50 protein-coding genes (2 of these 50 running past the window's edge) are annotated in these 57,671 nt (G+C 57.1%); 29 read left to right on the plus strand and 21 right to left on the minus strand.

The annotated features are described in order from the left end of the window. Together glgA and glgP are read left to right on the plus strand one after the other, a co-directional pair. Positions 1-204 carry the final stretch of a glycogen synthase GlgA gene (gene glgA / locus D5066_RS14220; protein ID WP_119916337.1) on the plus strand. Its footprint begins 1,230 nt before the window's first position, so only the last 204 of its 1,434 coding nucleotides appear in the window; its start codon lies off the left edge, out of view; the stop codon is at positions 202-204. Between the two features lie 18 nt (positions 205-222). Then, a complete protein-coding gene (glgP, locus tag D5066_RS14225; RefSeq protein WP_080329058.1) occupies positions 223-2,670 on the plus strand; it encodes a glycogen phosphorylase in 2,448 nt (815 codons plus the stop codon). Positions 2,671-2,756: 86 nt separating this feature from the next. Here glgP and glpD read toward each other — a convergent pair whose 3' ends face one another. Beyond that, complete coding sequence (gene glpD, locus D5066_RS14230; RefSeq protein ID WP_080329057.1) at positions 2,757-4,265, minus strand: glycerol-3-phosphate dehydrogenase; 1,509 nt, start codon at positions 4,263-4,265, stop codon at positions 2,757-2,759. 188 nt (positions 4,266-4,453) lie between these two features. Between glpD and glpE the strand changes: the two genes are divergently transcribed. From glpE to D5066_RS14250, 3 genes are read left to right on the plus strand one after another with little or no spacing between them, the layout of a single operon-like run. Beyond that, positions 4,454-4,786: a thiosulfate sulfurtransferase GlpE gene (gene glpE / locus D5066_RS14240; RefSeq protein WP_080329056.1), complete on the plus strand. Its 333-nt coding sequence runs from the start codon at positions 4,454-4,456 to the stop codon at positions 4,784-4,786. A gap of 47 nt (positions 4,787-4,833) precedes the next feature. Further along, complete coding sequence (glpG, locus tag D5066_RS14245; protein ID WP_119916338.1) at positions 4,834-5,664, plus strand: rhomboid family intramembrane serine protease GlpG; 831 nt, start codon at positions 4,834-4,836, stop codon at positions 5,662-5,664. Positions 5,665-5,680: 16 nt separating this feature from the next. Continuing rightward, entirely contained in the window at positions 5,681-6,439 is a 759-nt protein-coding gene (locus tag D5066_RS14250) for a DeoR/GlpR family transcriptional regulator (RefSeq protein WP_080329054.1), read from the plus strand. A gap of 81 nt (positions 6,440-6,520) precedes the next feature. On the opposite strand, the gene malT is transcribed toward D5066_RS14250, so the two are convergent. Next, a complete protein-coding gene (gene malT, locus D5066_RS14255) occupies positions 6,521-9,226 on the minus strand; it encodes an HTH-type transcriptional regulator MalT (protein ID WP_059355755.1) in 2,706 nt (901 codons plus the stop codon). 585 nt (positions 9,227-9,811) lie between these two features. On the opposite strand from malT, the gene malP reads away from it, so the two are divergent. Beyond that, positions 9,812-12,205 carry a maltodextrin phosphorylase gene (gene malP / locus D5066_RS14260; RefSeq protein ID WP_059355756.1) on the plus strand — a complete coding sequence of 798 codons (2,394 nt, stop codon included), beginning with the start codon at positions 9,812-9,814 and terminating at the stop codon, positions 12,203-12,205. 9 nt (positions 12,206-12,214) lie between these two features. After that, positions 12,215-14,293: a 4-alpha-glucanotransferase gene (gene malQ / locus D5066_RS14265; RefSeq protein WP_119916339.1), complete on the plus strand. Its 2,079-nt coding sequence runs from the start codon at positions 12,215-12,217 to the stop codon at positions 14,291-14,293. A gap of 111 nt (positions 14,294-14,404) precedes the next feature. On the opposite strand, the gene gntT is transcribed toward malQ, so the two are convergent. The 3 genes from gntT to gntX all read right to left on the minus strand — a co-directional run bounded on the left by gntT (position 14,405) and on the right by gntX (position 17,349). Further along, the gene (gntT, locus tag D5066_RS14270; RefSeq protein ID WP_119916340.1) at positions 14,405-15,721 is read right to left on the minus strand and encodes a gluconate transporter; all 1,317 of its coding nucleotides are present in this window, start codon (positions 15,719-15,721) and stop codon (positions 14,405-14,407) included. A 307-nt stretch (positions 15,722-16,028) separates the two neighbouring features. Then, the gene (gene nfuA, locus D5066_RS14275) at positions 16,029-16,604 is read right to left on the minus strand and encodes a Fe-S biogenesis protein NfuA (protein WP_003861601.1); all 576 of its coding nucleotides are present in this window, start codon (positions 16,602-16,604) and stop codon (positions 16,029-16,031) included. A 61-nt stretch (positions 16,605-16,665) separates the two neighbouring features. Next, positions 16,666-17,349 carry a DNA utilization protein GntX gene (gntX, locus tag D5066_RS14280; protein WP_119916341.1) on the minus strand — a complete coding sequence of 228 codons (684 nt, stop codon included), beginning with the start codon at positions 17,347-17,349 and terminating at the stop codon, positions 16,666-16,668. Between the two features lie 36 nt (positions 17,350-17,385). Between gntX and bioH the strand changes: the two genes are divergently transcribed. Continuing rightward, a complete protein-coding gene (bioH, locus tag D5066_RS14285; protein WP_080329048.1) occupies positions 17,386-18,159 on the plus strand; it encodes a pimeloyl-ACP methyl ester esterase BioH in 774 nt (257 codons plus the stop codon). A gap of 111 nt (positions 18,160-18,270) precedes the next feature. Further along, positions 18,271-18,540 (plus strand): YdgH/BhsA/McbA-like domain containing protein, encoded by a 270-nt coding sequence (locus D5066_RS14290; RefSeq protein ID WP_023309499.1) that lies wholly within the window; start codon positions 18,271-18,273, stop codon positions 18,538-18,540. A 33-nt stretch (positions 18,541-18,573) separates the two neighbouring features. On the opposite strand, the gene feoC is transcribed toward D5066_RS14290, so the two are convergent. The 5 genes from feoC to greB form a co-directional block, all read right to left on the minus strand. Next, a complete protein-coding gene (feoC, locus tag D5066_RS14295; protein ID WP_047743474.1) occupies positions 18,574-18,810 on the minus strand; it encodes a [Fe-S]-dependent transcriptional repressor FeoC in 237 nt (78 codons plus the stop codon). Positions 18,811-18,822: 12 nt separating this feature from the next. Then, complete coding sequence (gene feoB / locus D5066_RS14300; RefSeq protein ID WP_119916342.1) at positions 18,823-21,141, minus strand: Fe(2+) transporter permease subunit FeoB; 2,319 nt, start codon at positions 21,139-21,141, stop codon at positions 18,823-18,825. 30 nt (positions 21,142-21,171) lie between these two features. Then, positions 21,172-21,399 carry a ferrous iron transporter A gene (gene feoA, locus D5066_RS14305; RefSeq protein WP_008503050.1) on the minus strand — a complete coding sequence of 76 codons (228 nt, stop codon included), beginning with the start codon at positions 21,397-21,399 and terminating at the stop codon, positions 21,172-21,174. Between the two features lie 301 nt (positions 21,400-21,700). Further along, the gene (locus D5066_RS14310; protein ID WP_119916343.1) at positions 21,701-24,031 is read right to left on the minus strand and encodes a Tex family protein; all 2,331 of its coding nucleotides are present in this window, start codon (positions 24,029-24,031) and stop codon (positions 21,701-21,703) included. An 86-nt stretch (positions 24,032-24,117) separates the two neighbouring features. Further along, complete coding sequence (greB, locus tag D5066_RS14315; protein WP_014885539.1) at positions 24,118-24,591, minus strand: transcription elongation factor GreB; 474 nt, start codon at positions 24,589-24,591, stop codon at positions 24,118-24,120. A 229-nt stretch (positions 24,592-24,820) separates the two neighbouring features. Between greB and ompR the strand changes: the two genes are divergently transcribed. Both ompR and envZ read left to right on the plus strand, forming a co-directional pair. Next, positions 24,821-25,540, plus strand: coding sequence for an osmolarity response regulator transcription factor OmpR (gene ompR, locus D5066_RS14320; protein ID WP_001157751.1), 720 nt, complete (start codon positions 24,821-24,823; stop codon positions 25,538-25,540). Next, entirely contained in the window at positions 25,537-26,883 is a 1,347-nt protein-coding gene (envZ, locus tag D5066_RS14325) for a two-component system sensor histidine kinase EnvZ (protein ID WP_023309494.1), read from the plus strand. The genes ompR and envZ overlap by 4 nt, the downstream gene beginning before the upstream one ends. Positions 26,884-26,979: 96 nt before the next feature. On the opposite strand, the gene pckA is transcribed toward envZ, so the two are convergent. The 5 genes from pckA to D5066_RS14350 form a co-directional block, all read right to left on the minus strand. Further along, complete coding sequence (pckA, locus tag D5066_RS14330; RefSeq protein WP_045259359.1) at positions 26,980-28,599, minus strand: phosphoenolpyruvate carboxykinase (ATP); 1,620 nt, start codon at positions 28,597-28,599, stop codon at positions 26,980-26,982. Positions 28,600-28,954: 355 nt separating this feature from the next. Next, complete coding sequence (hslO, locus tag D5066_RS14335) at positions 28,955-29,839, minus strand: Hsp33 family molecular chaperone HslO (protein WP_162269339.1); 885 nt, start codon at positions 29,837-29,839, stop codon at positions 28,955-28,957. Between the two features lie 18 nt (positions 29,840-29,857). Continuing rightward, on the minus strand, positions 29,858-30,259 hold the full coding sequence (gene hslR, locus D5066_RS14340) for a ribosome-associated heat shock protein Hsp15 (RefSeq protein WP_080329044.1): 402 nt from the start codon (positions 30,257-30,259) through the stop codon (positions 29,858-29,860). Further along, entirely contained in the window at positions 30,256-30,939 is a 684-nt protein-coding gene (yrfG, locus tag D5066_RS14345; RefSeq protein WP_080329043.1) for a GMP/IMP nucleotidase, read from the minus strand. Before yrfG ends, hslR begins: the two co-directional genes overlap by 4 nt. Before the next feature lie 66 nt (positions 30,940-31,005). Further along, positions 31,006-33,141 (minus strand): intracellular growth attenuator family protein, encoded by a 2,136-nt coding sequence (locus D5066_RS14350; RefSeq protein WP_119916344.1) that lies wholly within the window; start codon positions 33,139-33,141, stop codon positions 31,006-31,008. Between the two features lie 322 nt (positions 33,142-33,463). Between D5066_RS14350 and nudE the strand changes: the two genes are divergently transcribed. Further along, the gene (nudE, locus tag D5066_RS14360; RefSeq protein WP_008503041.1) at positions 33,464-34,024 is read left to right on the plus strand and encodes an ADP compounds hydrolase NudE; all 561 of its coding nucleotides are present in this window, start codon (positions 33,464-33,466) and stop codon (positions 34,022-34,024) included. 79 nt (positions 34,025-34,103) lie between these two features. Here nudE and mrcA read toward each other — a convergent pair whose 3' ends face one another. Continuing rightward, positions 34,104-36,656 carry a peptidoglycan glycosyltransferase/peptidoglycan DD-transpeptidase MrcA gene (mrcA, locus tag D5066_RS14365; RefSeq protein WP_119916345.1) on the minus strand — a complete coding sequence of 851 codons (2,553 nt, stop codon included), beginning with the start codon at positions 36,654-36,656 and terminating at the stop codon, positions 34,104-34,106. Positions 36,657-36,776: 120 nt separating this feature from the next. Here mrcA and D5066_RS14370 point away from each other — a divergent pair, with 120 nt between their 5' ends. The 12 genes from D5066_RS14370 (at position 36,777) to trpS (ending at position 46,745) form a co-directional block, all read left to right on the plus strand. Continuing rightward, positions 36,777-37,553, plus strand: coding sequence for a type IV pilus biogenesis protein PilM (locus tag D5066_RS14370; protein ID WP_119916346.1), 777 nt, complete (start codon positions 36,777-36,779; stop codon positions 37,551-37,553). Then, positions 37,550-38,044 (plus strand): PilN domain-containing protein, encoded by a 495-nt coding sequence (locus D5066_RS14375; protein ID WP_119916347.1) that lies wholly within the window; start codon positions 37,550-37,552, stop codon positions 38,042-38,044. The genes D5066_RS14370 and D5066_RS14375 overlap by 4 nt, the downstream gene beginning before the upstream one ends. 3 nt (positions 38,045-38,047) lie before the next feature. Next, on the plus strand, positions 38,048-38,509 hold the full coding sequence (locus D5066_RS22925) for a HofO family protein (protein WP_165853349.1): 462 nt from the start codon (positions 38,048-38,050) through the stop codon (positions 38,507-38,509). Next, entirely contained in the window at positions 38,499-38,903 is a 405-nt protein-coding gene (locus D5066_RS14385) for a HofP DNA utilization family protein (RefSeq protein ID WP_119916348.1), read from the plus strand. Before D5066_RS22925 ends, D5066_RS14385 begins: the two co-directional genes overlap by 11 nt. Then, positions 38,815-40,053, plus strand: a complete 1,239-nt coding sequence (hofQ, locus tag D5066_RS14390; protein WP_119916349.1) for a DNA uptake porin HofQ — start codon at positions 38,815-38,817, stop codon at positions 40,051-40,053. Before D5066_RS14385 ends, hofQ begins: the two co-directional genes overlap by 89 nt. A gap of 286 nt (positions 40,054-40,339) precedes the next feature. Next, a complete protein-coding gene (gene aroK, locus D5066_RS14400) occupies positions 40,340-40,861 on the plus strand; it encodes a shikimate kinase AroK (RefSeq protein WP_003861630.1) in 522 nt (173 codons plus the stop codon). 57 nt (positions 40,862-40,918) lie between these two features. Next, the gene (gene aroB / locus D5066_RS14405) at positions 40,919-42,007 is read left to right on the plus strand and encodes a 3-dehydroquinate synthase (protein ID WP_041911921.1); all 1,089 of its coding nucleotides are present in this window, start codon (positions 40,919-40,921) and stop codon (positions 42,005-42,007) included. A gap of 92 nt (positions 42,008-42,099) precedes the next feature. Continuing rightward, positions 42,100-43,395, plus strand: a complete 1,296-nt coding sequence (damX, locus tag D5066_RS14410; RefSeq protein ID WP_119916351.1) for a cell division protein DamX — start codon at positions 42,100-42,102, stop codon at positions 43,393-43,395. Between the two features lie 67 nt (positions 43,396-43,462). Beyond that, a complete protein-coding gene (dam, locus tag D5066_RS14415; RefSeq protein ID WP_080329033.1) occupies positions 43,463-44,275 on the plus strand; it encodes an adenine-specific DNA-methyltransferase in 813 nt (270 codons plus the stop codon). A gap of 41 nt (positions 44,276-44,316) precedes the next feature. Continuing rightward, the gene (gene rpe, locus D5066_RS14420; RefSeq protein ID WP_119916352.1) at positions 44,317-44,994 is read left to right on the plus strand and encodes a ribulose-phosphate 3-epimerase; all 678 of its coding nucleotides are present in this window, start codon (positions 44,317-44,319) and stop codon (positions 44,992-44,994) included. Next, entirely contained in the window at positions 44,987-45,748 is a 762-nt protein-coding gene (gene gph / locus D5066_RS14425; protein WP_080329031.1) for a phosphoglycolate phosphatase, read from the plus strand. The genes rpe and gph overlap by 8 nt, the downstream gene beginning before the upstream one ends. Further along, positions 45,741-46,745 carry a tryptophan--tRNA ligase gene (gene trpS, locus D5066_RS14430; protein WP_080329030.1) on the plus strand — a complete coding sequence of 335 codons (1,005 nt, stop codon included), beginning with the start codon at positions 45,741-45,743 and terminating at the stop codon, positions 46,743-46,745. The genes gph and trpS overlap by 8 nt, the downstream gene beginning before the upstream one ends. A 144-nt stretch (positions 46,746-46,889) precedes the next feature. Here the strand turns inward: trpS and D5066_RS14435 are convergent, their stop codons facing one another. From D5066_RS14435 to nirB, 4 genes are all read right to left on the minus strand, one after another. Then, entirely contained in the window at positions 46,890-47,060 is a 171-nt protein-coding gene (locus D5066_RS14435; RefSeq protein WP_080329029.1) for a YhfL family protein, read from the minus strand. 138 nt (positions 47,061-47,198) lie between these two features. Beyond that, the gene (cysG, locus tag D5066_RS14440; protein ID WP_119916353.1) at positions 47,199-48,572 is read right to left on the minus strand and encodes a siroheme synthase CysG; all 1,374 of its coding nucleotides are present in this window, start codon (positions 48,570-48,572) and stop codon (positions 47,199-47,201) included. Between the two features lie 135 nt (positions 48,573-48,707). After that, entirely contained in the window at positions 48,708-49,034 is a 327-nt protein-coding gene (nirD, locus tag D5066_RS14445) for a nitrite reductase small subunit NirD (protein ID WP_080329027.1), read from the minus strand. Beyond that, on the minus strand, positions 49,031-51,574 hold the full coding sequence (gene nirB, locus D5066_RS14450) for a nitrite reductase large subunit NirB (RefSeq protein WP_080329026.1): 2,544 nt from the start codon (positions 51,572-51,574) through the stop codon (positions 49,031-49,033). Before nirB ends, nirD begins: the two co-directional genes overlap by 4 nt. A 240-nt stretch (positions 51,575-51,814) precedes the next feature. On the opposite strand from nirB, the gene D5066_RS14455 reads away from it, so the two are divergent. Further along, entirely contained in the window at positions 51,815-53,131 is a 1,317-nt protein-coding gene (locus D5066_RS14455) for a cytosine deaminase (RefSeq protein ID WP_119916354.1), read from the plus strand. Between the two features lie 3 nt (positions 53,132-53,134). Here the strand turns inward: D5066_RS14455 and tsgA are convergent, their stop codons facing one another. After that, positions 53,135-54,319: an MFS transporter TsgA gene (gene tsgA, locus D5066_RS14460; protein ID WP_119916355.1), complete on the minus strand. Its 1,185-nt coding sequence runs from the start codon at positions 54,317-54,319 to the stop codon at positions 53,135-53,137. A 276-nt stretch (positions 54,320-54,595) separates the two neighbouring features. On the opposite strand from tsgA, the gene ppiA reads away from it, so the two are divergent. From ppiA to argD, 4 genes are all read left to right on the plus strand, one after another. Beyond that, the gene (gene ppiA / locus D5066_RS14465; protein WP_119916356.1) at positions 54,596-55,168 is read left to right on the plus strand and encodes a peptidylprolyl isomerase A; all 573 of its coding nucleotides are present in this window, start codon (positions 54,596-54,598) and stop codon (positions 55,166-55,168) included. A gap of 105 nt (positions 55,169-55,273) precedes the next feature. Further along, positions 55,274-55,858, plus strand: a complete 585-nt coding sequence (locus tag D5066_RS14470; RefSeq protein WP_119916357.1) for a putative adenosine monophosphate-protein transferase Fic — start codon at positions 55,274-55,276, stop codon at positions 55,856-55,858. A gap of 30 nt (positions 55,859-55,888) precedes the next feature. Continuing rightward, complete coding sequence (gene pabA, locus D5066_RS14475) at positions 55,889-56,452, plus strand: aminodeoxychorismate synthase component 2 (RefSeq protein WP_119916358.1); 564 nt, start codon at positions 55,889-55,891, stop codon at positions 56,450-56,452. Between the two features lie 86 nt (positions 56,453-56,538). Next, positions 56,539-57,671 carry the 5' portion of a bifunctional acetylornithine/succinyldiaminopimelate transaminase gene (gene argD / locus D5066_RS14480; RefSeq protein ID WP_208861688.1) on the plus strand. The gene runs 88 nt beyond the window's last position, so only the first 1,133 of its 1,221 coding nucleotides appear in the window; its start codon is at positions 56,539-56,541; the stop codon falls past the right edge of the window.

Raw genomic sequence — 57,671 nt, forward strand, 5'->3', positions numbered from 1 at the left:
GAAAACCTGGCGGACGGCATCGCCAGCGGCTTTGTCTTTGAAGACAGTAACGCCTGGTCGCTGCTTCGGGCGATTCGGCGTGCTTTCGTCTTGTGGTCCCGTCCATCCCTGTGGCGTTACGTTCAGCGTCAGGCGATGTCCATGGACTTTAGCTGGCACGTTGCGGCGCAGTCCTACCGCGACCTTTATCAACGCTTGATGTAACGAGGCGAAGTTACTGATATGAATGCTCCATTTAGCTACTCTTCCCCCACGCTCAGCGTTGAGGCGTTAAAGCACTCCATCGCCTACAAGCTGATGTTCACCATCGGGAAAGATCCGGTCATTGCCAACAAGCACGAATGGCTGAACGCCACGCTGTTTGCGGTGCGAGACCGTATGGTCGAACGCTGGCTGCGCTCTAACCGCGCCCAGCTTTCGCAGGAGACGCGGCAGGTTTACTACCTGTCGATGGAATTTTTGATTGGCCGCACCCTTTCTAACGCGCTGCTGTCGCTGGGTATTTACGACGACGTCAAAACCGCGCTGGAAGAGATGGGGCTGGATTTAGAAGAGCTGATTGACGAAGAGAACGACCCGGGGCTGGGCAACGGTGGTCTGGGGCGTCTTGCCGCCTGCTTCCTCGACTCGCTGGCGACGCTGGCGCTGCCGGGCCGCGGGTACGGCATTCGCTACGACTACGGCATGTTCAAGCAGAACATCGTTGACGGTCGTCAGAAAGAGTCCCCGGACTACTGGCTGGAATATGGCAACCCGTGGGAATTCAAGCGCCACAACACGCGCTACAAGGTGCGCTTTGGCGGACGTATTCAGCAGGAAGGGAAAAAATCCCGCTGGGTGGAAACCGAAGAGATCCTCGCCGTGGCCTATGACCAGATCATCCCCGGCTACGACACCGACGCGACCAACACCCTGCGCCTGTGGAACGCCCAGGCGAGCAGCGAGATCAACCTCGGCAAATTTAACCAGGGCGACTACTTTGCGGCGGTGGAAGATAAAAACCACTCCGAGAATGTCTCCCGCGTGCTGTACCCGGATGATTCAACCTACTCCGGGCGCGAGCTGCGCCTGCGCCAGGAGTATTTCCTTGTCTCCGCAACGATTCAGGATATCCTCAGCCGCCACCATCAGCTGCATAAGACCTACGCCAACCTGGCCGAGAAGACGGCGATTCACCTCAACGACACCCATCCGGTGCTCTCCATTCCTGAGCTGATGCGCCTGCTGATTGACGAGCATAAGTTCAGCTGGGACGACGCGTTTGAGGTAACGTGTCAGGTGTTCTCTTACACCAACCACACCCTGATGAGTGAAGCGCTGGAGACCTGGCCGGTGGACATGCTCGGCAAAATCCTGCCGCGCCACCTGCAGATTATCTTCGAGATCAACGACTACTTCCTCAAGACGCTGCAGGAGCAGTACCCGAACGATACCGGCCTGCTGAGCCGTGCCTCGATCATTGATGAATCTAACGGTCGCCGCGTGCGCATGGCGTGGCTGGCGGTGGTGATCAGCCACAAGGTCAACGGGGTGTCTGAGCTGCACTCGAACCTGATGGTGCAGTCCCTGTTCGCTGATTTCGCGAAGATCTTCCCGACGCGTTTCTGCAACGTGACCAACGGCGTTACGCCACGCCGCTGGCTGGCGCTGGCCAACCAGCCGCTCTCTGACGTACTGGATGAGAATATCGGTCGCACCTGGCGCACCGATTTGAGCCAGCTGAGCGAGCTTGAACAGCACATTGATTTCCCGACGGTGAACAAGGCCGTGCGTGAAGCCAAGCTGCTGAACAAAAAACGTCTCGCGGTCTGGCTGGCGATGCATCTCAACGTGGTGGCAAACCCGAAAGCGCTGTTTGACGTGCAGATCAAGCGTATCCACGAGTACAAGCGTCAGTTGATGAACGTGCTGCATGTGATCACCCATTACAACCGCATTAAGGCCGATCCGACCGCAGAGTGGGTGCCGCGCGTGAAGATCTTCGCCGGTAAGGCCGCGTCCGCCTACTACATGGCGAAACACATTATTCACCTGATCAACGACGTGGCGAAGGTAGTGAACCAGGATCCGGATATTGGCGACAAGCTGAAGGTGGTGTTCATCCCGAACTACAGCGTGAGCCTGGCGCAGCTGATCATCCCGGCGGCGGATCTCTCCGAGCAGATCTCCACGGCGGGGACGGAAGCGTCCGGCACCAGTAACATGAAGTTCGCCCTCAACGGCGCGCTGACTATCGGCACCCTGGACGGCGCGAACGTCGAGATGCTGGAGCACGTAGGGGAAGAGAATATCTTTATCTTCGGCAATACCACGGAAGAAGTGGAGGCGCTGCGGAGAAAAGGCTACTCCCCGCGTGAGTTCTACGAAGGGGATGAAGAGCTACGTCAGGTCCTGACGCAGATTGCGACCGGTGTGTTCAGCCCCGACGAGCCGGGCCGCTATCGCGATCTGGTGGACTCGCTGATTAACTTTGGCGACCACTATCAGGTGCTGGCGGATTATCGCAGCTACGTGGACTGTCAGGATAAGGTGGACGAGCTGTACCGTCAGCAGGAGAAGTGGACCAGCGCGGCGATGCATAATATCGCCAATATGGGCTATTTCTCGTCTGACAGGACCATCAAGGAGTATGCCGAGAATATCTGGCATATTGATCCGGTGCGGTTGTAAAAACAAAGCCCGGTGGCGCTGCGCTTACCGGGCCTACGGGATCGAGTAGGCCGGGTAAGGCGGAGCCGCCACCCGGCTTTTTTTATTTACGACGCCAGCGACAATTCACGCTTTCCCGCATGCTGCTGCAACCACTGTGCCACGCGAGACTGCTGCTCGGCATTCAGCCACATCCCTTCTTTAGTACGACGCCAGACGGCATCTTCGAGACGGCGAACCCACTCGTGCTCAACCAGGTAGCGCAACTCGGCCTCATACAGCTCGTGGCCGAAATGTTCACCCAGATCGGCGAGCGCTTTCGCGTCGCCCAGGAACAGCTCGGTATTGCTGCCGTAGGTGCGGGCGTAGTGACGCGCCATCCCTTCGGTAATGAACGGGAAGCGACGGCGCAGCTTCGCGGCGTAATCGTCGCGGTTACCGCCGATATCCCCGCCGGGCAGCACCGCCTCTTTGGTCCACGCCGGGCCAATGCCTTTGTAGTATGGCGCCAGTTTTTCCAGCGCGTGCTCGGCCAGCTTGCGGTAGGTGGTCAGCTTGCCGCCAAACACCGACAGCAGCGGCGCCTGTCCATCTACGTCGTGGATATCGAGCGTGTAGTCGCGGGTGATGGCCTGCGGTGAGTCAGACTCGTCATCGCACAGCGGACGCACGCCGGAGTAGGTCCAGACCACGTCATCGCGTGACAGCTGTTTCTTAAAGTGTGCGTTATACACTTTCAACAGGTAGTTCACTTCGCTCTCGTCGATCTCGACGTTTTTCGGGTCGCCTTTGTACTCCACGTCGGTGGTGCCGATAATGGAGAACTCGTCCATCCACGGGATCACAAACACGATGCGTTTATCTTCGTTCTGCAGAATGTAGGCCTGCTTCTGGGTATGCACGCGCGGCACCACAATGTGGCTGCCTTTAATCAGGCGGATGCCGTACGGGGAAGGCAGATGCATGCCGTCGTCGAAGAACTGCTTCACCCACGGACCGGTGGCGTTCACCAGGCCGCGCGCTTTCCAGCTGAATTTCTCGCCGGTATCGATGTCTTCCGCTTCCACAATCCACAGGCCGTTTTCACGACGAGCGGCGGTCGCGCGGGTGCGGGTTTTCACCTCGCCGCCTTTCTTCTCGACCATCTGCGCATTCGCCAGCACCAGGCGCGCATCGTCCACCCAGCAGTCGGAATATTCGAAACCGCGCACGATTTCAGGCTTAAGGACCGATTCTGAGCCAAAACGCAAACCGTTCGAGCCCGGCAGGCTGGTGCGTTTACCCAGGTGATCGTACATAAACAGGCCGATGCGGATCATCCATGCCGGACGCAGGTGCGGGCGGTGAGGCAGGCGGAAGCGCATCGGGATCGCCAGATGCGGGGCCATTTTCAGCAGCACTTCACGTTCGGCCAGCGCTTCGCTGACCAGGCGGAATTCGTAGTGTTCCAGGTAGCGCAGGCCACCGTGGATCAGCTTGGAGCTGGCGGACGACGTCGCGCAGGCGAGATCGTTAGCTTCCAGCATCAGCACGGATAAACCGCGTCCTGCGGCATCAACCGCAATACCGGCACCGTTGATGCCACCGCCTATCACAATCAGATCTTTGGTTTCCATAACACCCTCATGCACTTTCGTTAAAGCTCAAAAATGTTCGATATCGCTCATAATAGCAAAGGAACGCGCTTTTGGTAACATCAAAAAAACAATTTAGAGTGATATGGATAACATAATGGCGTTTACCCGCCGCCAGGACGTACACTACGGGGTAAAATCTTGTCGTTGACCACTGTAAAGAGAACACCATGGATCAGTTTGAATGTATTAACGTAGAAGAAGCCCATCAGAAGATGCACCAGGGAAAAGCGGTGCTGGTGGACATCCGCGATCCGCAGAGTTTTGCGATGGGCCACACGCCGGGCGCGTTCCATCTCACCAACGACTCATTAGGCGCGTTTATGCGCGATAACGACTTTGAAACGCCCGTTATGGTCATGTGCTACCACGGCAACAGCAGCAAAGGCGCGGCGCAGTACCTGATTCAGCAAGGCTATGACGCGGTATACAGCGTCGACGGCGGCTTCGATGCCTGGCATCGTCATTTCCCGGCAGAAGTGGAATACGCGTTTGAGCGCTAATCCCGCTATACTGTCCCCTTTTGTGTGGAAATAAGCGACCGCTGCCCATGTTGATGATCACCTCTTTTACCAACCCGCGCGTCGCCCAGGCGTTTGTCGACTATATGGCGACGCAGGGCGTTATTCTGACCATCCAGCAACATACTCAGACCGACGTCTGGCTGGCCGACGAGAGCCAGGCAGGGCGGGTAAACGAGGAGCTGGCGCGTTTCCTTGAGAACCCCGGCGACCCGCGCTATCTGGCGGCAAGCTGGCAGTCCGGCCAGACCGGCAGTGGACTTCACTACAGCCGTTTTCCCTTCCTTGCCACGATTCGCGAGCGCGCGGGCCCGTTTACGCTGCTGCTGATGGCGGCCTGCATTATTGTCTTCATTATTATGAACGTGGTGGGCGACCAGAGCGTGATGATCGCGCTGGCGTGGCCGTACGATCCGTCGCTGGATTTCGACGTCTGGCGCTATTTCACCCACGCGCTGATGCACTTCTCGGTAATGCATATCCTCTTTAACCTGCTGTGGTGGTGGTATCTCGGCGGTATCGTTGAGAAGCGGCTCGGCAGCGGCAAGCTGATTGTTATCACGATTATCAGCGCCCTGCTGAGCGGCTATGTGCAGCATAAATTCAGCGGCCCGTGGTTCGGTGGGCTGTCTGGCGTGGTATACGCCCTGATGGGCTACGTCTGGCTTCGCGGGGAGCGCGACCCGGAAAGCGGCATCTATTTACAACGCGGATTAATAGCCTTTGCGTTAATATGGCTAATTGCCGGATGGTTTGATCTGTTTGGTATGTCTATCGCCAATGGTGCGCACGTCACCGGCCTGGCTGTCGGGCTGGCAATGGCAATGGCCGACACGCTCCATGCGCGAAAACGAACATAATTTTCAGGGATAATTGATGAAACAAACACAACGTCATGACGCCATTATCGAACTGGTCAAAAAACAGGGATACGTCAGCACCGAAGAGCTGGTAGAGCAGTTTGCCGTCAGCCCGCAAACCATCCGTCGTGATCTGAACGATCTGGCCGATCAGAACCGTATTTTGCGCCATCACGGCGGCGCGGCGCTGCCGTCCAGCTCGGTCAACACCTCCTGGCACGACCGTAAAGCCACGCAGACGGCAGAGAAAGAGCGCATTGCGCGTAAAGTTGCCAGCCAGATCCCGAACGGGGCGACGCTGTTTATTGACATCGGCACCACGCCGGAAGCGGTCGCCCATGCGCTGCTGGATCACGAGAACCTGCGCGTGGTGACCAACAACCTGAACGTTGCTAACACACTGATGCAGAAAGACGATTTCCGCATCATCCTCGCGGGCGGCGAACTGCGCAGCCGCGACGGCGGGATTATTGGCGAAGCGACGCTCGACTTTATCTCTCAGTTCCGCCTGGACTTCGGCATTCTGGGGATCAGCGGCATCGACAGCGACGGCTCATTGCTGGAGTTTGATTACCACGAGGTGCGCACCAAGCGTGCGATTATTGAAAACTCACGCCACGTGATGCTGGTAGTGGACCATTCGAAGTTTGGTCGTAACGCGATGGTGAATATGGGCAGCATCAGCATGGTGAATGCGGTCTACACCGACGTGATGCCACCGGCGGGCGTGATGCAGGTGATTAAAGATAATAATTTGCAGCTGGAACTGTGCTAACGGTTGTGTCGGGTGGCGCTGCGCTTACCCGACCTACAAAACCCGTAGGCCCGTGCAAGCGTAGCGCCGCCGGGCAATGAATTACACTCCGTATCCCATCATCTTCAACAATTGCTGTGCATGCTGCACCGCGTCCTGACGGTGCGCCACGCCCAGCTTTTGATACAGATTGCGAATGTGCGTTTTGATGGTGGTTGCCGCCACCGCCAGCTCACCGGCAATCTGCTCGTTGCTGTAGCCGGAATAGATCAGCCCCAGCACCTGCCATTCGCGCTGGGTGAGCGGGCTGGTGCGAATAAGCTCCGGCACTTCCGGGTGGTTCAGCAGACGTTCCACGAAGTTCTCATCGAAATGCGCAAACTTGTGGCGATGATGCTGGTTAATCTCGCGCAGAATGCGCTGGGCGCGATGCTGATCCAGCTCCGGCAGCGTGTTGAGCTGAATCAGCTGGCGCAGCTGCTGCGCCATCACTTCACCTTCAATCACGAAGTGGCTGATAAACCCGGTGCGGTTCGCCAGCTGCAAGGCTTCCAGCAGCACGCGCTGGGCGTCATTTTTACGCCCGGCCTGCCAGTAAAGCTGGTTTAACAGCAGCAGGTTGCGGTTCAGGTCGCTCATCAGACGCAGGCTGCGGGCGTTTTCGTTTAACTCTTCCAGCACAATTTCGGCAGGCTCAAAGTCACCCAGCAGGATCTGCACGCGGGCGATGTTGCGCCACTGGCTTTGCAGGAAGTGGTTATTGGCAAATTCCGGTTTAGGCGTCTGGCGCAGCCAGTTGGCGGCGGATTTTTTGTCCCCTGTCATCTGCCAGTAAATCACCCGCACCTTGTCGGCGTTCGATACCCAGTCGCTGTGGTACTGACCGTTGCCGAGCAGGTTTTCCAGACGGTTAAGGTGATTGCGGGCGTTATCCAGATCGCCACGCGCCAGCGAGCACTGCACCAGCAGGGCCAGACACTGCAATTGCTGCTGAGGCTGGAAGCCAGAAAGCACGTTTACACCCTGACGGGCGCAGCTTTCTGCTTCATCCAGGCGCGACCATGCCCACAGCAGCTGAGCGCGAATGCGCAACAGGAACTCGTGCATCGGCAGCTGTTCCAGGTGCTGTTCACGAATCAGCTGGAACGCTTTTTCCTGATTTTCCCAGGCGGCCTGCAGGAACCCCTGAGCAAATAAAATCTCACTTTGCTGGATCAGGCTCCACAGGGCGTAGTGCCAGACATCATGGCGGCGCGCCATCTGCTCGGTTTGCTGCATCAGCGAAAGGGAGCGCGTCAGCTCGCCCTTGCAGTGCAGCACTTCGCCGTGTACCGAGGTGGCCACAATTCGGCTGTAGAAATTCGCCAGCGGCAGTTCGTCCAGCGCGACCATCGCCAGTCGTTCAGCTTCATCCGCATCGCCGTCGTTAATCGCGACCTGCGCCCGCAGGGCGTTAAATTCGCCGTGCAGGGTGGTATCCATTTCGCTTTCCATCTCCTGCTCGGCACGCGCCAGCAGGGTATTCACTTCGCTGTAGCGGTGCTGACTTTGCATCAGCCAGGCCTGGAGCAGCACCAGGCGCGGGTTCTCCAGCAGGCTCTCCCACGGCAGGGCTTTCAACGATTCTTCCAGCAGCGTCAGTTCGCTGTGGTTAAACAGCCCCCACGCGTGGTTGAGCAGGATATCGCGCAGCATGCTGGCATCACCGGCGGCCAGCGCGTGATGGATAGCTTCGCTCGGGAAGCCTTGAGCCATCCAGCTTTCGGCGGCAGCGCGGTGGATTTCCGGTAATTCCGTGGCCAGCTCCCACTGACAGCGCTGGCGCAGGAAACTGCCAAACAGCGGGTGGTAGCTGAACCACTCGCCGGGATCGTCCATGCGCGTCAGGAACAGCCCCTGACGCTCAATCTCTTCCAGCTGCAGCTGACCGTTTTCACAACCGGTAACGCGCACAATCAGCGCGTCGTTCATGGAACGCAGCAGGGAACTTTTCAGCAGGAAATTGCGGGTGGAGGGATCGACGCTGTTGAGCACCTCATCCACCAGGTAATCAGAGAGATGGCTGGCGTTGATGCCGGCCAGACGACGCGCAGACTGGTGCGTCGGGCTGTTGTTTTGTCGCGCGGAAAGGGCAATCAGCTGCAGCGCCGTGGCCCAGCCCGCGACATCATCACACAGGCGGCTGCTTTCGGAGGCCTCAATGGGTGAGGTCAGGCGGCAGTCGAAGAACTGTTTCGCTTCCTGGTGGGTGAAGGCTAGCTGCTGGCTGCCCACTTCCAGAAGCTGATCGCGCACGCGCAGGTTGGCAATACCGAGCTGCGGCAGGTTGCGTGACAGCACGACTAAGGTCAGGTTTTCCGGCTGGTGGCGCAGGAAGAAACGCATCGACTCATGGATAACCGGGTTCGTAATCAGATGATAGTCATCAATCACCACGTACAGCGGACGATGCCATTCGGCCAGCTCGATAAACAGCTGGGAGAAAAGGGAGGACAAGCTGGCGTACTGGCGCTTTTGCACCATTGCCTCGCTGGCGACGCAGTGTCCATTGGTTGCCTGTTGAATAGCGGCAATCAGATAGCTGGCAAAACGCTCTTGCTGGTTATCGCCCTCGTCGAGGGAGTACCAGCCTAGATCGCTCTTACCTGCGGCCCATTGCGAAATGAGCGTTGTTTTTCCATAACCTGCAGGGCTCGTAACCAGCGCCAGTCGGAAATTATGCGCGCCGGAAAGTTTAGCCAACAGACGCTCTCGGACCACTGTATGGTCAAGACGAACCGGGCGACTTAATTTAGACGGAATCAACATAGGTTTCACTTCACTGTGGGGAACGAGAGAATTTATTTTTTTTGCGCTTCGTAATTAATAGCTATAAGGTCGGTCAGAAAGAGAACTATTGCAAGTTATGTCTGGCTTTTGTGGCTCTGAATTTGCACTCTGTCACAAAACATTCAGACTGTTGCTGGAACTTTTTCAAAAATGCGTTGACACCGCGCCACTGCTGGCTTGTATGGATGTCAGGCGGTTGCGCTGAAACTGGTTTCAGAAAGGGATAATGACGTCGAATTTAATAAACTTCGGGTAAAGTTGAGTGAGATTAATAATCTCCTTAGGCAGAACCCGATTGCTGAAATATTATTCTCCGTAAGCAATCATTTCCGCGTGGATTAATTTCATCCAAAACTGCATTTCATTTCTTTGACATTCTCCCCGGTTACTTTTTCCTCTTCCGGGCACACTCAAATTATGCTCTCTGAGTGGCCTCGATCACACTTTTACGCTCATCCCCGCTACTCCTCCCTGTCTAATCCCCCACGGGAGGAGGAAGAGGTGAAATGAGCCAGGCACACTAGCGCTAACTTGTGTTTTCTTTCTAAAGGATGCCGATCCCCTATGTCACAGCCTACCTTCAACAAAGCTCAATTCCAGGCTGCCCTGACGCGTCAGTGGCAGCGTTTTGGCCTTCATGCTGCAAATGAAATGACGCCTCACCAGTGGTGGCAGGCGGTGAGCGGGGCGCTCGCAGAGCAGCTGGATGCTCAGCCCGTGGCGAAGCCCGTCAAAGGCCAGCGTCACGTTAACTATATCTCGATGGAGTTCCTGATTGGCCGCCTGACCGGCAACAACCTGCTGAACCTCGGCTGGTATCAGGAGGTGGGGGACGTGCTGAAAGAGCACGACATTAATCTGACCGACCTGCTGGAAGAAGAGATTGACCCGGCGCTGGGCAACGGCGGTCTGGGGCGCCTGGCGGCCTGTTTCCTTGATTCCATGGCGACCGTCGGCCAGTCGGCGATTGGCTATGGCCTGAACTACCAGTATGGTCTGTTCCGTCAATCGTTTGCCGACGGCCATCAGATGGAAGCGCCTGACGACTGGCACCGCAATACCTACCCGTGGTTCCGCCACAACGCGCAGCTGGATGTGCAGGTTGGCATCGGCGGGAAAGTGACGAAGCAGGGGCTCTGGGAGCCAGCGTTCACTATTACCGGTGAAGCCTGGGATCTGCCGGTGCTTGGCTACCGTAACGGCGTGGCGCAGCCGCTGCGTCTGTGGCAGGCGAAGCACGCGCATCCGTTCAACCTGACCAAATTCAACGACGGCGATTTCCTGCGCGCCGAGCAGCAGGGGATCGACGCCGAGAAGCTGACCAAAGTCCTCTACCCGAACGACAACCATCTGGCGGGTAAAAAGCTGCGCCTGATGCAGCAATACTTCCAGTGCGCCTGCTCCGTGGCGGACATTCTGCGTCGCCACCACCTGGCGGGCCGCAAGCTGGCGCAGCTGCCGGACTTCGAAGTGATTCAGCTCAACGACACGCACCCGACCATCGCCATCCCGGAACTGCTGCGCGTACTGATCGACGAGCATCAGCTGAGCTGGGACGACGCCTGGGCCATCACCAGCCGCACCTTCGCCTACACCAACCACACCCTGATGCCGGAAGCGCTTGAGTGCTGGGATGAGAAGCTGGTGAAAGCGCTGCTGCCGCGCCACATGCAGATCATCAACAAGATTAACGACCAGTTTAAAGTGCTGGTGGAGAAAACCTGGCCGGGCGACAAAGCCGTCTGGGCCAAGCTGGCGGTGGTGCACGACAAACAGGTGCGTATGGCGAACATGTGCGTGGTGAGCGGCTTTGCCGTTAACGGCGTGGCGGCGCTGCACTCCGATCTGGTGGTGAAAGATCTGTTCCCGGAATACCACCAGCTGTGGCCGACCAAATTCCATAACGTGACCAACGGCATCACGCCGCGTCGCTGGATCAAGCAGTGCAACCCGCTGCTGGCTGGCCTGCTGGACAAGACCCTGAAGAAAGAGTGGGCCAACGATCTGGACCAGCTGATCAACCTGGAAAAACAGGCCGACGACGCGAAATTCCGCGAGCAGTACCGCGCGATCAAGCTGGAGAACAAGGTTCGCCTGGCGGAGTTTGTGAAAATGCGTACCGGGATTGAGATCAACCCGAACGCGATTTTCGATATCCAGATCAAACGTCTGCACGAGTACAAACGTCAGCACCTGAACCTGCTGCACATTCTGGCGCTGTACAAAGAGATCCGCGAGAACCCGCAGGCCGACCGCGTGCCGCGCGTGTTCCTGTTCGGTGCGAAGGCGGCGCCGGGCTACTACCTGGCGAAAAACATTATCCTCGCCATTAACAAGGTGGCGGCGGCGATCAACAGCGATCCGAAAGTGGGCGACAAGCTGAAGGTGGTGTTCCTGCCGGACTACTGCGTCTCGGCGGCGGAAATGCTGATCCCGGCGGCGGATATCTCCGAGCAGATCTCGACCGCAGGGAAAGAGGCGTCCGGTACTGGCAACATGAAGCTGGCGCTGAACGGCGCGCTGACCGTCGGCACGCTGGACGGTGCTAACGTCGAAATCGCCGAGAAGGTCGGTGAAGAGAACATCTTTATCTTCGGCCATACTGTTGAAGAAGTGAAAGCCATCAAGGCCAAAGGCTACGACCCGGTGAAATGGCGTAAGAAAGACAAAGTGCTGGATGCGGTGCTGAAGGAGCTGGAAAGCGGCAAATACAGTGACGGCGATAAGCACGCGTTTGACCAGATGCTGCACAGCATGGACAAACACGGCGGAGACCCGTACCTGGTGATGGCGGACTTCACGGCCTACGTTGAAGCGCAGAAACAGGTCGACGTGCTGTACCGCGACCAGGAGGCGTGGACCCGGGCGTGCATTCTGAACACCGCGCGCTGCGGCATGTTCAGCTCTGACCGCTCAATCCGTGATTATCAGGCCCGTATCTGGCAGGCAAAACGCTAAGGAAGCGCGATGGAGAGTAAACGTCTGGACAGTGCCGCGCAGGCGGCGGGAATTAGCCTCAGTTACATCAATGCGCATGGCAAACCGCAGTCTATTGGTGCGGACACCAAAAGACGTTTGCTGGATGCCATGCACAAAACCGACGCGAAAGCGTCGGTTGCTCCGGTGCCCAACGTGAAGGTCTTTACCGCAGGCAAAAAGATGCCGCTGGCGGTGGAGGGGCGCGGCGAGTTTAGCTGGCTGCTCACCACCGAAGAGGGGCATCAGCATAAAGGCCACGCCACCGGCGGCAAAACGTTAAACCTTCCGGCGAAGCTGCCCGAGGGCTATCACAGCCTGACGCTCACCCAGGACGAACAGCGTTTTCACTGTCGGGTGATCGTCGCGCCAAAACGCTGCTATGAGCCGCAGGCGCTGCTCGAAGGCAAAAAGCTGTGGGGTGCCTGCGTGCAGCTCTATACGCTGCGTTCCGACAGCAACTGGGGCATCGGCGATTTTGGCGATCTGAAAAAGATGCTGGCATCTGTTGGTGAGCGCGGCGGCGCGTTCATCGGCCTCAACCCGATCCACGCGCTCTATCCGGCGAATCCGGAAAGTGCCAGCCCGTACAGCCCGTCTTCCCGACGCTGGCTGAACGTGATTTACATCGACGTTAACGCATTAGACGATTTCAAAAACAGCAAAGAGGCGCAGGCGTGGTGGAAGCTCGAGACCACCCAGCAGATGCTGAAACAGGCCCGCGATGCGGACTGGGTAGATTATGCCAGCGTGACCGCGCTGAAAATGGCGGCTCTGCGTCTGGCGTGGAAAGGCTTTGCGAAACGCGACGATGAGCAGATGGCAGCCTTCCGCCAGTTCGTGATGCAGGAAGGTGAAAGTCTCTACTGGCAGGCGGCATTTGATGCGCTGCACGCGTATCAGGTGCAAGAGGACGAAATGCGCTGGGGCTGGCCGGTCTGGCCGGAAGCGTATCAGACCGTGGATACCCCTGAAGTCAAAGCGTTCTGTAAAAATCATGCCGACGAGGTGGACTTCTACCTGTGGCTGCAGTGGCTGGCGTACAGCCAGTTTGCCGCCTGCTGGCAGGTGAGCCAGGGCTATAAGATGCCGATCGGCCTGTATCGCGATCTGGCCGTGGGCGTGGCGGAAGGCGGCGCGGAAACCTGGTGCGACCGTGAGCTCTACTGCCTGAAAGCGTCCGTCGGCGCGCCGCCGGATATCCTTGGCCCGCTCGGTCAGAACTGGGGCCTGCCGCCGATGGATCCGCACGTGATGGCGGCGCGCGCCTACGAGCCGTTTATCGACCTTTTGCGCGCGAACATGCAGAACTGCGGGGCGCTGCGTATCGACCACGTGATGTCCGTGCTGCGCCTGTGGTGGATCCCGTACGGTGAAACCGCCGATCACGGGGCGTATGTGCAGTATCCGGTGGACGATCTGCTGTCGATCCTGGCGCTGGAGAGTAAGCGCCACCAGTGCATGGTGATCGGTGAAGATCTCGGTACCGTGCCGGTGGAAATTGTCAGTAAGCTCCGCGACAGCGGCGTCTACTCCTATAAAGTGCTCTATTTTGAAAACGACCATGAGAAAACCTTCCGCGCGCCGAAAGCGTACCCTGAACAGTCAATGGCAGTCGCGACGACGCATGACCTTCCTACGCTTCGTGGCTATTGGGAAAGCGGCGATCTGACGCTCGGTAAAACGCTGGGGCTGTATCCTGATGAGGAGGTTCTGCGTGGACTGTATCAGGATCGCGAGCTGGCGAAGCAGGGGCTGCTGGATGCGCTGCATAAGCATGGCTGTCTGCCGAAGCGTGCCGGACATAAGGCCTCGCTGATGGCAATGACGCCAACGCTCAACCGTGGTCTGCAGCGCTATATTGCCGACAGCAACAGCGCGCTACTCGGCCTGCAGCCGGAAGACTGGATCGATATGGCGGAGCCGGTGAACGTTCCGGGAACCAGCTATCAGTACAAGAACTGGCGTCGTAAGTTGTCCACAACGCTTGAGACGATGTTTGCCGATGACGTGGTGAACAGGCTGATTAAGGATTTGGATAAGCGGCGAAAAGCAGTCGCGAAGAAGTGATAAAAAAACCCGCCAGTGGCGGGTTTTTTATTGCCCGGTGGCGCTACGCTTACCGGGCCTACATGGAGCGAGTAGGTCGGGTAAGGCGAAGCCGCCACCCGACTTATGGCATCAGACCACCATATTCAACAGCAGCACCCCGACCAGACCGCACACCGAAATAATGGTTTCCAGCGCGGACCAGGACTTGATGGTTTCACCGATAGTCAGGTTGAAGTACTCCTTGAACAGCCAGAAGCCCGGGTCGTTCACGTGTGAGAAAATCACGCTACCGGAACCGACGGCAATAACCATCAGCTCAGGGCTGACGCCCGTGGTGGCAATCAGTGGCGCAACGATACCGCCCGCGGTGATTGCCGCAACGGTTGCAGAACCCAGCGCGATACGCAGAACTGCGGCGATAGACCAGGCCATCAGAAGCGGCGACACGTTGGTTTCATGCATCATGGCCGCGATGTATTTATCCACACCGCTATCGACCAGCACCTGCTTGAACGCACCGCCACCGCCGATAATCAGCAGCATCATGGCAATGATTTTGATGGATGAGGTCAGCGTGTCGTTGATCTGATCCATTGAGCGGCCACGGTTCAGTCCGAAGGTGAACATCGCGATCAGTACCGCAATCAGCGTTGCCATCACCGGGTCGCCGAGGAATTCTGCAACGGCCAGGAACGCGTGACCTTTTGGCAGGATCATCTCCGCCACGGCGCGCATCGCCATCAGGATCACCGGCACCAGTGAGGTCCAGACGCTGACGCCAAAGCCCGGCATCTCTTCTTCGGTGAAGGTTTTGGCGCTGTACAGACCTTCCGGGATCGGCTTATCAATGCCTTTCAGGAAGCGGGCATACACCGGGCCTGCCAGAATCACGGTCGGGATCGCCAGAATCGTACCGAACAGCAGGGTTTTACCCATATCGGCGTGGAAGATGGTGGCGATAGCGGTTGGGCCCGGGTGCGGCGGCAGGAAGCCGTGGGTGACGGACAGCGCCGCAGCCATCGGCACGCCCACGAACAGCAGCGGGATGTTGGCGGCAGCGGCGATGGTGAACACCAGCGGCAGCATCAGCACGAAGCCTACTTCATAGAACAGCGCGAAACCGACGGTAAAACCGGTTAACACCACCGCCCACTGGATATTCTTCTTACCAAATTTTTCGATAAGCGTGGTGGCAATACGCTGCGCGCCCCCGCAGTCCGCCAGCATTTTACCGAGCATGGCGCCGAAGCCCATGATCAGCGCCAGGCTGCCGAGCGTGCCGCCGACACCAGCTTTAATGGAGCTGATAACTTTAACCAGCGGCATACCCTGCATCAGACCGACTGCAAGTGCCACCAGAACCAAAGCGATAAACCCGTTCATTTTGAAACGGATCATCAAGAGCAGTAATAACACAACACCGATAGCAACGATGACTAATGGCATGATTTACCTGGCCTTTGAATTGTTATGGGTAACGTCATTGTTTCAACGACAATTTCCGATTGTCCCAACTGGGAACAGAGTGGTTAACGGCACTAATACTGATATCCTGGAAACTATTTAGTTTAGTCGGCTGTTATGAGTGTGCTTAGTGCCCACGAGAATGATACGGGTAACATGTCGCGGTTGAGAATCACCCAGGGAGGCAAAATTTAAATTATGAGACGCAGGTCAACATATAGAGGGAGAAAGCAAGGGAAGGTCGGCCCGGTAAGCGCAGCGCCACCGGGCATTACAGACGGGGACTGAATTAGTAGTAAGAGTGCTCGCCGCGCTGGTGCTCGGTCAGATCGCGCACGCCTTTCAGTTCCGGGAATTCGTTCAGCAACTGCTTCTCGATCCCTTCTTTCAGGGTCACGTCGACCATGGAGCAACCGTTACAGCCGCCGCCGAACTGCAGGATCGCCAGACCGTCTTCGGTGATTTCCATCAGGGAAACGCGACCGCCGTGGCCCGCCAGCTGCGGGTTGATCTGGGATTGCAGCAGATACTCTACGCGCTCCATCAGCGGCGCATCGTCAGAGACTTTACGCATTTTGGCGTTTGGCGCTTTCAGGGTCAGCTGAGAACCCAGCTGGTCGGTGACAAAGTCGATCTCCGCATCTTCAAGATACGGCGCGCTCAGTTCATCGACATACGCGGTGAGCTGTTCAAATTTAAGGGCAGTGTCAGTTGCTTCCACAGCGTCCGGAGGACAATAAGAGACACCACATTCTGCATTCGGAGTGCCTGGATTGATCACAAACACGCGGATCTGCGTCCCTTCTTCCTGATTTGCCAGCAGTTTGGCAAAGTGCGCTTGTGCAGAATCGGAAATACGGATCATAGCTTTGGCCTAATAGTTGACTAAATTACCTGGGTATAATCATACGCCCATTGAAGAAGGGCTACAAGGTACGGCACAGACACCATACCTGAACCGACGCGGCGCCGCTTTGCAAAAGCAGTCGGGAAAGTTCAGCAACGGTACTGCCTGTGGTGACGACGTCATCCACGATGGCGATATGGAGGCCGTGGACCGGCAATTCAAGGCGAAAGGCATTTTTAAGGTTTCTTTTGCGAAGCCGGGCGTTGAGCTGGTGCTGGATGGCGGTGGCATGCACGCGAGTAAGTGCGCTGGCATCATAGCGACAGCCCAGCCACCGGGCGAGAGGGCGGCAGAGCAGGTCGCTTTGATTATAGCCGCGCCGCCAGTGCCGGCGTCGGTATAAGGGAACATTCACTACCATATCGGTTTTCGGCAGAGCGCGGGCGCGTCGCGCCTGCAAAACCGCCAGCAGTAACAGGCGGGCAAGGGGCTGCGCCAGCGAACTCTGGCCGGAAAACTTCAGGGTGTGAATCAGCCCGCTCAGCGGCGGAACATAATCATCCACGGCCACCAGCGCGCTCCACGGCGGGTTTTTTTTCAGGCAGCGACCGCAGGGTAAATCGCGGTGTGTCGCCGATAAACCGCATTGTGGGCAGCGGGTGATTGGTCTTTCCAGCGAGCGCGTGCAGACGGAACAGACGCCCCACGCGCTGAGGGCAAGCGGCATTTTGCATAGCCAGCACAAGCCAGGCACTGTTAGCATGTGCAACCTCCATGTGAAAAAAGAGAACAGTAACTGATGAAGACGCTGTGGTGGCAGACCGTAGGGACAGGAAATTGCCATCTTGTGCTGCTGCACGGATGGGGCCTGAACGCGGAAGTATGGCATTGCATAAGCGAGGAACTTGCCTCGCACTTTACGTTACATCTGGTCGATCTGCCGGGCTACGGTCGCAGCCGCGGCTTTGGCGCGATGTCGCTTGATGAGATGGCGCAACAGGTTGTGGACGCCGCGCCGCAAAATGCCATCTGGCTGGGCTGGAGTCTGGGCGGGCTGGTGGCAAGCCAGATTGCGCTCACCAGGCCCGAGCGCGTAAAGGCGCTGGTCACCGTGGCCTCGTCGCCATGCTTTAGCGCGCAAGAGGCGTGGCCCGGCATCAAACCTGAGGTTCTGGCGGGCTTTCAGCAGCAGCTGAGCGACGATTTCCAGCGGACCGTCGAGCGATTCCTCGCCTTGCAGACGATGGGCACCGAAACCGCGCGCCAGGATGCCAGAGCGCTGAAACAGGTGGTACTTTCCCTGCCGATGCCGGACGTTGACGTGCTTAACGGAGGGCTGGAGATCCTGAAAACGGTTGACCTGCGTGAGCCGCTGGCCGGGCTGACCCTGCCGCACCTGCGCATCTATGGCTATCTCGACGGGCTGGTACCGCGCAAAGTGGTTCCATTACTGGATTCCCTCTGGCCGGACAGCGAATCACAGGTCATTGCCAAAGCCGCACATGCGCCGTTTATCTCCCATCCGGTTGAATTTTGTTCAGCGCTTGTTGCGTTAAGTCAACGTTTAGACTGATTATTTTCTATCCAGCCTGGAAAAAGTAACACACCGCAACCATACTCCAGATGTCGTTGCGGTTGTTCTGCCTACGATAATCAAAACAACAATCCTATGGAGAGTCAGGCTATGAAACTTGTTACAGGTATTGTCACTTCTCTGGTTATTGGGTCACTGTCATTTGGCGTCTTTGCAGCGAAAGAGCTGGAAAAAGATAAAGTTGCCGGGATGAATCTGACGAAAATTGGTGAGATTTCTACGTCTGACACCACTGCGCCGATGGATGCAAGAAAAGAGCTGTCGAAGAAAGCGGATGAGCTGGGCGGGACATACTACGTCGTCACCAGCGCAGAAAAACAGACCAAAAACGTTCGCGCTACTGCGGACGTCTATAAGTAATACGATAAAGCCGGGCAGCAATGCCCGGCTTTGTTAGCGCAGTGCCCACCACTCCCTGAGGCAGGCCTTTCCTTCCGGGCAGCTTTTACAACTGCCGGAGAGGCAACCCTCCGCGTCCTCCTGAATCCGCACGGCTTTACCCATCGCTTCCAGGCGTTCCAGCATGGCATCGATCATCGGCTGCGGCGTATGCAGGCTGAGGCTGAGCTGCTTTGCCTCCATCCGCCCCTGAAGCGCCAGCAGGTCACGAACCTGAATCAACGATGCCATCTGTTTTCCCCCTTAGTGACAGTCGCCAGCCGGGCTGTTGCAGCAGGTGGCCGGGGTTTTACGCGTCGCCAGCAGGTTGATATCAACGCGGCTCCGCGCCCGGCGCAGCAGGCCAATTACAATTACGTTAAACAGGACGACCGCCAGAATGCTGACCAGGCTGTAGCGCGGGTGCTGGCTGAAGTTAACGGTCTGATAAAACAGCGTCGCCAGCGAGTAAGCGATATTCAGCCCCCACAGGATGGAGAAGCCCATCCAGCCGCGGCTGGACTCGCGGGCAATCGCCCCCATCACTGAGATGCACGGAATATAAAGCAGAACAAAGATGAGGTAGCTGTAGGCCGCAGACGCGCTGCCAAACTTCTCGCCCATCACGCCCATGGCACCGGTCGCCATTTCGCCGTCGCCTTTGCTGGCCTCAATCGGGTTCGCCAGCACGCTCAGGCTGAAGGTGTCTTTCAGGCTCTGCCAGGTTTCCTCTACGGCACCCAGCAGTTCGTCACCGAGGTGAAACTCCGCCGGGTTAAATTCCTGCTCCTGAATGTTCTCTGCGGTGTAGAGCGTGTTCAGCGTCCCGACGACCACCTCTTTTGCCATCGCACCGGTGAACAGGCCCACGGTCGCCTGCCAGTTATCCTCCTGCACGCCAATCGGTTTGAAGACCGGCGTGATGACGCGGCTGACGGAGGCAAGGGCAGAGTCGTTGATGTTGTCTGCCGCCTGACCGGTGAGGGTGAAGCTGTTCAACGCGCTCAGGAAGATACTGACGATGACAATCACCTTACCGGCGCGCAGCACGAAGCCTTTCAGGCGCTGCCAGGTCTGGATCGCCAGGCTTTTCAGATGCGGAACGTGATAGACCGGCAGCTCCATTACAAACGGTGATGCTTCACCGCGCATGATGGTGTGCTTCAGCATCAGACCAGTCAGGATCGCCATCACGATGCCCAGCACGTACAGCGAAAAGACCGCCAGCGCGCCCTGCTGGCCAAAGAAGGCTGCGGCAAAGACCGCAAAGATTGCCAGACGGGCACCGCAGGACATAAACGGCGCCATCATGATGGTCATCAGGCGCTCGCGCGGCGCATCAAGCGTGCGTGCGCCCATTACCGACGGCACGTTACAGCCGAAGCCGACAATCAGCGGGACGAAGGATTTACCCGGCAGACCCAGCGCCTGCATCAGACGATCCATGACGAACGCGGCGCGGGCCATGTAGCCGGAATCTTCCAGGAACGAGAGGAACAGGTACATCATGCCGATCTGCGGCACCAGCGGCAGAACGGTGTTGATACCGCCGCCGATCCCCTGTGCGAGGAAGATGGTTAACCATTCCGGGAAGTGCAGGGTGTAACCCACCCACTGAATACCGTGCACGAAGACCGCGACGGAACCGGCGTCGAAAATGGGCTGGAGTGCGCCACCGATGTTAATGGCGAGCAGGAACATCACGTACATCACCAGCAGGAAGATGGGCAAACCGAGGAAGCGGTTAAGCACAACTTTATCCACCGCCGCCGTAAAGCGGCTGGGCTCTGCCGTCAGGGCGTTGCTGACAACGTCGCAAATCGAGGCGATGGCCTGATAACGCGCATCGGCGATGTGCAGCGCCGGGTCGTCCAGCTCGTCGCTAAGACGGGCCACCGTCGCGTCCAGCTTATCTGCCGCATGCCCGGCGTAAGCGCGGCTGTAGATATCCCCTTCCAGCATCTGCAGGCCGAGCCACAGACGCTGTTTCGCAGGCATGCTGTTGTCCATCTCCTGCGCCAGCAGATCGGCTTCGCGCAGCAGGGGCTGGGCGTAGTGCACCAGCTCAACGTCGCGGTTTCCCGCGTGACGGTCAATCGCCAGCTTCAGGGCGTCGATACCGCGAGCGCGCGTTGAGACCAGCGGAACCACCGGACAGCCCAGGCGCGCGGAGAGCGCATCGACGTCGATGCGCAGCTTTTGTTTTTCCGCAATGTCGAGCATGTTGAGCGCCACGATGCAGGGGATCCCCAGCTCCAGCAGTTGCAGCGTCAGGTAAAGGTTTCGCTCGAGGTTGGAGACGTCAACTACGTTAATCAGCAGATCCGCGTCGCCGCCCAAAATGTAATGACAGGCGATCTGCTCATCGAGCGAGGTTTGCGACGAAATCGTGGTTAAGGAGTAGGTGCCGGGAAGGTCAACCAGGGTGACCTGATTGTCCGTTGTCGTGAACTGGCCTTCTTTACGTTCAACCGTCACGCCCGCCCAGTTGCCTACGCGCTGACGCGCCCCCGTCAGCTGGTTAAATAACGTTGTCTTGCCGGAATTAGGATTGCCAATTAAGCCAATAGTTAACTTTTTCATTTTTTTAGACTCACTGAAACCGCTGGCTTGTTATCGGGATAAGGCTTCGACTTCTATTAATGCGAGGTCTTTTTTACGCAGAACCAGATTGACGCGTCGGGTTTCGATATGAACAGGATCGCCTAACGGCGCCACGCGTACGACCTGGAATGACGAGCCCGGCAGCATGCCCAGCGACAGCAGCTTTTGCCGATAGGCTGGGCTAATTTCGCGGGTAAAACCGGTAATTTTCCATGCACTGTCTGGAGTGAATTGCATAATGCCTGATTCCACGAGAGGTTAAATAATCTACACTGCGATGATAATGAGAATAGTTTTTATCAGCAATAATTAAAATGTGACCGGATGTTGTTAATCGTATTAATTTGCGGTCTGCTTGACCTTGCTCAATATTTACGGAATTGAGGTGAAAATAAAAAGAAGGGTATTTGTTAACGAGGTGATAATTCGTGGTTTAAATATGGATATGCAATCGGTTTCATATTTTACGATATAATTTTTCCCCTCACCCCGGCCCTCTCCCCTTTGGGGAGAGGGTTAGGGTGAGGGGGGTGTTGCCTTAGCGTTTCTTACCCATCGCCGCCGCCAGCGCATCCATCATTGCGCTGTTGCCCGCAGGCTGGGCGTCACGCCCGCGCGGTTTTGCGGCTTTCGCGGCCGGACGCTGCTGCTCGCGGCCTCCGCCATTGCCGCCACGGCGCGCGTTGGTGTCGCCCGGCTGCTCGTCCAGACGCATGGTCAGGGCAATACGCTTGCGCTGCAGATCCACTTCCAGCACCTTCACCTTCACGATGTCGCCCGCTTTGACCACGGTGTGCGGGTCTTCAACGAACTTGTCGGCAAGGGAAGAGATATGCACCAGACCGTCCTGATGCACGCCGATATCCACAAACGCGCCGAAGTTGGTGACGTTGGTCACCGCGCCTTCCAGCACCATGCCCGGCAGGAGATCGTTCATGGTCTCGATGCCGTCAGCAAAGGTCGCCGTTTTGAACTCAGGACGCGGATCGCGGCCCGGTTTTTCCAGCTCTTTGATAATATCGGTGACGGTAGGCACGCCGAATTTGTCGTCGGTGAAGTCCACCGCTTTCAGGTTGCGCAGGGCGCCGCTGTCGCCCATCAGGTCTTTAAGCGCCTGCTGAGTCGCGGCCAGGATGCGCTCAACAACCGGGTACGCCTCCGGGTGAACGGTAGAGGCATCCAGCGGGTTATCGCCGTGGTTAATGCGCAGGAAGCCCGCGCACTGCTCAAAGGCTTTTGGCCCAAGACGGCTCACCTTCAGCAGCTGCTGACGGTTCTGGAACTGGCCGTTCTCATCGCGCCAGGCGACGATGTTCTGCGCCATCATGCGGGTTAAGCCCGCCACGCGGGTCAGCAGGGGAACGGAGGCGGTGTTCAGGTCAACGCCGACGGCGTTTACGCAGTCTTCCACCACCGCATCCAGCTTGCGCGCCAGCTGCGTCTGGCTCACGTCGTGCTGGTACTGGCCCACGCCGATGGATTTCGGGTCGATCTTCACGAGTTCGGCCAGCGGATCCTGCAGGCGGCGTGCGATAGAAACCGCACCGCGCAGGGAAACGTCCAGGTCCGGGAACTCCTGCGCCGCCAGCTCGGACGCGGAATAGACGGATGCCCCCGCTTCACTGACGATCACTTTCTGTGCCGTCACTTTCGGGAACTGCTTCTGCACGTCGAGGTAGAAACGTTCGGTTTCACGGGACGCCGTGCCGTTACCGATGGCAACCAGCTCCACGTTGTACTTCTCGCACAGCGCCGCCACCACGACGGCGGCTTTCGCTGCCTGCCCGGTATGCGGATAAATGGTATCGGTCGCCACCAGCTTGCCGGTGCCGTCAACCACTGCGACCTTCACGCCGGTACGCAGGCCCGGATCGAGACCCATGGTGGCGCGCAGGCCCGCAGGGGCAGCCATCAGCAGGTCGTGCAGGTTACGGGCGAAGACGTTGATCGCTTCATCTTCTGCGCGCTCGCGCACGGTGCCCATCAGCTCGGTTTCCAGATGCATCAGCACCTTGATGCGCCAGGTCCAGCTCACCACGCCTTTGCGCCAGCTGTCCGCCGGGGCGTTGTTCAGGCGCAGGCCAAGATGGTCGATGATGATCTGCTCGCAGTGGCTCTCTTTCGGCGGCTCGTCAAACTGCGGGTCGGCGTTCAGGGAGAGCTGGAGCACGCCTTCGTTGCGGCCGCGGAACATCGCCAGCGCGCGGTGTGAAGGGGTGGTTGAAATCGGTTCGTGGTGATCGAAGTAGTCGCGGAATTTCGCGCCTTCTTCCTCTTTACCTGCGACGACGGTAGAGACGATGTGGGCGTTCTTCCACAGATAATCACGCACTTTGGCGAGCAGTGCGGCGTCTTCGGCGAAGCGCTCCATCAGAATGTAGCGCGCGCCGTCCAGAGCGGCCTTGGTGTCGGCGACGCCTTTGTCGGCGTCGATGAATTTCGCCGCTTCGGCATCCGGGTCGTGAGAAGGTTCGTTCCACAGCAGATCGGCCAGCGGCTCAAGGCCCGCTTCAATCGCAATCTGCCCGCGCGTGCGGCGCTTCGGTTTGTAGGGCAGATAGAGATCTTCGAGTTCGGTTTTGCTCAGGGTGCCGTTAATGGCGCTTTCCAGCTCGCTGGTCAGCTTGCCCTGTTCGCCGATGGATTTGAGGATTGCCTGACGTCGGTCTTCCAGTTCGCGCAGATAGCCCAGACGGGTCTCCAGGTTACGCAACTGCGTGTCATCCAGACCGCCGGTGACTTCCTTACGATAACGTGCAATAAACGGCACGGTGTTCCCTTCATCAAGCAGGCGAACGGCAGCTTCTACCTGTTCGGCTCTGGCCTGAAGTTCACCCGCAATAATGCGGCAGAGCGAATCTTTCATCATGGCTTTATCATCTTGTGGGTCAAAAATCAGGGGATAGTTATACGGGCTGACACGGCAAAATGCCAGCCGGGGAGGGCGCTCTCGGACTATTTTACGTAGACGATCTCATTGACATACCAGCTGGCTTCACCGGCGGGGGTCTGAACGACGGCCAGGTCACCCACTTCTTTTTTCAGCAGCGCGCGGGCCATCGGGGAGTCGATAGAGATGTAATCCTTACGACCGAAAATTTCATCGTAACCGACGATGCGAAAACGCAGGGTATCACCGTCATCGTTTTCTATCTCCACCCACGCGCCGAAGAACACTTTGCCCTCCTGCTGCGGGGAGTAATCGACAATTTTGAGATTTTCGAGGCACTTGGTCAGGTAGCGTACCCGGCGGTCGATCTCACGCAGTCGCTTTTTGTTGTACTGATAGTCCGCATTTTCGCTGCGATCGCCCAGGCTGGCCGCCCAGGTCACCTTTTTGGTCACTTCAGGACGCTCTTCGCGCCAGAGGTAATCCATCTCTTTTTTAAGTTTTTCGTACCCTTCGCGGGTGATCAGGGGCGTTTTCATGGTGAAGCCTTTGCTGCCGGTTTTCTGTCTTTGCGCACAATACGTACCACACAGTGTAACAGACAGGAATAATAATGATTTATGTGATGAAATGAGCAGATAAGCTGCTGTTAAATATGCTTTGTAACAATTTCGACTAGAATTTATACCAGAATTCGCTGGTCGAATACGTGCACTTTTTTAGAATACGCTGTTACAAAGACTATCCGAACCTTTGGGAGTACACACAATGCAAGAGAACTACAAAATTCTGGTCGTGGATGACGACATGCGCCTGCGCGCGCTGCTTGAGCGTTATCTGACCGAGCAGGGCTTCCAGGTTCGTAGCGTCGCGAACGCTGAGCAGATGGATCGTCTGCTGACCCGTGAATCTTTCCATCTGATGGTCCTTGACCTGATGCTGCCTGGCGAAGACGGGCTTTCCATCTGCCGACGTCTGCGCAGCCAGAGCAACCCGATGCCAATCATCATGGTGACGGCGAAGGGTGAAGAGGTTGACCGTATTGTAGGCCTCGAAATCGGCGCGGACGACTATATTCCTAAACCGTTTAACCCGCGCGAACTGCTGGCGCGTATTCGCGCCGTGCTGCGCCGTCAGGCGAACGAGCTGCCGGGCGCGCCGTCGCAGGAAGAAGCCGTCATTGCCTTCGGCAAGTTCAAGCTGAACCTTGGCACCCGTGAGATGTTCCGTGAAGATGAGCCAATGCCGCTCACCAGCGGAGAGTTTGCCGTACTGAAAGCGCTGGTCAGCCACCCGCGCGAGCCGCTTTCCCGCGACAAGCTGATGAACCTGGCGCGCGGTCGCGAATATTCCGCAATGGAACGCTCCATCGACGTGCAGATCTCCCGCCTGCGCCGCATGGTGGAAGAAGATCCGGCGCATCCTCGCTATATTCAGACCGTATGGGGTCTGGGCTACGTGTTCGTCCCGGACGGCTCTAAAGCATGAGGCGAATGCGCTTCTCGCCGCGAAGCTCGTTTGCCCGCACCCTGTTACTGATCGTCACCCTGCTGTTCGTCAGCCTGGTGACGACCTACCTGGTGGTGCTGAACTTTGCGATCCTGCCGAGCCTCCAGCAGTTTAATAAGGTCCTGGCCTACGAAGTGCGTATGCTGATGACCGATAAGCTGCAGCTGGAGGACGGCACGCAGCTGGTTGTTCCCCCGGCGTTTCGCCGTGAAATCTACCGTGAGCTGGGCATTTCGCTCTATTCCAATGAAGCGGCAGAAGACGCTGGCCTGCGTTGGGCGCAGCACTATGAATTCCTCAGCCAGCAGATGGCGCAGCAGCTAGGTGGCCCAACGGAAGTGCGCGTTGAGGTCAACAAAAGCTCGCCCGTCGTCTGGCTGAAAACCTGGCTGTCACCCAATATCTGGGTGCGCGTTCCGCTGACCGAAATCCATCAGGGCGACTTCTCGCCGCTGTTCCGCTACACCCTGGCGATTATGCTGCTGGCGATAGGCGGCGCGTGGCTGTTTATCCGTATCCAGAACCGACCGCTGGTCGACCTGGAGCACGCGGCGCTGCAGGTCGGTAAAGGCATTATTCCACCCCCACTGCGCGAGTATGGCGCCTCTGAAGTGCGTTCAGTAACGCGCGCGTTTAACCATATGGCGGCAGGCGTGAAGCAGCTGGCTGACGACCGTACGCTGCTGATGGCGGGGGTCAGTCATGACCTGCGCACGCCGCTGACGCGTATTCGCCTGGCGACGGAGATGATGGGGGAAGAGGACGGTTATCTCGCCGAGTCCATCAACAAGGACATCGAAGAGTGTAATGCCATCATCGAGCAGTTCATTGACTACCTGCGTACCGGGCAGGAGATGCCGATGGAGATGGCGGATCTGAACGCGGTGCTGGGTGAAGTGGTGGCGGCGGAAAGCGGCTACGAGCGCGAGATTGATACCGACCTGCAGGCCGGTGAAATTCAGGTTCGTATGCACCCGCTCTCGATCAAACGTGCGGTCGCCAACATGGTGGTCAACGCGGCGCGCTACGGCAATGGCTGGATTAAAGTCAGCAGCGGGTCTGAACTCAACCGCGCCTGGTTCCAGGTGGAGGACGACGGTCCGGGCATTAAGCCTGAGCAGCGTAAGCATCTGTTCCAGCCGTTTGTGCGCGGCGACAGCGCGCGCAGCACCAGCGGAACGGGCTTAGGCCTGGCGATCGTGCAGCGTATTATCGATAACCATAACGGGTTGCTGGAGATTGGTACCAGCGAGCGGGGTGGGTTAAGCATTCGCGCCTGGTTACCGGTGCCGGTGACGCGAGGGCAGGTGAAAGAGAGTTAAAAAAGGTGCGGGCTGATGCCCTCACCCCGGCCCTCTCCCACGGGGAGAGGGAGAAAACATTAAAAAAGGCAACTTTCGTTGCCTTTTTGCTTTTACCTACAGCTTCGGTCCCGCACTCACCAGCGCTTCGCCTGCCGGTGTATCGGTATACTTCTCGAAGTTCTCAATAAACAACTTCGCCAGCGATTCCGCCTTCTCGCGCCACTGCTCCGGCGATCCGTAGGTGTTGCGCGGGTCAAGGATACGCGTGTCCACGCCCGGCAGTTCCGTCGGAATGGCCAGATCAAACATCGGCAGCGTGAAGGTTTCGGCGTTATCCAGAGAACCATCCAGAATGGCGTCGATAATGGCGCGGGTATCTTTGATAGAGATACGCTTGCCGGTGCCGTTCCAGCCGGTGTTCACCAGGTAGGCCTGCGCGCCGGAGGCCTGCATGCGCTTCACCAGCACTTCCGCGTACTGCGTCGGGTGCAGCGACAGGAATGCCGCGCCGAAGCAGGCGGAGAAGGTTGGGGTTGGCTCCGTGACGCCACGCTCGGTACCCGCCAGCTTGGCGGTAAAGCCGGAGAGGAAGTGGTACTGCGTCTGGCTGGCCGTCAGGCGGGAAACCGGTGGCAGCACGCCGAACGCATCCGCCGTCAGGAAAATCACCTTCGTGGCATGGCCCGCTTTTGACACCGGCTTGACGATGTTGTCGATGTGGTAGATCGGGTAAGAGACGCGGGTGTTTTCGGTCTTCGACGCGTCGTCGAAATCGATAGAGCCGTCGGCACGTACGGTGACGTTTTCCAGCAGCGCGTCGCGGCGGATCGCGTGGAAGATATCCGGCTCGGCCTCTTCAGACAGGCGAATGGTTTTCGCGTAGCAGCCGCCTTCGAAGTTAAACACGCCGTCATCGTCCCAACCGTGCTCGTCATCGCCAATCAGACGACGTTTTGGATCGGTGGAGAGGGTGGTTTTCCCGGTTCCGGAAAGACCGAAGAACACCGCCACGTCGCCTTTCTCGCCGACGTTCGCCGAGCAGTGCATGGAGGCGATACCGCGCAGCGGCAACAGGTAGTTCATGACCGAGAACATCCCTTTCTTCATTTCGCCGCCGTACCAGGTACCGCCGATCAGCTGAATACGCTCGGTCAGGTTGAAGGCAATGAAGTTTTCGGAGTTCAGACCCTGCTCTTTCCACTGTGGGTTGGTGCATTTCGCACCGTTCATCACGATGAAGTCAGGCGTGAAGTCCTGCAGCTCTTCGTCGGTCGGACGAATAAACATATTCTTAACGAAATGCGCCTGCCAGGCCACTTCGGTAATGAAACGCACGGAAAGGCGGGTGTCGGCGTTAGCGCCGCAGAAAGCGTCGACGATGAACAGACGCTTGCCGGAAAGTTGATGGGTGACGAGCCCTTTCAGATGCTGCCAGGTTTCCGGGGAGAGCGGTTTGTTGTCGTTCTTCCCTTTGCCTTTGTCAGCCCACCACAGCGTATCGCGAGTGGTTTCGTCTCGGACGATATACTTATCTTTCGGCGAACGACCGGTAAAAATACCGGTATCGACGGCGATAGCACCAAGATTCGTCAACACACCTCGCTCGTATCCTTCCAGTGCTGGATTGAGCTCTTCCTGATACAGCGTATCGTAGTCGGGGTTGTAGACGACTTCCTGGACGTCGTGAATACCATAAGCCTTGAGATCTTGCGGGGTTAAACCAGTAACACGCATATCACTGCTCCTTAGCCAATATGTACTGCCTGAAATTGTAGGGTCTTTCTGGGGATGTTAACCGCGACGGGGCTCATAGATTTATGCATCTGGACAAAACCCTTACTAACGGAAAACGCTGCGACTCCAGTCACAGTGCAGGCGGATTATCGCAGGAAACGCTTTTTGGTTGGGGAAAATGTTCCGAAAAGGTTAAAGGCTGGTGATTTTATCGGAAGGAATGTGAATGTAATCGCATACATGTAAGAAAATTACGTAAGGGTTACATTATGAAAACGATTCAGCTTTTGGGGGCAGCCCCTCACCCCAGCCCTCTCCCCAAAGGGGAGAGAGTTAGGGTGAGGGGGACAGAGGTTTAATGAACCTGCGGATCCGCCGGAGAGGCGTTATTGCGGATCTCAGCGATATCCATTGAATTGAACACGTAGTGCGTACCGCAGTAGTCACAGTGCATATCAATTTCGCCGTCTTCCGCCATGATGCTGTCGATCTCTTCATCCGGCAGGGTTTTCAATGCGCCAGCGCAGCGTTCGCGGGAGCAGGTGCACTTGAATTCCACCGCCTGCGGGTCGTACACGGTCACTTCTTCTTCGTGATACAGACGCCACAGCACGTCGGTCGCCGACAGGTTGAACAGCTCTTCCGCTTTGATGGTTTCGGTCAGCGTCGCCAGATGCTCAAAGTCATTGGTCTGCGCATCCTGTGCAGGCAGAACCTGCAGCAGCATGCCGCCCGCAGCAGGCTGGCCGTCCACTTCACCGGTACGGATGAACAGACGCGTTGGCAGCTGTTCGGAGCGCATGAAGTAGTCTTCCAGGCAGGCTGCCAGGGTATCACCTTCCAGACCAACGACGCCCTGATAGCGTTCACCTTCCTCCGGGGAGATGGTGATCACCAGGTAGCCATTGCCCACCAGCGTTTTGAGATCTGCATTTTCAGGCACGTCGCCCTGAACGCGCGCCACGCCGCGCATCTGCTGCTGGTTATTACCGTTGATCACTGCCAGCGTCATCGGGCCATCGCCCTGCAGCTGCACGGTGATATCACCGGCAAACTTCAGCGTGGCGGTCAGCAGGCTGGTGGCAACCAGCAGTTCGCCCAACAGGGTCTTCACCGGCAGCGGGTAGTTGTGGTTTTCCAGAATCTGTTTCCAGGTTTCGGATACGGTGACCAGCTCGCCGCGCACGGCGAATTGTTCAAACAGATAGCGGTGTAATTGGTCGTGTTGGGCCATTTTCATCTCTCGTGCGGGTGAGTGTTACTCAGTCTCACCGTGTTTAAATTTCATCAGATCGCGGCGCTCTTTTTTATCCGGTCGCCGGTCCGGGTGAGGCATCGTCAGCGCATTCATTTTGCGCGCCAGCGCGGTCTTCTCGCGCTTTTCAATGCTTTCAGCCGTCTCTTCATAAAGCAGTACGGCTTCCGATGCGGGCCGCCGCTGTTCGGTAATGGCTTTAACCACTACCGTACGTTCATCGTTGCCCTGGCGCAGCGTTAAGGTAGCGTTCAACTCAACCAGCTTGCTCGGCTTACTGCGCTGGCCGTTGTAATGCACTTTACCGCCATCAACCATCTCGCGGGCAAGGGCGCGCGTTTTATAAAAACGGGCTGCCCACAGCCATTTATCCAGTCTTACCCCGTCAGAGGGTTTTTCTTTCATGGCGTCTCCTTCACGGTCAGTGAGGGGATCATCTGGCGGTAGTCGTTCAGTCCAGGATGTCGCAGATAGCTTTTTTCAGCCAAGCCAGAGTCAGGATTGGTAACGCCCAGACAATAGCGAATGCCAAATGCTGCCGCAGAATCCAGAATGGGCTCGCTGTCGTCAATGAACAGCGTGCGCTCCGGCTGCAAACCGGTCTCTTCCTTCACCGCATGCCACAACCGCTGATCCTCTTTCGGATAACCAAATGTGTGGGTGGAAAGTAATAAATCAAGGTGCGACGCCAGCCCCGTATGCTCCAGCTTCACGGCCAGGTTATGCGGATGCGCGTTGGTCAGCAAAATACGGCGCTTGCCGCTTGCTTTCAGCGCATCCAGGAACGGAACCGTATCTTCGCGCAACACGGCGCGTGGTCCCTGGGCGGTGGTCATGGCACAAATATCCAAACCGAGGCGCTCGCTCCAGTAGTCAAGACAGTACCAGTTTAGCGTATGTTGTACCGCGCTATATTGCGAACGAATGAACGCCTGCGCTTCTGCCGGGGAAATACCCTGCTGCTCGCCATAGGTTTCCGGCACCAGCTTTTGCCAGAAATAGTTATCAAAGGCGAGATCGAGCAGCGTGCCGTCCATATCCAGCAGAACCGTGTCGACCTCCTGCCAGGCGATATCAAGATGCATAAGGGGAACTCCAGCCAGAAGAAACGTGCGCGACAGGGTAGCACATCTTGTCGCGCAACGACGTTATCAGATCAGGCTCTCAGAGGAGGGGATCAGCTTAGGATTAAGGCAGTTTTCGTAGTATTGCTGGATCTCAGCCAGACGCGTGCGCGAGCGCTGGTAGCGGCGCAGGGCCATAAAACCGTTCCAGAAAATGGAAACCAGCATGGCGAGCATCAGCAGAGAGGTGCCAATGTAACGCCACAGACCTGCGCTGTCCGGCATCCGGTGCAGGCCGATATGGCGGGTACCGTTGGCATCGGTATAAATACCGGTGACGATCCCTTCGGCACTGAACGGGGTTTGCATCAGCATCTGTGCCAGACGCTGGAACTGGGCCCACTGTTCCTGTGCCGGATAGTCATACAGCGCGACCTGCGGGTAAGGCTGGTCGACCAGGTCGCTGCCTTCATCGCTGGCAATCACAAAGCCACCCGGCGCCGGACTGTTGAGCGCCTGAGCCGCACGGGTGGTTTCACGCATCATAAACGGCGATGTCGAGGTGGCGACCAGGTTATCCAGCGACTCCGCGCTGACCGGACGCAGCAGCACGTTAACGCCATCCAGCCGTCCCGCTTCGGCGCGTTTTACCAGCGAGTCCCAGTCTTTGCTATTCCCGAGGTTAACCAGCGCGTTTTTGAGGCGTACACACTCATCCTGCGAGGAGCATAAATCCTGAGTTTTCAGGACAATGTCGCCGAAGTCATCCAGCAGCACCATGCCTGATTTCTGAATGGCCGAGCGTAGCGCGGGGCTGACGCGTGAATCATCATCCGGTTTCGGGTGCAGCTGGCGGTTGACCGTCTGGGTCAGCGCCGTGGCTTTATTCACCACTTCAGATTCCGGCAGCGGCAGCGGCGGCGCGTCGTTCCAGATAATTTGCGAGCAGTCGAACGGCATGAACGGTGAGTTCTGGCGCGTGTTCCACGCCCCCGGAGTGTGGATGTTACACATCCCGGTGCCTTTCAGGCGCAGCGTATCGCCTACACGTACACCCGCTTCATCGAGCTGGTTCACGCTGGTCGCTTCGATGGTCTGCGCCCCTTTGATCCACGACAGGGTGAATTTGATAGGCATATCCAGCGGCACGAAAAGCAGCAGCATGATGAATACGAGCGCGGCGCCTGCGGCGATAACCGTACTGCGCAGCCAGTGCTGAAGCGGGAAGTTTTTGACTTCATCATGCAGAGACAGGAAGCGCCCCTGACGCACAACGTGGCGGTCAAGGTAGATATCAATGTCGGTTTTCTGCCCTAAATCCTGCGCGATCCACGGCTGCCAGTGGCGCGGGTAAATCAGGTCGATGATACCGAGCGAAATATTGTTGAGATGCTCCTGATCGTTTTCGCCGAACAGGCCCCAGCGCTTTGGCGTGCCGCGCAGGCAGTGGATCTCTCGCAACGAGGTTTTTGCTGGCGGGGCAAAGATCCCCCACAGCCCGGCAGCCAGAAGCAGCACTGCGCCCCCCGCCAGCCATGGAACAAACACGTCCGGCGTCAGCAGGCAGACAAAAAAGAGCAGGAAAGCGGCAACGATCAGGATGGCTTCACGAATGCCGTCCGGACGGCTCAGGGCGTACTCTTCATGCGTCTCCTGACGAATGTTCAGCAGTTCAATCTGCTCGGTCTCTTCACCACGAATGGAGGCCTGCGTTGAACTCGCGCGCTCCAGCGCAAAGCGCGGGGCTTCGTGAAGATAATCATTCAGAGTATGGCCGTTGAGCGAGATAACCAGCGGCAGCGAATCGGTGTGAATCAGCTCAACGCTGTTTTCGTCGTTAATGTACTGCTCCCAGGACGGAGGCAGGTGCACTTCGACGGAATCGAGATAGTAGCGCCACTTGTTAGGGTCATCGGTGGTGATACCATAGCGTGTGATGGAGCGCGTTACGCAGAGCACGGTATCACTCTGCGCGTTAAGCTTCAGTGCGACAGGCGCAGCAGTAGCCCCCGTCGGCCCGGGCGTTAACTGAGAACGGTTAAGCGTTTCGAGATAGTTTTCAACCGCATCACGTTCGTCTTGCGTGAGTTTACGGGTTGTCGCCCCCGCGAAGGCATTTAAAAAAGGCAGCCGGTAACGGCGCTGCGCGCGTCGCCTGTACAGCCATCCTGCAATCAATGCGCTGGCCAGCATAGCAGCGAGAACAATCAAAATGGTGCTCATGCTTTCCCCATCTTACTTATCTTACAGGTGTAGTCAGTAGCACCTTTACATTGAATGAGAGTCTGTGGCTGGCTATCGGCAAGTATGGAGTCGAACTTGAGCATTCTGAAGCGCATCCCAGTGACCGGTGATGATAGCAAAGCCTGTCATGGCGCGATATCAGCAAATTCCTGGAAACATTTCAACCTCTTGACATTTGTTTTGAATTGAGGATTGATCCCGAATACGTTGCATAAATGTAAATAAAGAACAATTGACATTGCCGAAACCGTGCGGCATATCGCACAATAAAGCCAGTTCACACTGCTAAGACCCCATCAAGATGAGCAAACCACTACAAAAACCCACCATTCTGAATGTTGAAACTGTCGCCAAATCGCGCCTGTTTAATGTCGAGAGTGTGGATCTGGAGTTCAGCAACGGTGTGCGTCGTGTTTATGAACGTATGCGCCCCTCTTCGCGCGAAGCGGTGATGATCGTCCCTATCGTCGACGATCATCTGATTTTGATCCGCGAATACGCCGTGGGGACGGAATCTTACGAGCTTGGGTTCTCAAAAGGGCTCATCGACCCGGGTGAAACGGTTTTTGAAGCGGCAAACCGCGAGCTGAAAGAAGAGGTGGGGTTTGGCGCGAACGAGCTGTCGTTCCTGAAAAAGCTGAGCATGGCGCCGTCCTATTTTTCCAGCAAAATGAACATCGTGGTCGCGGAAGATCTCTATCCAGAATCACTGGAGGGCGATGAACCAGAGCCGCTGCCGCAGGTTCGCTGGCCGCTGGCGCATCTGATGGATCTGCTTGAGGACCCTGACTTTAACGAAGCTCGCAACGTGAGTGCGCTGTTCCTGGTTCGCGAGTGGCTGAAGGGGCAAGGGCGGCTGTAGGACATAAAAAAGCCGGGTGGCGGCTTCGCCTTGCCCGGCCTGGATTTCTTTGCCCGGTTTTTACCGGGCATTTTTATGCTTAAAACAGCTCGTGCGTCTCGCCGTTATCAATAATCTCTGTACCCACCTCGTGCACCGCCTGTGTGGTTGGCTGCGTACCTTCGATGAAATACTCGGCACGGCTATTACCGCCGTTCGCGAGCTGGCCGGTGCTGCGGTCAATATTAACGGTCACCACGCCCGGAGGCGGCGTCAGCGGCTGCTCTGGCACGCCTTCAAGCACGGATTTCATGTACGCATCCCAGGCGGGTTGCGCGCTTTTGGCGCCGCCTTCGTAACCGGAAATCTGATCTTTAATCGCGCCGGAGGCGGTCGTACGACCTAAGTCACGGCGGTGGTCGTCGAAACCGATCCAGACTGACGTTACCACGCCCGGACCGTAGCCGGAGAACCACGCATCTTTCGAACTGTTGGTCGTTCCGGTTTTACCGCCGATATCGTGACGCTGCAGATCGCGTCCTGCTCGCCAGCCGGTACCCTGCCAGCCTGGTTCACCGAAGATGTTGGTGTTCAGCGCGCTCTTGATCAGGAACGCCAGCGGCGTGTTGATCACGTGCGGGGCGTATTCCTGCGCGCCGGTTTGCGCCACCAGCGACTGGTTAGCCTGCTCCAGCTGCGGCTGCGGCACGACGATATTCGGCTGCTCCTGAGAAACAGCAGGGTCTTCCATGTCCTTATTTTCGAGCACATCGGATTTCGGCGTGTTGCCGTAAATGACCGGAATATCACACTCAGGGCAAGCAATTTTCGGCTTCGCTTCAAACAGCACGCCGCCCTGGTCATTCTCGATTTTACTGATGAAGAATGGGTCAACCAGGAAGCCGCCGTTGGCCATCACCGAGTATCCGCGCGCGACCTGAAGCGGCGTAAAGGAGGCTGAACCTAACGCCAGCGATTCGGTGCGAACGATATTCTGCGCCGGGAAACCGAAGCGTTGCAGATACTCTGCCGCATAGTCGACACCCATTGCGCGCATGGCTCGTACCATCACTACGTTTTTCGACTGTCCCAGACCCTGGCGGAGACGAATAGGGCCGGCATACTGCGCAGGGGAGTTCTTCGGCTGCCAGTCGGAACCAGCACCAGCATCCCAGCGGGAGATCGGTACGTCGTTAAGGATGCTGGCAAGCGTCAGTCCCTTATCCATCGCAGCCGTGTAGAGGAACGGTTTGATGTTGGAACCCACCTGACGCAGCGCCTGCGTGGCGCGGTTAAATTTGCTCTGGTTGAAATCGAACCCGCCGACCAGCGCCATTACCGCCCCGTTCTGTGGGTTGATAGAGACCAGAGCCGAGTTCACATCCGGCACCTGCGCCAGCCACCAGGCATCGCCCACCTTGCGCACCCAGATTTGCTGCCCGGTCTGTACCACGTCGGTCACTTTGCGCGGCGTTGGCCCTTGCAGGGTGTCTGAACGGTATGGACGCGCCCAGCGAATACCGTCCATACGCAGGGAGACGGACGTGCCGTCCGCCAGCGTCGCAACGGCTTCCTGAGGATCGGCCTGCGTCACCACGGCGGGAAGGAGCGGGCCATAAGTTGGCAGCGCTCTCAGCGTACTGGTGATTTTTTTGCTGTCCCAGGCACTCTCACCCACTTTCCAGAGCACGTTCGACGGGCCGCGATAGCCGTGACGCATATCGTAGTCCATCACGTTATTGCGCACCGCGTCCTGGGCCGCCTGCTGTACTTTGCGGGTGACGGTAGTGTAAACGCGATAGCCATCTTCATACGCCTTATCACCATAACGATTCACCATCTCCTGACGCACCATTTCGGTCAGGTATGGGGCAGAGAAGGCGATCTCAGGAGCGTGATAGTTGGCGTCAATAACGTCGTTACGCGCCTGGTCGTACTCGCTCTGACTGATATAGCCTTCGCTCAGCATACGTGACAGAACGACGTTACGACGTGAGGTGGCACGATCGAGCGAGTAGAGCGGGTTGAACGTGGAAGGCGCTTTAGGCAGACCGGCGATGGTTGCCATTTCGCTTAAGGTGAGCTGCTCAACAGGCTTACCGAAGTAGACCTGTGCGGCAGCCCCCACGCCATAGGCGCGGTAGCCCAGGTAGATTTTATTGAGATACAGCTCAAGGATCTCGTCCTTGCTCAGCAGTTGCTCAATACGAATCGCCAGGAACACCTCTTTGATCTTACGTGTCAGCGTCTTTTCAGGGCTGAGGAAGAAGTTACGCGCCAGCTGTTGCGTAATGGTACTCGCCCCCTGAGAGGCGTGACCGGAGAACAACGCAATGCTCGCGGCGCGGAAAATCCCCACCGGGTCGACACCGTGGTGCTCGTAGAAACGGCTGTCCTCCGTGGCGATAAACGCTTTCACCATGACGGGGGGGATTTGGTTTAAGGTCAGCGGGATACGACGCTTTTCGCCATACTGCGCCATCAGCTCGCCATCGGCGCTATAGACCTGCATCGGGATCTGGAGCCGCACATCGCGAAGCGTGGCGACATCAGGTAGCTGTGGCTCAATATATTTGTACAAACCGTAAATCGAGCCTGCTCCCAGCAGAATGCAACAGACTGCAAGGATGAATAAATACTTTACGAACTTCACCGGAGATTTCCCATTTGGTTTCACTTGGGCAGTTTCTAAACAATCGCGCGGTAGTATAAAGGCAAGCCTGATTCATTGATATAGCCGTCAAGGTGACGGGCGATAAGGAGATCGTGAAGCATGGCTTTAAAAACATGGCAAACGGGCGTTCATATTCAACAGGATAGGGTGCTGATTGTTGCGCTGGTCAAGGCGCGAACCGGCTGGTGCTTACGCCGCTGGTGGGCCATTCCTCTGGCCGAAGGCATCATCCGCGACGGCAAAATAAGTCAGCCAGAACAGTTGGTTGAGGCGTTACGCGAGTGGCGGAAAACGTTGCCGCACTATCACCGGGTGTTTCTCTCCTTTCCGGCTGCACGCACCCTGCAAAAAGCGCTTCCCAGACCAGCCGTTGCCCTGCGCGACAGCGAGCAACTCACGTGGCTGGGGGCGGCGCTCTCGCGCGAACTGGAGATGTCGGCAGAGTCCCTCTGTTTTGATTACACCCAGGATACGTTCAGCAATACGTTTTACGTGACTGCCGCACAAAACAAAGAGGTTGAAACGCTTCTGGCACTGGCGAAAACGCTACGTTTGCGGCTGGCGGCTATCACCCCGGACGCCAGCGCGCTGGCGAACCTGCTGCCAGCGGTGGGGCCGACGCAGTGTGTCGCCTGGCGGGATGCGCATCAATGGCTGTGGGCCATGCGCCATCAGTGGGGGCGTCGTTATACCACTGAAGCTGAAAACGTCGCTGAACTGGCGGCGCTGCTGGCCCTCAACCAGCACGACATTACGCTGTTTGATACCCAACGGAATCCATGGGAAACGCTGCAGCGCTGCCATGCGCTTCTTCCCGAAAGTGGGGCTGACTATACCGTCGCGCTGGCGCTGGCCATGAGCGAGGTGCCTGAATGAACGTCACCAACCTCCTTCCCTGGCGTCAGCAGCGACGCACGCGATGCCTGCGTTTCTGGGGAACCGTGTTTTTCGGCGCATCGCTGCTGATGCTCATAGCCGTTTTCACTCTGCGAATGAACCATCTCGTGACGCTGCGCGCGCTGCAAACGCAACTGGTGGGAATGCAGTCCGTGCAGCGGGGGCTTGTCTCTCGTCAGAGACTCACTGCGGAGGCACAGAAACCTGCGCGTATGCTGCAACGACGCGCATGGCAACCGGTACTGGAATCCCTTTCCGGCACCATTCCGACGCAGGTCTGGCTAACAGAGCTGCGTTATCAGCCTCCAGCGCTGATGTTGATCGGGTATGCCGCCACCCTGCCGGCCCTCTCTGCCCTGCGCGATGGGTTGGGACAGCTCGCTGGCTTTATGCCTGGCCCTGAGGGGGAGCTCCGCCAGGATAGCCAGGGGCGCTGGATGTTCACGCTGCACCTGAAAAGTGAGGGATAACGCGTGAACACCTTGTCAGAACGCTGGTGTGCAAGCCGCCCCTGGTGCCGTCTGGCCTGCGGAGGGCTGGGTATTTTTCTTGTGGTGCTGGCAGCGTGGAGCATATTGCTCCGGCCAGTAGAGCGGCAGTGCGCGGAGCGACAGCGACAGCTGATACAGAATGCGCGGACTAACGCGTCGCTCTGGCCTGTCGCCATCCAGGTGCCGTTTCGCCCGGAAACCCAGGCGGCAGTGGAGATGCCGCCCTTTTCACCGCTCGACTTTCAGGGCGAGGGCATGGCATTGGTTCACTGGAAACCGTTGCAGAAGGGAGGCGAACTGGCGCTGGACGCGGAGTGGCAGACGATCACGCATGTTTTTTCCCGGCTGGCACAGCGGGATGTGAAGGTCGCTGCGTTCACTGTTTCGCCCCAGGGCGCGGCGTTACGCCTGCTGCTGACGCTGGAGCCAGATAATGCGAAATAGCGCGAAATATCTGCTGGTTTGCTCCGCGCTGTTATTGACCGGCATGCGCGATCCGTTTCGTCCACCGGACGATCCTTGCGCCACCGGTGAGCTGGCGCGATGGCACTACCGTGGAATGGTGGAGGGGCAGCAGGCCATCGCCATTTTGCAGGATGGACAACAGCGCTGGTATCGCCTGAAAGCGCAGGAGCGTTTCCCGGCTGGCTGGCGGATAACGGACATAAATGAAACGGAACTGTCCATTGCTGTGGGCGAAACATGTGAACCCGAACAATGGACGTGGCAACGAGAAGGAAAGGATAAAAATGACGTTAAGGATAGTGCTGTTGCTGCTGGCGTTCAGCCACCCGCTGTGGGCCGCCGCGCCAAAGCCGGTCACGCTGGTGGTGGATGACGTTCCTGTGGTCCAGGTGTTGCAGGCGCTGGTTGCACAGGAGAACCGTAATCTGGTGGTATCGCCTGATGTCAGCGGCACGCTTTCGCTCAACCTGACCCGCGTTCCCTGGCGGCAGGCGCTACAGACGGTTGTCACCAGCGCCGGGCTCGTTTTGCGTGAGGAGGGCGGCATTTTTTATGTTAATACCGCAGCATGGCAGCGTGAACAGCGAGAGCGTTCGGAACAGGAGAAGACGCGTCGACAGCTCGATGCGCCGCTGGTCTCACACAGCATCCCTTTTTCTTATGCTGATGCCGGGGGGCTACAAAAAGCGGCTGAAAAGCTCCTGAGTCCAAAGGGGAGTTTGTCTGTCGACAAACGTACCAACCGTCTGCTCATCAGGGATAACAAGGCGGTGCTGGAGACGCTGCAGCAGTGGGCGGCTCAGATGGATATTCCCGTCGAGCAGGTCGAACTGGCGGCGCACATTGTCACCATTAATGAAAAAAGCCTGCGAGAGCTGGGGGTGAAGTGGAATCTTGCCGAAGCCACCGAAGCGGGCAAGGTTGGACAGCTCACGACGCTTGGCAGCGATCTTTCCGTGGCCAGTGCTACCACGCATGTGGGGTTTAACATCGGGCGGATTAACGGCAGGCTGTTGGATCTGGAGCTGTCGGCGCTGGAACAAAAACAGCAGGTCGATATCATCGCCAGCCCGCGCCTGCTGGCCTCGCATATGCAACCGGCCAGCATCAAGCAGGGAAGCGAGATCCCGTATCAGGTTTCAAGCGGTGAAAGCGGGGCGACTTCGGTGGAGTTTAAAGAGGCGGTCCTCGGGATGGAGGTCACCCCCGTGGTCTTGCCCGGTGGACGCGTGCGTCTGAAGCTACACATCAGTGAAAACATGCCGGGGCAGGTTCTGCAGCAGGCCGATGGCGAAACGCTGGCGATCGACAAACAGGAGATTGAAACCCAGGTGGAGGTAAAAAGTGGAGAAACGCTGGCGCTGGGGGGAATTTTTTCACAAAAGAATAAAACCGGTAGTGACAGCGTGCCTGGACTGGGGAAAATCCCCTGGCTTGGTCAGCTTTTTCGCCACGATGGTAAGGATAACGAACGGCGTGAGTTAGTGGTGTTTATTACGCCACGTCTGGTCGGTATTCACTGACGGGCGACGATCCCCGCAATGATTTTGCATTCAGTTTGTTGCAGATGTTTGACGTGGGGCATGAATTAGCATACAAGGAGTACCGATTTGAGTCTGACTTACGTCTTATTACCTTATGCGCCCGACGCGGTGATTTAATCAGTTGCCAAACAAGCCGGAGTATTGAGATAATTTTTAGTCTGACTCTCGCTCTATTGCATATGAGGTTTCAGTTCATGTCCTGCTACGCTGGGTGTCTGCGAAGCAGGGATTACCATTAACGAATAGTCTTAGTAGTACCGATAAAATGGCAGAGAAACGCAATATCTTTCTGGTTGGGCCTATGGGTGCCGGCAAAAGCACTATTGGGCGTCAGTTAGCTCAACAACTCAATATGGAATTTTACGATTCTGATCAAGAGATTGAGAAACGAACCGGAGCTGATGTGGGCTGGGTTTTCGACGTAGAAGGCGAAGAAGGTTTCCGTGACCGAGAAGAAAAAGTGATCAACGAACTCACGGAAAAACAGGGCATCGTTCTGGCAACAGGCGGTGGCTCTGTGAAATCTCGCGAAACCCGCAACCGTCTCTCCGCCCGTGGCGTAGTGGTCTATCTTGAGACGACCATTGAGAAACAGCTGGCACGCACGCAGCGCGATAAAAAGCGCCCGCTGCTGCAGGTTGAAACGCCACCACGCGAAGTGCTGGAAGCGTTGGCCGATGAACGCAATCCGCTGTATGAAGAGATTGCCGATGTGACCATTCGTACTGACGATCAGAGCGCTAAAGTGGTTGCAAACCAGATTATTCATATGCTGGAAAGCAACTGATTCTGGCTTTATATACACTCGCCTGCGGGTAAAAGCATTAAAGGTGGATGTCGCGTCATGGAGAGGATTACAGTTACTCTCGGGGAACGTAGTTACCCTATCACCATCGCGGCTGGTTTGTTTAACGACCCAGCTTCCTTTTTACCACTTAAAGCGGGTGATCAGGCGATGCTGGTCACCAATGAGACGCTGGCTCCGCTTTATCTCGACCGCGTGCGCCATCTGCTTGAGCAGGCAGGCGTAAAAGTCGACAGTGTGATTCTGCCCGATGGCGAGCAGTATAAAAGCCTGACGGTACTGGATACCGTCTTTACCGCATTGCTGCAAAAACCGCACGGTCGCGATACAACACTGCTTGCCCTGGGCGGCGGTGTTGTGGGCGATCTGACCGGCTTTGCGGCCGCAAGCTACCAACGTGGCGTCCGTTTTATTCAAATTCCAACCACGTTGCTGTCTCAGGTTGACTCCTCTGTCGGTGGCAAAACGGCAGTCAACCATCCGCTCGGCAAAAACATGATTGGCGCGTTCTACCAGCCCGCATCGGTGGTGGTGGATCTCGACTGTCTGAAAACCCTGCCGAAGCGCGAGCTGGCTTCGGGTCTGGCTGAAGTGATCAAATACGGCATTATTCTGGATGGCGAGTTCTTTAACTGGCTTGAAGAGAATATGGATGCGCTGCTGCGTCTGGATGAGGCGAAACTGGCATACTGCATTCGTCGTTGTTGTGAGCTGAAAGCAGAAGTTGTCGCGGCAGACGAGCGTGAAACCGGCTTACGTGCTTTACTGAATCTTGGGCATACGTTTGGCCATGCCATTGAAGCCGAGATGGGTTATGGCAACTGGCTGCACGGTGAAGCCGTCGCGGCTGGCATGGTCATGGCAGCCCGCACCTCTGAACGTCTGGGTCAGTTTAAACCTGAAGAGACGGCACGTATCATCGCGTTGCTGGAACGTGCAGGTTTGCCGGTAACCGGGCCGCAGGAGATGTCGGCGCAAGCGTATTTACCCCACATGATGCGCGATAAAAAAGTATTGGCAGGTGAGATGCGTCTTGTACTCCCGCTTGCAATAGGGAAGAGTGAAGTGCGCGGCGGAGTGTCGCACGATGTCGTTCTTGGCGCTATCGCTGATTGTCAGCAGGCGTAACAACTAGAAAGGTCAGGCCACTGTTACCGGTGGTCGTTTAGCTTCAGGCGAAATGCAAAGACGTAGGCATAAGCCTTTGAGTGGGGTGTTAAATGGATGAATTCAAACCAGAAGACGAGCTGAAACCCGATCCCAGCGATCGTCGTACTGGTCGTTCTCGTCAATCTTCAGAACGTGATAACGAGCCGCAGATCAACTTTGACGATGTTGATCTGGATGCAGACGATCGTCGCCCTTCGCGCAGCCGCAACGCGCGTGATGAGCGAGAAGAAGAGGATTATGAGTCCGAAGAAGATTCAATGGACGAACAGCCTGTAGAGCGTCGCCCGCGTAAACGTAAAAAAGCCGCTGCGCAGAAACCGGCCTCCCGTCAGTACATCATGATGGGCCTTGGCGTTCTGGTGCTTGTGCTGCTGATTATTGGCATTGGCTCCGCGCTGAAAGCACCGTCTACGAACTCAACCGAACAAACCGCCTCCGCAGAGAAGAGCATCAACCTTTCTGGCAATGATGCGACGGATCAGGCGAATGGCACACAGCCTGCGCCGGGCACCACTTCTGCTGAGCAGACTGCGAGCAATACAACGACGCCGCAGGATGTTTCTCTGCCGCCCGTTTCGTCAACGCCTGCGCAGGGCCAGGCACCTGCCACGCCTGAAGGCCAGCAGCGTGTAGAAGTTCAGGGTGACCTGAACAATGCGCTAACGCAGCCGCAAAACCAGCAGCAGGTTGATAACGTCGTGGTGAACTCTACGCTGCCAACTGAACCTGCAACCGTCGCGCCGATTCGCGGTGCTACCGCTCAACCGCAGACTGCAGCAACGGAAACCAAACCTCACCAGACGCAAACTGCGACGCGTCCTGAGCGTAAGCAGGCGGTGATTGAGCCTAAGCGTGAAACTAAACCTCAGGCCGTAGTCAAAGCGCCTGAAGTGAAAGCCGCACCGGCACAGCCGAAACGCACAGAAACGGCTGCGGTAAGCGAGCCGGCTAAAGCGCCAGTCACGCAGACCGCGCCGAAAGCAACCGCGACCACAACGGCACCTGCTGCCACCACTGCGCCTGCCGCAACTGCATCCAGCACGGCAGCAGGTAAAACAGCGGGCAACGTCGGTTCCCTGAAATCTGCGCCATCCAGCAACTACACGCTGCAGTTGAGCAGTTCGTCTAACTATGACAACCTCAACGGTTGGGCGAAGAAATCGAATCTGAAAAACTACGTGGTTTATCAGACGACCCGTAACGGTCAGCCGTGGTACGTGCTGGTGAGCGGTGTGTATGCTTCCAAAGATGAAGCGAAACGCGCCGTGGCGACACTGCCAGCAGACGTTCAGGCGAAAAACCCGTGGGCGAAGCCGATTCATCAGGTGCAGGCCGATCTGAAGTAATGTTTAAAGCGCAGGATGCTGTCGGAGCTTTCTCCACAGCCGGAGAAGGTGTAATCAGTTAGTCAGCATGAAAAAAAATCGCGCTTTTCTGAAATGGGCAGGGGGGAAATACCCCCTGCTCGATGATATTAAAAAGCACCTGCCGAAAGGCGAGTGTCTTATCGAGCCCTTCGTGGGCGCTGGATCGGTATTCCTGAATACCGATTTTTCTCGTTATATCCTGGCGGATATCAACAGCGACCTTATCAGCCTCTATAACATCGTCAAGCTGCGTACCGACGAGTATGTGGAAGAGGCGCGGAAGCTGTTTACGCCAGAGAACAACCAGCCTGACGTCTACTACCAGTTCCGCACTGAGTTTAATCAGAGCCAGGATCCGTTCCGCCGCGCGCTGTTGTTCCTCTATCTTAACCGTCATGGCTATAACGGCCTGTGCCGGTATAACCTGCGCGGGGAATTTAACGTGCCGTTTGGTCGTTATAAGCGCCCGTATTTCCCGCAGGACGAGCTGTATCACTTTGCTGAAAAAGCGCAGAATGCAGAATTCCACTGTCTCTCCTACGAGGAGTGCATGGAGCTGGCTGGCGTAAACTCGGTGGTTTACTGTGACCCCCCTTACGCGCCGCTCTCTGCAACGGCGAATTTTACCGCCTACCACACCAACAGCTTTAGCCCGGCCGAACAGGCGCGTCTGGCGGAGATGGCGGAAAAGCTGGTCAGCAAAAGAATTCCGGTGTTAATTTCAAATCACGATACCCCTGATACGCGCGAATGGTACAAAGCCGCGAAGCATTTTCAGGTTAAGGTGCGGCGTAGCATTAGCAGCAACGGCGGCACACGTAAAAAGGTGGACGAACTTCTGGCTCTTTATCGCCCCTGAGCCGTTTTGCCCGCCGGTAAACACATTTCAAGGAGATGCGGATGAAACAGTTTTTGATTGCCCCCTCAATTCTGTCGGCCGATTTTGCCCGCCTGGGTGAAGACACCGCTAACGCACTGGCGGCGGGCGCGGATGTCGTCCATTTCGACGTTATGGACAACCACTACGTTCCCAACCTGACGATTGGCCCAATGGTGCTTAAGGCGCTGCGTAACTACGGCATTACCGCACCGATCGACGTTCACCTGATGGTGAAGCCCGTCGACCGCATAGTGCCTGACTTCGCCGCAGCGGGCGCCAGCATCATCACTTTCCATCCTGAAGCCTCCGAACACGTTGACCGTACGCTCCAGCTGATCAAAGAGAACGGCTGTAAAGCGGGTCTGGTGTTTAACCCGGCCACGCCGCTGAGCTATCTCGACTACGTAATGGATAAGCTGGACGTGATCCTGCTGATGTCCGTTAACCCGGGCTTTGGTGGCCAGTCATTTATCCCTCAAACGCTTGATAAACTGCGGGAAGTGCGCCGTCGTATTGATGAGTCGGGTTATGACATTCGTCTGGAAGTGGACGGCGGTGTGAAAGTGAATAACATTGGTGAAATTGCGGCAGCGGGCGCGGATATGTTCGTTGCAGGTTCGGCGATTTTCGACCAACCGGATTACAAAAAAATCATTGATGAAATGCGCCGAGAGCTGGCGAAGGTAAGTCATGGATAAATTGCAGGCAATTCGGGGTGTGGCGTTCGACCTCGACGGTACGCTGGTCGACAGCGCGCCGGGCTTAACGAGCGCCGTTGACCAGGCGCTGTATGCCCTTGAGCTGCCCGTTGCGGGTGAAGAGCGCGTGGTGACGTGGATTGGTAACGGTGCCGACGTGCTGATGGAGCGCGCGCTGACCTGGGCTCGCCAGGAGCGCGCATCGCAGCGTTCCGCGCAGGGAAAACCGAGCGTCGATCACGCCGATATCCCTAAGGACGAGCAGCTGCGCATACTGCGGAAACTGTTCGATCGTTTTTATGAAGAGACGGTCGAGGAGGGAAGCTTCCTGTTCCCGGACGTTCTGGAGACGCTGAGCGCGCTGCACGCGAACGGCATCCCGCTGGGACTGGTGACCAACAAGCCGACGCCGTTCGTGGCGCCACTGCTGGAAGCGCTGGATATCGCGAAGTATTTCTCCGTGGTTGTGGGCGGGGATGACGTGCAAAACAAAAAGCCGCATCCGGAACCGCTGTTGCTGGTGGCAGGAAAATTATCCTTAACACCTGCGGAGCTGCTCTTTGTTGGGGATTCACGCAATGATATTCTGGCTGCCCGAGCGGCTGGGTGTCCTTCCGTCGGATTAACCTATGGCTACAACTACGGTGAAGCCATTACGCTGAGTGAGCCGGATGTTGTGTTCGACCACTTCAAAGATTTGTTGCCCGCACTCGGGCTTTCGCACAGTGAACATCAGGAATTGAATAATGACTAAGCCCATCGTTTTTAGTGGCGCACAGCCTTCAGGTGAATTGACCATTGGTAACTACATGGGTGCGTTACGTCAGTGGGTTAGCATGCAGGATGACTACCATTGCATTTACTGCATCGTAGATTTGCATGCTATCACTGCGCGCCAGGATCCTGAGAAGCTGCGCAAAGCCACCCTGGACACCCTGGCCCTCTATCTGGCCTGCGGTATCGATCCAGAGAAGAGCACCATTTTCGTTCAGTCCCATGTGCCAGAGCACGCGCAGCTGGGCTGGGCGCTGAACTGCTATACCTATTTCGGTGAGCTGAGCCGCATGACCCAGTTCAAAGACAAGTCTGCGCGCTACTCCGAAAACATTAACGCCGGTCTGTTCGACTATCCGGTGCTGATGGCGGCGGACATCCTGCTGTACCAGACTAACCAGGTGCCGGTGGGTGAAGACCAGAAGCAGCACCTGGAGCTGAGCCGCGATATCGCCCAGCGCTTTAACGCGATCTACGGCGACGTCTTCAAAGTGCCAGAGCCGTTTATTCCGAAATCCGGCGCGCGCGTGATGTCGCTGCTGGAGCCGACCAAGAAGATGTCCAAGTCTGACGATAACCGCAACAACGTTATCGGCCTGCTGGAAGATCCGAAATCGGTAGTGAAAAAACTCAAGCGCGCGGTCACCGACTCCGACGAGCCGCCTGTGGTGCGCTACGACGTGCAGAACAAAGCGGGCGTCTCCAACCTGCTGGATATCCTCTCCGGCGTGACCGGGCAGAGCATTCCTGAGCTGGAGCAGCACTTCGAAGGTAAGATGTACGGCCACCTGAAAGGTGAAGTCGCGGATGCCGTTTCCGGCATGCTGACTGAGCTGCAGGAGCGCTATCATCGCTACCGTAACGATGAAGCCTTCCTGCAGAAGGTGATGAAAGAGGGCGCGGAAAAAGCCAGCGCGCGTGCGTCCGAGACCCTGAAAGCGGTGTACGAAGCGATTGGGTTTGTTGCGAAGCCGTGAGCCTGTTTGCCGGGTGGCGGCTTCGCCTTACCCGGCCTACGGAACGGTGTAGGTCGGGTAAGCGTTAGCGCCACCCGACGAAAAAACCGCACTGTGCAAACAAAAAAACCGGGGACTCCCCGGTTTTTTTGTGCCTGAAAATGTTTACTGCTGTGCCGCCGGGCCGCAACCACCGATAACCTTCGAAATAGAGATCGCCGGGTGTAGCAGATAATCGTAGCTGCAGTTATTTTTGGTGTTTTGAACGTGACCGGTACAGGCCGTCAGGGTCGATAACAGGCCAACCAGAACGGCGGCTTTTGCCAGTTTGAACATACGCATTCCTTGTCTAAAAAATTGGATGTAATACGAGGGAATAAATGGAAAAGTTCCACTATGCGGGCGGTATGTTATCGGCAGCAGGTAGAGGGGAGTAGTCCGCATAAGGACTACTCGAAAAGGGAAGAATATGCGTTAGTGATTCGAGAACCAGTTCAGCTTATCGCGCAGTTCAACCACGCGACCCACCACAATCAGCGCCGGGCTTTCAACCTGCTGCGCCAGCTCACCGAGCTGCGTCAGTACGCCATTCACCACGCGCTGCTTGATTGACGTACCGTTTTCCACCAGCGCAACGGGCATATCCGCCTCCATGCCGTGCTCCAGCAGTTTCGCCTGGATAGTGGCGGCCTGATTCAGCCCCATGTAGAACACCAGCGTCTGCTTTTCAGCGGCAAGGTTATGCCAGTCAAGCTCGCTACCGGTTTTCAGGTGGCCCGTGACCAGACGCACGCTCTGGGCGTAGTCGCGATGGGTCAACGGAATGCCAGAGTAGGCTGAACAGCCGGACGCCGCCGTTATGCCGGGCACCACTGAGAACGGAATGCCTGCATTGCACAGGGTTTCCAGCTCCTCGCCGCCGCGACCAAAGATAAACGGATCGCCGCCCTTAAGGCGTACCACGCGCTTACCCTTTTGCGCTTCGCGCAGCAGGATCTGGTTAATCTCCTCCTGCGGCACGCAGTGGTAGCCCGCGCGCTTGCCGACGAAAACGCGGTCGGCGTCGCGGCGTACCAGGTTCATGATGTCATCGGAAACCAGGCGGTCATAAACCACGATATCGGCCTGCTGGATCTGCTGCAGCCCTTTTAGCGTCAGTAACCCTGCATCACCCGGGCCTGCACCTACCAGCACGACTTCACCACGGTGATCCAGCGGCTCGCTCAGCAGCTGCTCGGTCGTCTCTTCAACGGCTTTGGTGTCCTGATTCGCCAGCGACTGCGCCAGCCTGTCGTTAACGAAGAATTTCTCCCAGAAGCGGCGACGTTCGCCCACGGTTGAGAAGGTTTGCTTCACGCGGGAGCGGAGCTGTCCGGCGTAATGCGCAATATGACCAAGGTGCTGGGGCAGCACGGCCTCCAGTTTTTCCCGCAGCAGACGGGCGAGAACGGGCGAACGACCGCCGGACGACACTGCAATCATCAGCGGTGAACGGTCGATGATCGACGGCATGATAAAGCTGGCCTCTTTCGGCGCATCCACCACGTTGCAGAAAATGCGGCGCGCTTCACAGGCGTCGCTGACGCGCTGGTTCACGTCATCGTCGTCCGTCGCGGCAATCGTCAGCCAGCAGGTATCGAGCAGGGACTCATCAAACGCCCCCTGCACCAGCGTGAGCATCCCTTCCTGAGCCCAGACGTCAAACTGCGGGGCGAAGGTGAGGGCGTTGACGGTCAGCCGGGCGCCAGCCTCCAGCAGCAGGCGAGCTTTGCGTTCAGCCACATCGCCGCCGCCCACAAGCAGGCAGTCGCGATGGCGTAATTGACAGAAAATCGGCAGGTGGTCCACGACGTTACCTCACAGCATTCAAGGAGGGGGTAAGAATTGACGTCAGGATAACAGCAGGAATCGTACAGAACATACGGTTTTTCCTGCCGTTACCCATAAGGGGTCATAAGCCTTTCCTATTGAAAAGGCGGAGGGTTAGGCTTTGAGCTGCACCTTGCCGTCCTTCACGCGGACGTCGTAGTGCTTCACAGAAAAGCTTTCATCTTCCATGCAGTGCCCGTCGGTTAAGCGGAAACGCTGCTTTTTCAGCGGGCTGGCGACCCACAGCTCACCCTGATGCTCCGCAATCAGTCCGCGGGAGAGTACGCTGGCCTCGAAGAACGGGTCGATATTGCTGATGGCAAAGACCTGCTCATCGTGGCGAGGGCGGAAAATGGCGACCTGCTCGTTGCCCAACAGCGCACACACGCCGGTGGCGGGCAGAATGTCGTTAATCTCGCAGATGTTTACCCACTGGCTCATGCGTTTTCCTCCACCAGCGTCACTGGGATGCGTTCATACGGTGTTGCCGGGCGATGCTGTTCGCGCTCTGGCACAACCTGCACGTTCGGATCGCGCTGGGTGCTGTTGATAAAGTGTTTGAAACGCGTCTGCGCCGCCGGGGTGTTGACGGTTTCAGTCCACTCGCAGATCACCGCCTCGCGCAGGCGAGCCATCTCGGCTTCCAGATGCTCGTTCAGGCCCAGCTTGTCGTCGATGATCACCGCTTTCAGGTAATCGATGCCGCCTTCCAGGTTATCGAGCCAGGAGGCGGTACGGGTCAGCTTATCGGCGGTACGGATGTAGAACATCATAAAGCGGTCGAGATACTGAATCAGCGTGTCGCGATCGAGATCCGCTGCCAGCAGGTCCGCATGGCGTGGCTTCATCCCGCCGTTGCCGCAGACGTACAGGTTCCAGCCTTTTTCGGTGGCGATAATACCCACGTCTTTACCCTGCGCTTCCGCACATTCACGGGTACAGCCGGAGACGCCAAACTTCATTTTGTGCGGGGTGCGGATGCCTTTGTAGCGGTTTTCCAGCTCCACGCCGAAGCCGACGCTGTCGCCCACGCCGTAGCGGCACCAGGTGCTGCCCACGCAGGTTTTCGCCATGCGCAGCGCTTTGGCGTACGCGTGGCCGGTTTCAAAGCCCGCTTCAATCAGCTGACGCCAGATTTCCGGCAGGTCATCCTTCTGTGCGCCAAACAGGCCGATACGCTGGGAGCCGGTGATTTTGGTGTACAGGTTAAATTCACGGGCGATACGGCCCACGGCCACCAGTCCTTCCGGTGTTATTTCGCCACCGGCGGAACGCGGAATAACGGAGTAGGTACCGTCTTTCTGGATGTTCGCCAGGAAGTTGTCGTTGGTGTCCTGCAGCGGCGTGTGTTCCGGCTTGAGCACGTACTCGTTCCAGCATGAGGCCAGCAGGGAGCCGACGGTCGGTTTACACACTTCGCAGCCGTAGCCCTGGCCGTGCTTCGCCAGCAGTTCGTCAAAGGACTTAATACCTTCCACGCGGATCAGGTGATACAGCTCCTGGCGAGAGTAGGCGAAGTGCTCGCACAGGTTGTTATTCACTTCGATGCCCTGTTTCGCCAGTTCAGCGTTCAGCACCTGAGTGACCAGAGGAATACAGCCGCCGCAGCCGGTACCGGCTTTGGTTTCCGCTTTCAGTGCCGCCACGGTGTGGCAGCCTTTATTGATGGCGGAGATCAGCATGCCTTTGGTGACGTCGAAGCAGGAGCAAATCTGCGCGCTGTCCGGCAGTTTATCCACGCCGATAGACGGCTTGCCGCTGGAGGCATGAGCCGGGAGGATCAGCGCGTCCGGGTTTTCCGGCAGTTCGATGGCGTTCAGCACCAGCTGGAGCAGATTGCCGAAGTCGCTGGTGTCGCCCACCAGCACCGCACCGAGCAGGGTTTTGTTGTCCTGGCTGACGATGAGGCGTTTGTAGACTTCTTTGCTTTCGTCGAGATAGACATAGCTGCGGGAGTTCGGGGTGCGGCCATGCGCATCGCCAATACCGCCCACGTCCACGCCCAGCAGCTTCAGCTTGGCGCTCATGTCTGCGCCAGTAAATGCGTTTTCGCTGCCGAGGATATGGTCCACGGCGACCTGCGCCATTTTGTAACCCGGCGCGACCAGACCGTATACGCGGTTATTCCAGCTGGCGCATTCGCCGATGGCGTAGATATCCGGATCGGAAGTCTGGCAGGCATCGTTAATCATGATCCCGCCGCGCTGCGCTACCGCCAGGCCGCACTGGGTTGCCAGCTTGTCGCGCGGGCGAATACCGGTGGAGAAGACGATGAAGTCCACTTCCAGCTCGCTGCCGTCGGCAAAGCGCATGGTTTTACGCGCTTCGGTACCTTCCTGCACGATCTCTTTGGTGTTCTTGCTGGTGTGAACCTTCACGCCCATGCTTTCGATTTTACGACGCAGCTGGTCGCCACCCATGTGGTCCAGCTGTTCGGCCATTAGCATTGGCGCAAATTCGATGACGTGGGTTTCAACCCCGAGGTTTTTGAGCGCGCCAGCCGCTTCCAGACCCAGCAGGCCGCCGCCGACCACCGCGCCGCGTTTGCTTCGGCGCGCGCAGGATTCGATGGCGTTGAGGTCTTCAATCGTGCGATAAACGAAGCAATCCTGCGTCTCCGAGCCTTTAATGGGCGGGATCCACGGATACGAGCCCGTCGCCATGATCAGCTTGTCGTAAAAAACCGTACGCCCGGCGCTGGAGTGGATCACTTTTTCCTGACGGTTAATGGTGATGGCGCGTTCGCCCACCAGCACTTTTACGCCATGCTTCTCGTAGAAACCTTCACGCACCAGAGAGAGTTCTTCGGCGGTATGATGGGAGAAGTAGGAAGACAAGTGCACACGATCGTACGCCTTGCGGGGTTCTTCACAGAACACGGTAATATCGAACTGCTCAGCATCGGCTTTATCGAGAAGATCCTCAATAAAGCGGTGGCCGACCATGCCGTTACCGATGATAGCGAGTCTGACTTTGCTCATTTTTGCCTCGATTTCTTATCTATTACTGCCTACCTTAACGATTCAGCAGTAGCGCTTATTGATGTAAATCAAATACGTCTTCGCCTACTCCTTAGGTGGTATGAGCCTGATTTGTCAGGATTTTTATAAGTTGTGGAAATCGCAGGCTTTTCGATGTCGTCGATTTTGTGTACAAAACAAAGGCGGATTTTCAAACAAAAGTACGCTTTAACAACCGTTGCGTTTATCAGGGGAAATGAAATGTCTACAACACCGCTTTGGCTTGTACAGAATGTTCACTTACCGGGCCGGGAAGGACTGTGGCAACTCGCCATTGAAAACGGCCGATTTGGTGACATCACCCCAATGGACGATACCCACGCTGAGAGTTATGAAGTGTTAAATGCGCACGGTGGGCTCGCCATCCCGCCGTTTATTGAGCCGCATATCCATCTTGATACCACCCAGACGGCGGGTGAACCAAACTGGAACCAGTCCGGCACGCTGTTTGAGGGCATTGAGCGCTGGGCCGAGCGCAAGGCGTTGCTCAGCCATGAGGATGTGAAAGCGCGCGCGTGGAAGACGCTGAAGTGGCAAATCGCCAACGGCATCCAGTTTGTGCGTACCCACGTTGATGTCTCGGACCCAACGCTCACCGCCCTGAAGGCCATGCTGGAGGTGAAGCAGGAGGTCGCGCCGTGGGTGACGCTGCAAATTGTCGCGTTTCCGCAGGAGGGGATTCTCTCTTACCCGAACGGCGCGGCGCTGCTGGAAGAGGCGTTAAAACTGGGGGCCGACGTGGTGGGGGCGATCCCGCATTTCGAATTCACCCGCGAGTATGGCGTCCAGTCGCTGCATATCGCTTTTGAACTGGCGAAGAAGTATGACCGACCGCTGGATATCCACTGCGATGAAATTGACGACGAACAGTCGCGGTTTGTCGAGACGGTGGCAGCGCTGGCCTGTGAGGCCGGCATCGGCCCACGCGTGACGGCCAGCCACACCACCGCCATGCACTCCTACAACGGCGCATATACTTCGCGGCTGTTCCGGCTGCTGAAGATGTCGGGGATTAACTTCGTGGCTAACCCGCTGGTGAATATCCACCTGCAGGGGCGCTTTGACGACTACCCGAAGCGCCGCGGCATCACGCGCGTGAAAGAGCTGCAGGAGGCGGGCATAAACGTCTGCTTTGGTCATGACGACGTCTTCGACCCGTGGTACCCGCTCGGCACCGGCAATATGCTGCAGGTGCTGCATATGGGGCTGCACGTCTGTCAGATGATGGGCTATCCGCAAATCGACAGCGGTCTGGATCTCATCACCCATAACAGCGCCCGAACCTTTGGCCTGCGCGATTATGGCATTGCGACGGGAAACCCGGCGAACCTGATTATTCTTCCTGCGGAGAGTGGCTTTGAAGCGGTGCGCCGTCAGGTGCCGGTGCGCTGGTCGATTCGTCAGGGGCGGGTGATTGCGACCACGCAGCTGGCGCAGACGTGGATCCAGACGGACGTTGGGGGAGAAGAGGTGAGTTTTGCCAGAAACAGCCCCTCTGCCGATCGCAAAGGGGCGTAGGGATTAGTGAGACGCCGCTGCCGCGTTGTGCTGGCGGTGGCGGGTCACGAAGCCCAGGATGAAGCACATGATGAACACCACGGCGTACAGACCGTTCGCGGTGTGCAGCGCCGCCAGCGGGCCGCTGTGGGCGACGATCGGGCCCGTCACCACGAAGGTCAGCATGGTGCCGATGGTGCCGCAGGTCAGCACGAAGTTAACCAGCTTCGGCGAGGCCACTTTAGTCTGGAGGGAGCCCAGGGTGATGATTGAGGTGTAAATCGCGCTGGAGAAGAAGCCCAGGGGCAGAATGAACCACGGCATATGCTCCGGTGAACCGTTGATGAACAGGTACATCAGCACGGTCGCCAGGCCCGCCAGAACGGTCAGGATGCGCTGCAGGTCGAAGAAACGCAGGATGAAACTAAACGCCCACATGCCGAACATGTAAGACATCCAGAAATCGCTCACCAGTTTGCCCGCGTCGTTCAGGCTCATACCCAGGCCTTTCGCGTATTCCGGTACCCAGGAGATAAAGCCCAGCTGGCCCAGAATGTAGCACAGCGCGGCGATGGAGAGGAACAGCACGCCGATACCCCATTTCTCTTTCGCGACGGGCTCTGCGGTGGTTTGCGCTTTTTTGCCCAGCACCGGGAACTCACAGCCGAAGGTCAGGATAAAGATCGCCACGTAGACGAGGCCGATGCAGGCGTATACCCAGTACCACTCAATGCTGCGCGCCAGCAGAACGGCGGCAACCATCGGGAAAATCATCCCGGCCATGCTGAAGAAGGAGTCGGTAAACAGCAGGCGCGCGCCGCGCTGGCGGCCTTCATACATATGGGTAATAAGGAACGTACCGATCGACATGGTGATCCCGCTGACCAGACCGAGCACGAACATGGCGGCGGAGAACAGCGCGATGCTGTGGCTCAGCATCAGGCCCGCCACGGCAGCGACCATCAGCACAAAGCCAAAGCGCAGCTGGGTTTTCAGCGGGACGATTTCCATCAGCCAGGCATTCAGGAAGATAGAGATCAGGATCCCCGCGTTGAGGAAGGTGAAGGTGTTACTCATGCTGGAAACGGGCAGCTGGAAGTAGTCTGCGATATTTCCCATCACCATCCCGGTGACGATTACCAACGCGCCGGTCAGGGCGTAGGAGAAGAAGCTGATCCATGTGAGCTTGATGCGATTGCTGTTAGTCATGTCTGGCCTGTTAGAAAAAGAAAAGCGCCGAGGGGGCGCTGAGAGCGGGCAGATTTTAGTCGCTAAAGTGATCTATTCCTATCTTTTAAAGGCAATGAATATTCAATTGCAGATTTTAGTGTGATCTAAATCACACAAATGCGGGCATAACCAATCGTTTGCGCGGTAATAATTGTTTCAATTTCGTAAAATTAGGTAAAAGGCTGGTCTCGGTTCATACTGCTCTTTAGAATCAAGCCATTCGCTTTTTATACTGCGCTTTGTTAAGGAATTCTCATGCTCAAATCAACACTGGCGGCTATCGCAGCTGTGTTTGCTCTTTCTGCCGTTTCCCCTGCTGCGCTGGCAGCCAAAGGGGACCCTCACGTTCTGCTGACCACCTCTGCCGGGAACATTGAGCTTGAACTCAATAGCCAGAAAGCTCCGGTTTCTGTGAAAAACTTCCTCGACTATGTAAACAGTGGTTTCTATAACAACACCACATTCCACCGCGTGATCCCGGGCTTCATGATTCAGGGCGGCGGCTTCAACGAGCAGATGCAGCAGAAACAGCCGAATCCGCCAATTAAAAACGAAGCGGACAACGGCCTGCTGAACAAACGCGGCACCATCTCCATGGCGCGCACGGCGGATAAAGACAGCGCTACCAGCCAGTTCTTCCTCAACGTGGCGGATAACGCCTTCCTCGACCACGGCCAGCGCGACTTCGGCTATGCGGTCTTCGGTAAAATCGTGAAAGGGATGGACGTGGCGGACAAGATTTCTCAGGTACCGACTCATGACGTCGGCCCGTACCAGAATGTACCGTCTAAACCTGTCGTGATCCTCTCTGCGAAAGTTCTGCCATAAGCTTCTTTGACACGGGCGATCCTCGCTCGTGTTGTGACCCCTCCCTGCGAAAGCGCGTTTTGCTGCTTATACTTGTGGCAAACGGACTATTCAGGGAGGCGTTAAGTGAAAAAACTCACCGATAAGCAAAAATCCCGTCTCTGGGAACAGCAGCGTAACGTCAATCTTCAGGCCAGTTGTCTCCTTGAAAAAGGTAATGGTCCCTCAGAACCCCACATCGAGACGCTGGAGCTTGGGCCTTCCGCGCCCGGGCTGCCCCATCTGTGCCTTATTCACCGCCATCTGTATCACAGCGAGATGAAGCGGGCAGGCGAATTCCGTACCGACGATATTTTTAAGGGTGACATTCCCTTCTGTCATTTCGAGTACATCGAGAAGATGGGTAACGAGCTGATGGCGGCGCTGGAGAGCGATAAGTATCTTGTGGGTCTTGAGAAAACGGCGTTTGTTGACAAAGTCAGCCATTACTACTGTGAAATCAACATGCTGCATCCCTTTATACGCGGTAACGGCATTGCGCAACGCGTCTTCTTTGAGCAACTGGCCCTCCATGCGGGTTACGCGCTGGACTGGCGGGATATCGATCCCGGGCTGTGGGTGGCGGCGAACCGAAGCGGGGCCACGGGGGATTTGAGCGCACTAAGCGCTATCTTTGCCAAAGTAGTGAGCGTAGCGCGGGAATCTGAGTAGAATAGGGAGGCATTTTTTTCGGGAGCCGCCATGATTCTGCTGATTGATAACTACGATTCCTTCACCTGGAACCTTTACCAGTATTTTTGCGAACTGGGTGCAGAGGTGGTTGTCCGCCGCAACGACGAGATCGGCATGGCCGACATTGAGACGCTGGCTCCGCAGAAAATCGTGATTTCGCCGGGGCCGTGTACGCCGTCGGAATCGGGCATTTCTCTGGATGTTATCCACCACTATGCCGGCAGGCTGCCAATTCTGGGCGTCTGTCTGGGGCATCAGGCCATTGCCCAGGTATTTGGCGCAACAATTGTCCGTGCCGCAAAAGTGATGCACGGAAAAACCTCGCCAGTCACGCACACCTGCACGGGCGTATTTACGGGGCTGAATAATCCGTTAACCGTGACGCGCTACCATTCCCTGGTGATTGACCCGCCGACGCTGCCCGACTGCTTTGAAGTCACCGCCTGGAGCGATACGCAGGAGATCATGGGCATTCGCCACCGCGAGTGGGATCTCGAAGGCGTGCAATTCCACCCGGAAAGTATCCTCAGCGAGCAGGGGCACGCCCTGCTGGCAAATTTCCTTCATCGCTGAATATCTGTTGCCTTGTTGTGATTTTTTATGCATATTTTGTGATTATATTTTCACAATAACTGTGACGTAAAATGGATGGGCATGACATGGCAACTGAACAACCAGCAATTACCCGCGCAACATTCGATGAAGTGATTCTGCCGATTTATGCACCGGCTGAGTTTATCCCGGTGAAGGGGAAAGGCAGCCGCGTCTGGGATCAGCAGGGCAAGGAGTATGTGGATTTCGCGGGCGGCATTGCGGTTACGGCGCTGGGTCACTGCCATCCTGCGCTGGTGGAGGCACTGAAAACCCAGGGTGAAACCCTGTGGCACACCAGCAACGTGTTCACCAACGAACCGGCGCTGCGTCTGGGTCGTAAGATCATTGATGCCACCTTCGCGGAACGCGTGCTGTTTATGAACTCCGGCACCGAAGCGAACGAAACCGCCTTTAAGCTGGCACGCTACTACGCAACCACGCGCCATAGCCCGTATAAAACCAAAATCATTGCCTTCCATAACGCCTTCCACGGACGCTCCTTCTTTACCGTCTCCGTTGGCGGCCAGCCGAAGTATTCCGACGGCTTCGGCCCGAAACCGGCCGACATCGTCCACGTGCCGTTTAACGATCTGCACGCGGTGAAAGCGGTGATGGACGACCATACCTGCGCGGTAGTGGTGGAGCCAATTCAGGGTGAGGGCGGTGTGACCGCAGCAACCCCGGAATTCCTGAAAGGGCTGCGCGAACTGTGCGACGAGCATCAGGCGCTGCTGGTCTTTGATGAAGTGCAGTGCGGGATGGGGCGTACCGGAGAACTGTTTGCCTATATGCACTACGGCGTGACGCCGGATATTCTGACCAGCGCCAAAGCGCTCGGCGGCGGTTTCCCGGTGAGTGCGGTGCTGACGACGCAGGAGATTGCCTCCGCGTTCCACGTCGGGTCTCACGGCTCCACCTACGGCGGTAACCCGCTGGCGAGCGCCGTGGCAGGTGCCGCGTTCGACATCATCAACACCCCTGAGGTGCTAAACGGCGTCAGCGCAAAGCGTGAGCTGTTTGTGCAGCATCTCCAGCAGATTAACGATAAGTACGACGTCTTCAGCGAGATCCGCGGCATGGGGCTGCTGATTGGCGCGGAGCTGAAGCCGCAGTACAAAGGCCGCGCGCGCGATTTTCTGCACGCAGCCGCCCACGAAGGGGTGATGGTGCTCAATGCCGGGCCGGACGTGATGCGCTT

The organism is Enterobacter chuandaensis, assembly GCF_003594915.1.
GTDB lineage: Bacteria > Pseudomonadota > Gammaproteobacteria > Enterobacterales > Enterobacteriaceae > Enterobacter > Enterobacter chuandaensis.

Excerpts from the sequence above, each read along its gene's own strand:
- envZ (WP_023309494.1), top strand. The coding sequence starts at position 25,537 with ATGAGGCGAATGCGCTTCTCGCCGCGAAGCTCGTTTGCCCGCACCCTG.
- dam (WP_080329033.1), top strand. The coding sequence starts at position 43,463 with ATGAAAAAAAATCGCGCTTTTCTGAAATGGGCAGGGGGGAAATACCCC.
- aroK (WP_003861630.1), top strand. The coding sequence starts at position 40,340 with ATGGCAGAGAAACGCAATATCTTTCTGGTTGGGCCTATGGGTGCCGGC.
- feoC (WP_047743474.1), bottom strand. The coding sequence starts at position 18,810 with ATGGCATCGTTGATTCAGGTTCGTGACCTGCTGGCGCTTCAGGGGCGG.
- damX (WP_119916351.1), top strand. The coding sequence starts at position 42,100 with ATGGATGAATTCAAACCAGAAGACGAGCTGAAACCCGATCCCAGCGAT.
- nfuA (WP_003861601.1), bottom strand. The coding sequence starts at position 16,604 with ATGATCCGTATTTCCGATTCTGCACAAGCGCACTTTGCCAAACTGCTG.
- D5066_RS14250 (WP_080329054.1), top strand. The coding sequence starts at position 5,681 with ATGAAACAAACACAACGTCATGACGCCATTATCGAACTGGTCAAAAAA.
- nirD (WP_080329027.1), bottom strand. The coding sequence starts at position 49,034 with ATGAGCCAGTGGGTAAACATCTGCGAGATTAACGACATTCTGCCCGCC.
- nudE (WP_008503041.1), top strand. The coding sequence starts at position 33,464 with ATGAGCAAACCACTACAAAAACCCACCATTCTGAATGTTGAAACTGTC.
- gntT (WP_119916340.1), bottom strand. The coding sequence starts at position 15,721 with ATGCCATTAGTCATCGTTGCTATCGGTGTTGTGTTATTACTGCTCTTG.
- D5066_RS14435 (WP_080329029.1), bottom strand. The coding sequence starts at position 47,060 with ATGTTCAAACTGGCAAAAGCCGCCGTTCTGGTTGGCCTGTTATCGACC.
- trpS (WP_080329030.1), top strand. The coding sequence starts at position 45,741 with ATGACTAAGCCCATCGTTTTTAGTGGCGCACAGCCTTCAGGTGAATTG.
- D5066_RS14310 (WP_119916343.1), bottom strand. The coding sequence starts at position 24,031 with ATGATGAAAGATTCGCTCTGCCGCATTATTGCGGGTGAACTTCAGGCC.
- bioH (WP_080329048.1), top strand. The coding sequence starts at position 17,386 with ATGAAGACGCTGTGGTGGCAGACCGTAGGGACAGGAAATTGCCATCTT.
- aroB (WP_041911921.1), top strand. The coding sequence starts at position 40,919 with ATGGAGAGGATTACAGTTACTCTCGGGGAACGTAGTTACCCTATCACC.
- pabA (WP_119916358.1), top strand. The coding sequence starts at position 55,889 with ATGATTCTGCTGATTGATAACTACGATTCCTTCACCTGGAACCTTTAC.
- nirB (WP_080329026.1), bottom strand. The coding sequence starts at position 51,574 with ATGAGCAAAGTCAGACTCGCTATCATCGGTAACGGCATGGTCGGCCAC.
- glpD (WP_080329057.1), bottom strand. The coding sequence starts at position 4,265 with ATGGAAACCAAAGATCTGATTGTGATAGGCGGTGGCATCAACGGTGCC.
- hslO (WP_162269339.1), bottom strand. The coding sequence starts at position 29,839 with ATGAAAATGGCCCAACACGACCAATTACACCGCTATCTGTTTGAACAA.
- gph (WP_080329031.1), top strand. The coding sequence starts at position 44,987 with ATGGATAAATTGCAGGCAATTCGGGGTGTGGCGTTCGACCTCGACGGT.
- greB (WP_014885539.1), bottom strand. The coding sequence starts at position 24,591 with ATGAAAACGCCCCTGATCACCCGCGAAGGGTACGAAAAACTTAAAAAA.
- malT (WP_059355755.1), bottom strand. The coding sequence starts at position 9,226 with ATGTTGATTCCGTCTAAATTAAGTCGCCCGGTTCGTCTTGACCATACA.
- D5066_RS14385 (WP_119916348.1), top strand. The coding sequence starts at position 38,499 with ATGCGAAATAGCGCGAAATATCTGCTGGTTTGCTCCGCGCTGTTATTG.
- malQ (WP_119916339.1), top strand. The coding sequence starts at position 12,215 with ATGGAGAGTAAACGTCTGGACAGTGCCGCGCAGGCGGCGGGAATTAGC.
- feoA (WP_008503050.1), bottom strand. The coding sequence starts at position 21,399 with ATGCAATTCACTCCAGACAGTGCATGGAAAATTACCGGTTTTACCCGC.
- D5066_RS14370 (WP_119916346.1), top strand. The coding sequence starts at position 36,777 with ATGGCTTTAAAAACATGGCAAACGGGCGTTCATATTCAACAGGATAGG.
- hofQ (WP_119916349.1), top strand. The coding sequence starts at position 38,815 with ATGACGTTAAGGATAGTGCTGTTGCTGCTGGCGTTCAGCCACCCGCTG.
- feoB (WP_119916342.1), bottom strand. The coding sequence starts at position 21,141 with ATGAAAAAGTTAACTATTGGCTTAATTGGCAATCCTAATTCCGGCAAG.
- ppiA (WP_119916356.1), top strand. The coding sequence starts at position 54,596 with ATGCTCAAATCAACACTGGCGGCTATCGCAGCTGTGTTTGCTCTTTCT.
- hslR (WP_080329044.1), bottom strand. The coding sequence starts at position 30,259 with ATGAAAGAAAAACCCTCTGACGGGGTAAGACTGGATAAATGGCTGTGG.
- rpe (WP_119916352.1), top strand. The coding sequence starts at position 44,317 with ATGAAACAGTTTTTGATTGCCCCCTCAATTCTGTCGGCCGATTTTGCC.
- glpE (WP_080329056.1), top strand. The coding sequence starts at position 4,454 with ATGGATCAGTTTGAATGTATTAACGTAGAAGAAGCCCATCAGAAGATG.
- yrfG (WP_080329043.1), bottom strand. The coding sequence starts at position 30,939 with ATGCATCTTGATATCGCCTGGCAGGAGGTCGACACGGTTCTGCTGGAT.
- D5066_RS14290 (WP_023309499.1), top strand. The coding sequence starts at position 18,271 with ATGAAACTTGTTACAGGTATTGTCACTTCTCTGGTTATTGGGTCACTG.
- ompR (WP_001157751.1), top strand. The coding sequence starts at position 24,821 with ATGCAAGAGAACTACAAAATTCTGGTCGTGGATGACGACATGCGCCTG.
- tsgA (WP_119916355.1), bottom strand. The coding sequence starts at position 54,319 with ATGACTAACAGCAATCGCATCAAGCTCACATGGATCAGCTTCTTCTCC.
- gntX (WP_119916341.1), bottom strand. The coding sequence starts at position 17,349 with ATGCTAACAGTGCCTGGCTTGTGCTGGCTATGCAAAATGCCGCTTGCC.
- glpG (WP_119916338.1), top strand. The coding sequence starts at position 4,834 with ATGTTGATGATCACCTCTTTTACCAACCCGCGCGTCGCCCAGGCGTTT.
- malP (WP_059355756.1), top strand. The coding sequence starts at position 9,812 with ATGTCACAGCCTACCTTCAACAAAGCTCAATTCCAGGCTGCCCTGACG.
- D5066_RS14350 (WP_119916344.1), bottom strand. The coding sequence starts at position 33,141 with ATGAGCACCATTTTGATTGTTCTCGCTGCTATGCTGGCCAGCGCATTG.
- glgP (WP_080329058.1), top strand. The coding sequence starts at position 223 with ATGAATGCTCCATTTAGCTACTCTTCCCCCACGCTCAGCGTTGAGGCG.
- D5066_RS14375 (WP_119916347.1), top strand. The coding sequence starts at position 37,550 with ATGAACGTCACCAACCTCCTTCCCTGGCGTCAGCAGCGACGCACGCGA.
- D5066_RS14455 (WP_119916354.1), top strand. The coding sequence starts at position 51,815 with ATGTCTACAACACCGCTTTGGCTTGTACAGAATGTTCACTTACCGGGC.
- pckA (WP_045259359.1), bottom strand. The coding sequence starts at position 28,599 with ATGCGTGTTACTGGTTTAACCCCGCAAGATCTCAAGGCTTATGGTATT.